Consider the following 57,247-nt stretch of genomic DNA (forward strand, 5'->3'; position numbering starts at 1 on the left):
AGTGAAACGCCGTAGCGCCGATGGTAGTGTGGGGTCTCCCCATGTGAGAGTAGGGAACTGCCAGGCATCAAATAAGTAGAGAGGCCATCCGCAAGGATGGCCTTTTTGCGTTTAAGGATTCAGAAATTTGTAGGCCGGATAAGGCAAAGCTGCCACCCGGCAAGTCAGATCGCACTCCACTCCACAATAAACTCCGCAATCCCATCCACATCATTTAAATCCAGCATCGGAACTTCAAGCGGCAATACAACATCACTGGCCACCGCAATCACATGCTCATCCAGCGTTAATTCGCTGAAATCATGCCCGGCATCGCTTCTGAACAGTAGGATCTTAGGCACGGCCTCATGCTTAAATCCCTCAACCAGCACCAGATCCAGCGTGGCGTGATCCATCCGGTTGACCAGATAAGCGAGATCCAGCGGTGCCTCATCCGGCGTTTCTGTCATCAGCGCCCAGCGTTGAGTACTTGCCACCATCGTTTGCGCTGCACCCGCTTTACGCAACGCATAGCTATCTTTGCCCGGTTTATCGACATCCATATTATGGTGGGTGTGCTTAATCAATCCTGGACGGATACCTCTGGCACAAAGCGCAGGAATGAGCTTTTTCAGCAGCGTGGTTTTTCCGGTCCCACTCCAGGCAGAAATGGCGACAACAGGTATCATCTTTTCTCCTGCATCATCTGCAAATCGTCAGGCGTATTCACATTCACAAAAGCTGATTTTAAATCGCTAAAATCAACGGGATGACCGCCAGACTCGCGCATAAAAGCCATCACCCTGCGCTCTCCCGCAGCCAGATAGTACTGCAGGGCTGGCGCCAGGGATCGGTGCATCAATGCGATAGCAGGATGATCACGCTCGCCGTCATGTACCCAAACCACAGGAGCCGTACCCCGAAGCAGCAACAAACGTTCGACAAGACAGGACGGAATAAACGGGGTATCGCAGGGACAGAAGATGAACCACTCTCCGTGAGACTGTTGCATGACCGAAAGCATGCCGGCCAGCGGTCCCGGGTAATCCTCAAGGATATCCTGATAAACGGCATACCCGCTGAGCTGGTAAGTGTCGATATGCCGGTTAGCACTGATGACCATTGTCGACACCTGGCCTGCGAGCGTATCAGCGACACATTGCCATAAGGGTTTGCCGTTCAGGCATTGAAGCCCCTTATCTTTTCCCCCCATTCGCGTCGCTCTGCCACCTGCCAGAACGACCCCAATGATTTCCTGGCTAAGATTCACGAATATCGCCTCTTTTATTGTGGGATTGACCCTGCTAACGTGTCACTCTAAATGAAAGGAGCACCACCATGAAATGTAAACGTCTGAATGAAGTTATTGAACTCCTCCAGCCCGCCTGGCAAAAAGAGCCAGAGCTAAATCTGATGCAATTTTTACAGAAACTGGCCAAAGAGTCAGGTTTTGACGGCGATCTGGCAGACCTTTCTGACGACATCCTGATCTATCACCTTAAAATGCGTGACTCTGCCAAAGATGCTGTTATTCCTGGTATTCAGAAAGATTATGAGGAAGATTTTAAGACCGCATTACTGCGCGCCCGAGGCGTAATTAAAGAGTAAAAGCTTGTAAGCGGCGGCACCGAAATCGCCACAAGATGATATCCTGAATCATTCGTATAATTTCCGGATGATCGGATGAACGACCAGGCTTTTACTTTCCAGACATTACACCCGGACACCATTATGGATGCCCTGTTTGAACAGGGTATTCGGGTGGATTCCGGGCTAACACCGTTAAACAGCTACGAAAACCGCGTCTATCAGTTTCAGGATGAGGATCGTCAGCGCTTCGTCGTAAAATTCTATCGTCCTGAACGCTGGTCCGCAGAACAAATTCAGGAAGAGCATCAGTTTGCTCACGATCTGCTGGATGACGATGTTCCCGTTGCCGCACCGCTAAAATTCAATAACCAAACGCTCCTCACGCACGAAGGGTTTTACTACGCTGTATTCCCGAGCCTGGGTGGCCGCCAGTTTGAAGCGGATAATATCGATCAGATGGAGTGGGTTGCCCGCTATCTTGGGCGCATACACCAGACGGGACGCAAAAAAGCCTTTATTGCCCGCCCGACTATCGGAATTCAGGAATACCTTCTTGAGCCACGCGGAATATTCGAAACGTCTGCCATGATCCCCACTGCGTTAAAGGATGATTTCCTCAACGCCACCGATAAGCTCATTGCTGCTGTTAAAACCTGCTGGCGCGACGATATTTCCGTCCTGCGCCTGCATGGCGATTGTCATGCCGGAAATATCCTCTGGCGTGATGGCCCGCTTTTTGTCGATCTCGATGATGCGCGTATGGGGCCCGCGGTTCAGGACCTGTGGATGCTGCTCAATGGCGACAAAGCCGAGCAACGCATGCAGCTTGAAACCATTATTGAAGCTTATGAAGAATTTAGCCCGTTTAATTCAGACGAAATTGCCCTGATTGAGCCTTTACGTGCGATGCGTTTTGTTTATTATCTCGCATGGTTAATCAGGCGTTGGGACGATCCCGCATTTCCCCGGAATTTCCCGTGGCTTACCGGAGAGGATTACTGGCGTAGCCAGATATCTACATTTACTGAGCAGGTCAAGGTTCTTCAGGAACCCCCTCTGCAATTAACGCCGATGTATTAATTGGACACACCCAGGAGAGAGTTAATCATGAAAAAAATTTGGCTGGCGCTGGCAGGTATGATTCTGGCATTTAGCGCTTCTGCTGCGCAGTTTACCGACGGCAAACAGTTCATCACGCTGGACAAACCGGTCGCTGGCGAGCCACAGGTTCTGGAGTTCTTCTCGTTCTATTGCCCACACTGCTATCAGTTCGAGCAGGTTCTGCATGTTTCTGACAACGTGAAGAAAAAGCTGCCAGAAGGCACCAAAATGACCAAGTACCACGTCGAGTTCCTGGGCCCATTGGGTAAAGACCTGACCCAGGCGTGGGCGGTTGCGATGGCACTGGGCGTGGAAGATAAGATCACTGCGCCAATGTTTGAAGCCGTACAGAAAACCCAAACCGTTCAGACCACTGCGGATATCCGTAAAGTGTTCGTTGATGCCGGCGTGAAAGGTGAAGAGTATGACGCAGCATGGAACAGCTTTGTGGTGAAATCTCTGGTTGCTCAGCAGGAAAAAGCGGCTGCTGACCTCCAGCTTCAGGGCGTTCCGGCGATGTTTGTTAACGGCAAATACCAGCTGAACATGCAGGGCATGGACACCAGCAGCATGGATATCTTCGTACAGCAGTATGCTGATACCGTGAAATACCTGGTTGAGAAGAAGTAATTTCGCTGATGTAAAAACGCCGGTCACTGACCGGCGTTTTTGTATGAAGATTTAATATTGTCTATCTGTTCGTCTTTCTCTTTCCAGAGCGTATTAAGCCACTGCTGGAAACGACGCTTGAAATTCTTATCGTTAACGTAATCACCGTGCAGCCCGGCATCTATCGGAACCAGATCGACACGCACAACAATGCGCGTCAGTTTGCCGCTGAGCATATCGTAGAACGGCGTCTTATCGTTTTCCGGATAGCAGAGTGTGACGTTCAGGAGTTTATCGAACTGTGATCCCAGCACGTTAAGCGCCATCGCAATACCCGCAGCCTTTGGCGGCAGCAAGTGCTGGTAAGGGGAGCGAGTTTGTTGATGCTTCTCTTCCGTAAACCGGGAGCCTTCAACAAAGTTCACGATGGTCGTAGGATGCGCGCGAAACTTTTCGCAGGAACGGCGCGTGGTATCCACATCTTTGCCGCGACGCTCGGGATGACGAATCAAATAGCTGCGCGAATAGCGTTTCATAAACGGCATATCAAGTGCCCAGCAGGCCAGCCCGATAAAAGGCACCCAGGCGAGCTGCTGTTTCAGAAAATATTTGTTCATCGGGATGTGTTTGCGAAAAAGTACGCATAACACCACGATGTCCGCCCAGCTGTGGTGATTGCAGATCAGCAGATACCAGTTCTTCTTGTTAAGACTCTCCAGCCCTTTGATATCCCACTTCAGATGCGGGTTCAGGCACAGCAGGATCGCCAGTCCTTCGCACCAGCAGTACATCATGAAGTTACAAAATGCGGACACGGCTCGCCACACCATGGGAACAGGCAGCAGCAGTTTAACGATCCCGGCGATGATGATCGGCACAGAGCAGGCGACAGTCACCAGGATAGTTAAAATGATGCTTAACAGTAATGTTATTGCTGCGAGCAATCTCGGCATGATGAGCTTTTTCAGGTAGTTAGCTGTAAGTGAGCGGTCGGCTATGCAACGCCGGGCGCTGATTTTACCAGAAAAAAGATAAATTAATGGCGCTTTGACGTGATGATTTGGCCGCTTTTACCCTGTCGCAGACGATTTCTCTGTGATTGCGCGCTTAACAAGGCTTATATCCACATAGACTAAATTGCCATCAGTTGACCATATAGATAAGATCTAATGCTATAACAGCATGATAATTAAGATCTAAAAATTAACGCATATGTATTTTTTACGTCTGTTATTCATATGAAGTGAAAATATACACAAACTTATCCACAGTTTGATTTTTGCGAGCGATCCTCACGATCGCAAAATCTTTTCCTGTATCTGGCGCTAATACCTGATGTTTTCATCCTTCTGTGGCATCCTTTACCCATAAATTGATTAAAGGCACGGACATTATGGTTCAGATCCCAGAAAACCCTCTTATTCTCGTCGATGGCTCTTCTTACCTGTATCGGGCATATCATGCGTTTCCTCCTCTGACCAATAGCGCAGGGGAACCCACCGGCGCAATGTACGGCGTGCTGAACATGCTGCGCAGCCTGATCCTTCAGTATCAGCCAACCCATGCGGCTGTGGTCTTTGATGCGAAAGGTAAAACTTTCCGCGACGAGCTGTTTGAGCATTACAAATCTCACCGTCCGCCAATGCCTGACGATCTGCGCGCGCAGATTGAGCCGCTGCACACCATGGTAAAAGCGATGGGGCTGCCGCTGCTGGCCGTCTCAGGCGTTGAAGCCGATGACGTCATCGGCACGCTGGCGCGTGAAGCAGAAAAGATGGGTCGTCCTGTGCTGATCAGCACCGGTGATAAAGATATGGCGCAGCTGGTGACGCCAGGTATTACCCTGATTAACACCATGACTAACACCATTCTGGGGCCAGAAGAAGTGGTCACAAAGTACGGCGTGCCGCCTGAGCTGATTATCGACTTCCTCGCGTTGATGGGCGACTCCTCGGATAACATCCCGGGTGTCCCTGGCGTCGGTGAAAAAACCGCGCAGGCGCTGCTCCAGGGGCTGGGTGGTCTGGATACGCTCTACGCGGAGCCAGACAAAATCGCCGGGCTCTCCTTCCGTGGCGCAAAAACCATGGCCGGAAAACTGGAAGAGAACAAAGAGGTGGCTTATCTCTCCTATAAGCTGGCCACAATCAAAACCGATGTCGAACTGGAGCTGGGCTGTGAGCAGCTTGAAGTGCAACAGCCTTCCGCTGACGATCTGCTGAGCCTGTTTAAGAAATACGAATTCAAGCGCTGGACCGCTGACGTGGAAGCCGGTAAATGGCTGCAGGCGAAAGGGGCTAAACCTGCTGCAAAGCCGAAGGAGACAATCGTCGTTGACGCAGAAGAGCAGGCGGAAGAAGAAGCCGTGGCGCTTTCCTTCGACAACTACGAAACCATTCTTGAAGAGTCACGGCTGATCGCCTGGATCGAGAAGCTGAAAAAGGCGCCCGTCTTCGCCTTTGATACCGAAACCGACAGCCTCGATAACATCTCTGCCAATATGGTTGGCCTGTCATTTGCGACAGAGCCGGGTATTGCCGCCTACGTCCCTGTGGCGCACGATTACCTGGATGCGCCGGAGCAGATCTCCCGTGAACGCGTGCTTGAGCTGCTGAAGCCGATCCTGGAAGACGAAAAGGCGCTCAAGGTTGGACAAAACCTCAAGTACGACCGCGGCATTCTGCAAAACTACGGCATTGAACTGCGCGGGATTGCCTTCGACACCATGCTTGAATCCTACATTCTGGACAGCGTCGCGGGCCGCCATGATATGGATTCCTTGTCTGACCGCTGGCTCAAGCACAAAACGATCACCTTTGAAGAGATTGCCGGTAAAGGGAAAAATCAGCTCACCTTTAACCAGATTGCTCTGGAAGAAGCGGGGCGCTACGCGGCGGAAGACGCAGATGTCACGCTGCAGCTGCACCTGAAGATGTGGCCAAAACTGCAGAAGCATGAAGGTCCGCTGAACGTGTTCCAGCATATCGAGATGCCGCTGGTGCCCGTGCTGTCCCGCATTGAACGCAACGGCGTGAAGATTGACCCAACGGTGCTGCATAACCACTCCGGGGAGCTGGCGCAGCGTCTGACCGAGCTCGAGCAAAAAGCGCATGAGCTTGCAGGCGAGCCGTTTAACCTCTCTTCGCCGAAGCAGCTGCAAACCATTCTGTTTGAAAAGCAGGGCATCAAGCCGCTGAAGAAAACTCCTGGCGGCGCGCCGTCAACCTCTGAAGAGGTGCTGGAAGAGCTGGCGCTGGATTACCCGCTGCCAAAAGTGATTCTGCAGTACCGTGGCCTCGCGAAGCTGAAGTCTACCTACACCGACAAGCTCCCGCTGATGATCAACCCGAAAACGGGCCGCGTGCACACGTCGTACCATCAGGCTGTCGCGGCGACTGGTCGTCTCTCATCAACCGATCCCAACCTGCAGAACATCCCGGTACGTAACGAAGAAGGCCGCCGTATTCGCCAGGCTTTCATCGCACCAGAGGATTATCTGATTGTCTCTGCTGACTACTCGCAAATTGAGCTGCGCATTATGGCGCATCTGTCCCGCGACAAAGGCCTGCTGACCGCGTTTGCTGAAGGGAAGGATATCCACCGGGCAACTGCGGCGGAAGTCTTCGGCTTGCCGCTGGACAGCGTGACCAACGAGCAGCGCCGCAGTGCTAAGGCGATCAACTTCGGTCTGATTTACGGCATGAGTGCATTTGGTCTTTCGCGCCAGCTCAATATTCCGCGCAAAGAGTCGCAGAAGTATATGGATCTCTACTTCGAGCGTTATCCGGGCGTGCTGGAATACATGGAACGCACCCGCGCGCAGGCGAAGGAAAAAGGTTACGTCGAAACCCTGGATGGCCGCCGCCTCTACCTACCGGACATCAAATCCAGCAACGCGGCGCGTCGCGCTGGCGCAGAGCGTGCGGCGATCAACGCCCCGATGCAGGGTACTGCGGCGGACATTATTAAGCGTGCAATGATCGCCGTTGATGCCTGGCTTGAAAAAGAGAAGCCTCGCGTGAAAATGATCATGCAGGTACACGATGAACTGGTATTTGAAGTGCACAAAGACGACCTCGACGCCGTGTCGAAGAAGATCCACGAACTGATGGAAAGCAGCATGACGCTTGACGTACCGTTGCTGGTGGAAGTGGGAAGTGGCGAAAACTGGGATCAGGCTCACTAACGGTTCTTCGCATAACGCGCTTTTTATGTAAGTTTGCAACATAACAACGCGCGTTTTGTGACAATCATTAGAATTCCCTATGTAAAGAATGAAAAAAAACTACAAAAAGTGCTTTTTCTGCAGCACAAAAAGGGGTAGAGTTGTCGGCGTAGGGTACAGAGGTAAGATGTTCTATCTTTCAGACCTTTTACTTCACGTAATCGGATTTGGCTGAATATTTTAGCCGCCCCAGTCAGTAATGACTGGGGCGTTTTTTATTGCGGCAAAGAAAAATTCAGGCAAAAAAACGCGGCTATCGCCGCGCTCGGTATTACTCTTCTTCCGCTTCCGTCGCGGGTTCCAGCTCGCTAAACCAGGTATCGAGCTTCTGACGCAGCTTGTCCACGCCCTGCTTTTTCAGCGAGGAGAACGGCTCAACCTGCACATCACCGTTGAACGCCAGCACCGCTTCGCGAACCATATTCACCTGCGCTTTACGCGCGCCGCTCGCCAGCTTATCGGCTTTCGTCAGCAGCACCAGCACGGCGATATCGCTTGCTACAGCCCAGTCGATCATCTGCTGATCCAGATCTTTCAGGGGATGGCGAATATCCATCAGCACCACCAGACCTTTCAGGCACAGGCGTTTTTCCAGGTATTCACCCAGCGCACGCTGCCACTTGATTTTCATCTCTTCCGGTACCTGCGCGTAACCGTAGCCCGGTAAGTCGACCAGGCGTTTGCCCTCTGCGACTTCAAACAGGTTGATCAGCTGGGTACGGCCAGGTGTTTTTGAGGTACGCGCCAGGCTCTTCTGATTGGTCAGCGTATTCAGGGCGCTGGATTTCCCCGCATTGGAGCGGCCAGCAAATGCCACTTCAATACCGGTATCAGAAGGAAGGTGGCGAATATCGGGCGCACTGGTGACAAAATGCGTCTGTTGGTAGTTCCAGGTAGTCACGTGGTCGTCTCCAAAATCGTAATCTGAAGGGGATTATACCCGAATGCAGCCAAAAGGCTTTTCTGATTGCTATGAGCTGTAGGCGAATGCCCCAACCGGTGTGAGAGATCGGCCAGTAATGCTATGGGAGATTTCAGAGAATTCGCAGGTGTCAAAAAAGCGAAACTGTTTTAAATCATAAGCTTATTTTCGGGTAATTGTCTGAAAAATCCTTTTTGTACCGTTTCGTTGCTTGTTAGTTTAACGGAACAAGGTAAAGTGTGCGTCAGGGCGAGGAAGCCAACAGGAAATCGACTTAAGGATTAGGGTCAGGAGCGCCAGGAGGCGAAGACGCAGGATTGTCAGGATGACCAGCGCCTGGAGGCGTTTTAAAAGGAAATGGAACCGTATCACGGACGGTATTAGCCAAGGGATAAACAGGGTTTGTTGTTGGCAAACACGGAAAGTCTGACCCGCTAAGGGTTGTGAGTCAGGAAAAAAGGCGACAGATTGCTCTGTCGCCTTTTTTCTTTGCTTGCTTTCTGCTAGATTTCGCCGCAATTCTATACTGAAGAAAACGACTTAAAGATAAAACATCATGAAAAAACCAACCTCCGCTGCGGGCGCGAAACGCCCTGCAAAAGCACGCCGCAAAACGCGCGAAGAACTGAACCAGGAAGCGCGCGATCGCAAACGCGACAAAAAACATCGCGGTCACGCTGCGGGTAGCCGTGCCAACGGTGGTGGTGCAGCGGGTGCTTCTGCAAAAGGCAAACAGCAGAAAGACCCTCGTATCGGCAGTAAAACTCCCATTCCACTGGGCGTGACAGACACCCCGGTCACTAAGCAGCACAAACCAAAGAGCGAGAAACCTATGCTTTCACCGCAGGCTGAGCTGGATTTGCTGGAGAACGATGAGCGCCTGGACGCGCTGCTGGAACGTCTTGAAGAGGGTGAAACCCTGACCGCTGAAGAGCAGTCATGGGTGGATGCCAAACTGGATCGTATCGATGAACTGATGCAGAAGCTGGGCCTGTCATACGACGATGACGAAGATGAAGAAGAAGACGAGAAGCAGGAAGATATGATGCGTCTTCTGAAGGGTGGAAACTAACATTTGCACCCGGCAGGCACGATAGTCCTGCTTATAACCCTTCCGGTTATATGTTATCTGGTGTGGTTATTCGTTAAACTACGGCGGTTGTCGCGGCGACAGAAGTGGCTGCGCACCCGAATGATGGCCCGCGATGGGGCCAGAACGGGCCGCCGTATACGAACGCGACACCAACGGAAGGAGTGAGCATGTCAGCACCAACTATCGACTGGGATTTGGCCCTAATCCAGAAATATAACTATTCCGGGCCGCGTTATACGTCATACCCCACCGCGCTGGAGTTCTCCGATGCCTTCGGCGAGGCTGATTTCCAGCAGGCTGTCGCGCGCTATCCTGAGCGTCCGCTGTCGCTCTACGTCCATATTCCGTTCTGCCACAAGCTTTGCTACTTCTGCGGCTGCAATAAAATCGTTACCCGTCAGCAGCACAAAGCCGACCAATATCTTGATGCGCTCGAACAAGAAATTGTGCATCGCGCGCCGCTGTTTGCTGGCCGTCACGTTAGCCAGCTGCACTGGGGCGGCGGTACGCCAACCTATCTGAATAAAGCGCAAATCAGCCGCCTGATGACCCTGCTGCGCGGCAATTTCAGTTTTAACGCCGACGCTGAAATCTCGATCGAAGTCGATCCGCGTGAAATTGAGCTGGATGTACTGGATCACTTACGCGCCGAAGGCTTCAATCGTCTGAGCATGGGCGTGCAGGATTTCAATAAAGAGGTTCAGCGCCTGGTGAACCGCGAGCAGGACGAAGAATTTATCTTTGCTTTACTCAATCACGCGCGTGAGATTGGTTTCACCTCGACCAATATTGACCTGATTTACGGCCTGCCAAAGCAGACGCCGGAAAGCTTCGCCTTCACCCTGAAGCGCGTGGCCGAACTCAACCCGGACCGCCTGAGCGTCTTTAACTATGCGCATCTGCCGACGCTCTTTGCCGCTCAGCGCAAAATCAAAGATGCCGATCTTCCTTCTGCCCAGCAGAAGCTGGATATCCTGCAGGAAACCATTACCTCGCTGACCGAAACCGGCTATCAGTTTATCGGAATGGATCACTTTGCCCGTCCGGATGACGAGCTGGCGATTGCGCAGCGTGAAGGCGTTCTGCACCGCAACTTCCAGGGCTACACAACCCAGGGCGATACCGATTTGCTGGGGATGGGCGTCTCCGCTATCAGCATGATTGGTGACTGTTACGCGCAGAACCAGAAAGAGCTGAAGCTTTACTACCAGCAGGTTGATGAAACGGGCAACGCGCTGTGGCGCGGCATTGCGTTAACGCGCGACGACTGCATCCGACGCGATGTGATTAAGGCGCTAATCTGCAACTTCCGTCTCGATTTCAGCGACGTTGAGTCGCTGTGGGATCTGCACTTCAGCGATTATTTTGCGGAAGACCTGAAGCTGATTGCACCGCTGGCGAAAGACGGGCTGGTGGATGTGTCGGAGAGCGCGATTGAGGTCACGCCGAAAGGGCGTCTGTTGATCCGTAATATCTGCATGTGCTTTGACGCGTATCTGCGTCAGAAAGCGCGACTACAGCAGTTCTCGCGGGTGATTTAAGGCGCATTGCAAAATGCACAAAACGTAGGCCGGGTAAGGCGAAGCCGCCACCCGGCTTTTACGTTCAACTCGCTAGCTAAACAGCCCCACCAGCGCCGCACACAACATAGCCGCAACGGCTGTCTGTGGCGTGTGGCTTTCAGCGGCTCCGCTAGAGAGCATATTCACGATTGTTTCCAGCATGATGTTCACCCCCAATATCCGGGCACGATCATACAAAACTCATCGGAACAGTAAAGCGCAAAATAACGGCAATTTGCGCTCAATGAATAACCTTTACACAGCGGCGTGCGATCACTCCATCCCCAGCTCTTTAAGCTTGCGCGTCAGGGTATTACGTCCCCATCCCAGCAGGCGAGCGGCTTCCTGCTTATGGCCCTGCGTATGACGAAGCGCGGTAGTTAACAGCGTACGCTCCATCTCCGGCTGAGCTTCAGACAGCAGGTTTTGATGACCGGAACGCAGCGCGCGGTCGGCCCACTGCGCCAGCAGCGTCGCCCAGCTGTCCGGCAGCGCGTGCCCGGTACTGCTTTCAGGCGCGGTCGCTTCAAACAGCTCGGCCGGTAAATCCTGAATCAACACTTCCTGCCCGGCGGCCATCACGGTTAACCAGCGGCAGGTATTTTCCAGCTGACGCACGTTGCCCGGCCACGCCAGACGCGTCAGAGCGGCATCGGTTTCCGGGTGAAGCTGCTTGGCTTCCACGCCCAGCTCGCGGGCGGCTACCTGCAGGAAATGACGCGCCAGGCGGGGAATATCTTCCCGGCGTTCGCGCAGCGGCGGCAGATGAACGCGAATAACGTTCAGACGGTGGAATAAATCCTCACGGAATTTTCCTTCCTGCACGCGTTGCTCCAGGTTCTGGTGGGTCGCGGCGATAATACGCACGTCCACCTTTACCGGCGCATAGCCGCCCACGCGATAAAACTGCCCGTCGGCCAGCACGCGCAGCAGGCGGGTCTGGACATCCAGCGGCATATCGCCGATCTCATCCAGGAACAGCGTACCGCCGTCAGCCTGTTCAAACCGCCCCTGGCGAATGGTATTGGCGCCGGTAAATGCCCCTTTTTCATGGCCGAACAGTTCGGACTCAATCAAATCCTTCGGGATCGCCGCCATATTCAGGGCGATGAACGGCGCTTTTGCCCGCGGGCTGTGGCGGTGCAATGCATGAGCCACAAGCTCTTTACCGGTTCCCGACTCACCGTTAATCAATACGCTGATGGACGAGCGGGACAAACGACCGATAATGCGAAACACGTCCTGCATCGCCGGCGCTTCACCGATGATGTCTGTCGTTGGCCCAAAATCGGGCGCGTGGCGCGGCTGTTGCTGCTCCTGATAGTGGCTAATCGCGCGCTCAACCAGCGCCACCGCTTCGTCGATATCAAAGGGTTTGGGCAGGTAATCAAACGCCCCTTGCTGATAGGCGCTCACTGCGGCATCCAGATCGGAGTGCGCGGTCATTATAATGACCGGAAGCATAGGGTGGCGTTGTTTGATCTGCTTTAACAGCGCCAGCCCGTCCATGCCCGGCATACGGATATCCGAAAGCAGAACATCTGGCGTTTTGGTGGTGAGTGCGTCGAGCACTTCGCTGCCGCTCTCAAACGTCGTGCAGCTTAATCCTGCCCCTGTGAGCGCGCGTTCAAGCACCCAACGGATGGAGCTATCGTCATCGACTACCCAGACTATCCCTCGTTGCATAAACGTCACCTTTATTTTTTAATCGGCAGGAAAACCGAAAACTCGGTATGTCCCGGCCAACTGGTAAATTCAATTTTCCCGGAGTGTTGATCGATCAAACTGCGGGCAATGGATAAGCCCAGGCCGGTTCCGCCTTCGCGACCGCTTACCATCGGGTAGAACAGGGTGTCCTGCAAATGCGATGGAATGCCGGGCCCGTTATCCTCAACGTCGATTCGGGCGGCCAGCCGGTAGCGCACGCCGTGTAACGTGAGCTGGAAGGCGGTGCGGGTGCGTAAAATAATCTCGCCGCCTTCAGGCCCCAGCGCCTGCAGGGCATTACGCACAATATTCAACAGGACCTGCTCAATCTGGTCCGGGTCATGGGCCAGTTCCGGCAGGCTTGGATCGTAATCACGTACCAGCGTGACGTTCTCCGGCAGCTCCATTGAGACGAGCTTCACCACCCGCTCTGCCACTTTATGGATGCTTTCAGTAACGTGCATTCCCGGCTGCTGCGGACCGAGAAGACGGTCTACCAGATTCCGCAGACGGTCCGCCTGCTCAATGATGACGTTGGTGTACTCCGCCAGCGCGGGATCGGGCAGCGCCTTGGTCAGAAGCTGCGCCGCGCCGCGTAATCCACCCAGCGGGTTTTTGATTTCATGCGCCAGGCCGCGCACCAGGTCACGGGCGGCAATCTGCTGCGCGTGCTGAAGCTGCTCCTGGCTCAGTCGACGCTGATTATCCATCGGCGCCATTTCCAGCAGGATCAGACCTTCGGGAAGACGTTGTGCCGTTAGCGACAGAATGTGCGAGCGCCCGTCGATCACCAGCGTCACTTCGTTATCGGTAAACCCCTGGCCGGCCTGCAAACTTTCCTGCATCAGGCCAATATTCAGTGAAAAATAGCTCAGGAGTTCAGGAAGCGGGGTGCCGAACAGTTTACGTGCGCTTTGGGCGAGCAGCTGCTGCGCGGCCGGGTTGGCGTAATGAACGGCCAGCTCGTCATCGACCAGCAATATGCTGTTAATCAAAGAATTGAGGATCTGCCCAGCATCGGGCAGCGTGCCAGTTGCCATTCAGCAGTCTCCTGGAGTCGTTTGCACTAATTTAGTGCAGTATAGCGTTTTCGGCGTAAAAAGCGCGTGAGATCAGGTTGTTGGTGGAGAAAAAAGCCCATCCGGAGATGGGCTAAAAGTTTCCACGGCAACTACCCCCGGCGCTTATCACGCCGGGTAAAACAACTTTAATTAAACGCTGTAGTACAGCTCGAACTCTACCGGGTGTGGCGTCATGCGCACGCGGTCGTTCTCTTCCATACGCAGGGCGATGTAAGCATCGATAGCGTCGTCAGTGAATACGCCACCTGCAGTCAGGAACTCGCGGTCTGCGTCCAGCGCCTGCAGGGCTTCTTCCAGAGAGCCAGCCACCTGTGGGATCTCTTTCGCTTCTTCTGGCGGCAGGTCGTACAGGTTTTTGTCCATCGCTTCGCCCGGGTGGATCTTGTTCTTGATACCGTCCAGACCGGCCATCAGCAGTGCTGCGAAGCACAGGTATGGGTTAGCCGCTGGGTCCGGGAAGCGAACTTCGATACGACGTGCTTTAGGAGAAGCCACCACCGGAATACGGATAGAAGCAGAACGGTTACGTGCAGAGTAGGCCAGCATCACTGGCGCTTCGTAGCCCGGGACCAGACGCTTGTAGGAGTTCGTGGTTGGGTTCGCCAGGGCGTTGATCGCTTTAGCGTGTTTGATAACACCACCGATGTAATACAGCGCCTGCTCGGACAGACCGGCATATTTGTCGCCAGAGAACAGGTTGGTACCGTTCTTGGACAGAGACATGTGGCAGTGCATACCGGAACCGTTATCGCCAAACATTGGTTTTGGCATGAAGGTCGCGGTTTTACCGAAACGGTGCGCAACGTTGTGCACAACGTATTTGTAGATCTGAATTTCGTCCGCTTTTTTGGTCATGGTGTTGAAGCGGGTTGCCACTTCGTTCTGACCAGCAGTCGCCACTTCGTGGTGGTGAGCTTCAACAACCAGGCCCATCTCTTCCATCACCAGACACATAGTGGAACGAATGTCCTGTGCAGAGTCGACCGGAGGAACCGGGAAGTAACCGCCTTTCACGCCAGGACGGTGACCTTTGTTACCGCCTTCGTATTTGGTGGAGGAGTTCCATGCACCTTCGATATCGTCGATAGCCACGTGGGAGCCAGAAATAGAGGCACCGAAGCGGATGTCATCGAACAGGAAGAATTCTGGCTCTGGCCCGAACAGAACGGTGTCTGCGATGCCGGTAGAACGCAGGTACTCTTCAGCGCGTTTCGCAATAGAACGTGGGTCGCGGTCGTAGCCCTGCAGCGTGCCTGGCTCGAGGATGTCGCAACGAATGATCAGGGTTGGTTCTTCGAAGAACGGATCAATGACCGCAGTGGTCGCGTCTGGCATCAGAACCATGTCGGATTCGTTAATGCCTTTCCAGCCACCAATGGAGGAGCCGTCAAACATTTTGCCTTCTTCAAAGAATTCGGCGTTCACCTGATGAGCAGGGATTGTGACGTGCTGTTCTTTACCTTTGGTATCGGTGAAGCGCAGATCAACAAACTTCACTTCATGTTCGTTCAGCATCGTCAAAACGTGTTCAGCGGACATACTTAACTCTCCAGATTGGTCATTGTCGTCGTGGTAACGAGGTCTTCAATTTCTGTTTGTACTGGCTGGTGCCATGTATTTTTTATAAAGCGAAATCTGTGCCAACTTTTAAATCACCCCAAAAAGGCGTTATCATGCGCACCATAGTGCAAAAGGGCTGCACCACAATGGATTTGTTGCACCAGTATAGTGCTTCAATGTGAACATTGAGCACCATATTGGTGCAATTTACGTTAAAGTGCCCTTTTACCGCTCCGTGAAAGCGATCACAAAGCATCTCTGCAATACTTGTTTGCGGGGGATGTTTGTGATCCTGTTTTGTAGTGCGATTAATCCGTGTACAATAACGCGCTATTTCTAAATGCCTGAGGCAAAGTTGTGATCGAAAATTTGCGTAACATCGCCATCATCGCGCACGTTGACCATGGTAAAACTACCCTGGTCGACAAGCTGCTGCAGCAATCCGGTACGTTTGATGCGCGTGCCGAAACCCAAGAACGCGTGATGGACTCCAACGATTTGGAGAAAGAGCGTGGGATTACCATCCTCGCGAAAAACACCGCGATTAAATGGAATGACTACCGTATCAACATCGTTGATACCCCAGGGCACGCCGACTTCGGTGGTGAAGTTGAACGTGTAATGTCCATGGTAGACTCCGTTCTGCTGGTCGTTGACGCAATGGATGGCCCAATGCCACAGACGCGCTTCGTGACCAAAAAAGCTTTTGCCCATGGTCTGAAGCCAATCGTTGTTATCAACAAAGTTGACCGCCCTGGCGCGCGTCCTGACTGGGTTGTTGACCAGGTCTTCGACCTGTTCGTTAACCTCGACGCGACCGACGAGCAGCTGGACTTCCCTATCGTTTACGCCTCTGCGCTGAACGGTATCGCAGGTCTGGACCACGAAGACATGGCTGAAGACATGACCCCGCTGTACCAGGCGATTGTTGACCGTGTTCCTGCACCAAACGTCGATCTCGACGGCACCCTGCAGATGCAGATCTCTCAGCTCGACTACAACAACTACGTTGGCGTAATCGGCATTGGTCGTATCAAGCGCGGTAAAGTGAAGCCTAACCAGCAGGTTACTATCATCGATAGCGAAGGCAAAACCCGTAACGGTAAAGTCGGTAAAGTACTGACTCACCTGGGTCTTGAGCGTATCGAGAGTGACGTTGCGGAAGCGGGCGACATCATCGCTATCACCGGTCTGGGTGAACTGAACATCTCCGACACCATCTGCGATCCGCAGAACGTCGAAGCGCTGCCAGCCCTGTCCGTTGATGAACCAACCGTATCCATGTTCTTCAACGTCAACACCTCTCCGTTCTGTGGTAAAGAAGGTAAATTCGTTACCTCTCGTCAGATCCTTGACCGCCTGAACAAAGAGCTGGTGCACAACGTTGCGCTGCGCGTTGAAGAAACCCAGGATGCCGATGCATTCCGCGTTTCTGGTCGTGGTGAGCTGCACCTGTCTGTTCTGATCGAAAACATGCGTCGTGAAGGTTTCGAAATGGCGGTTTCCCGTCCGAAAGTAATCTTCCGCGAAATCGACGGCCGTAAACAAGAGCCGTTCGAAAACGTAACGCTGGACGTTGAAGAGCAGCACCAGGGTTCTGTGATGCAGGCTCTGGGTGAGCGTAAAGGCGACCTGAAAAACATGAATCCAGATGGCAAAGGCCGCGTACGTCTCGACTACGTGATCCCAAGCCGTGGTCTGATCGGCTTCCGTTCAGAGTTCATGACCATGACTTCCGGTACCGGTCTGCTGTACTCCACCTTCAGCCACTACGACGACGTGCGTCCGGGCGAAGTGGGCCAGCGTAATAACGGCGTGCTGATCTCCAACGGTCAGGGTAAAGCGGTTGCGTTTGCGCTGTTCGGTCTGCAGGATCGCGGTAAGCTGTTCCTGGGTCACGGTGCTGAAGTTTACGAAGGCCAGATCATCGGTATTCACAGTCGTTCTAACGACCTGACCGTAAACTGCCTGACCGGTAAGAAACTGACCAACATGCGTGCGTCCGGTACTGACGAAGCAACGGTTCTGGTTCCACCGATCAAGATGACTCTGGAGCAGGCTCTGGAATTCATCGATGATGACGAACTGGTAGAAGTGACTCCACAGTCAATTCGTATCCGTAAACGTCACCTGACCGAGAACGATCGTAAACGTGCTATGCGCGGTGCGAAAGAAGAGTAATACGGTCAATCCGTAGGCCGGGTAAGCGTGAGCGCCACCCGGCAACTAAAAAGCCGCTGATCTCTCAGCGGCTTTTTTATTGTTATTTGAAGCTGTATTTCACCCCCAGCATCCCCTGGGTATCGCTGTAGCCTTTGTCGCCTATCTGCTGAGCCACATTGCCCCATACGCTAAGCTGCGGCGTAATCTGCCCCTCTACGCCCGTCTTTAACTCGCTGATATTGCGAGCACCGCGCATTTCATTGCTGACGTCATCCATGCGGATGCGCGTGGTCTGGGTATTGTGGATCCAGTTCGCCTCGATAAACGGCTGGAAGGTACGGGATTTACCGTCGTCAATCGCGTTATGTCCGCTGATATAGGCCTTCACGCCGAGACGTGTCATCAGATTCCCCTGAGTCTCGTCTTTCACCCGCGTGCCGTTGCGTTCGCGATGGTCGTCAGCCTGCACGTCCATCCAAACGGCCTGCGCTTTCGGCTGGATCCAGTAGCTGTTGCGGCCGCTTTCGCCCACCTTAATGCTATAGCCAGCTTCTACAGAGGCGGTTACGCCGCTGGAGCGATAATTCTCAGTCGCCTGATCCTGCCCCATCACCTTATTGTCGAACCAGTTATACAGCATCCAGCTATCAACGTAGGTTCCACTTTTATCCGCGTCGTTTGCGTACCAGGTACCGTACAGACCGACGCTATAGCCATTCACTTCGCCACGCGAGTGGTATCCGGTCAGACTGGAAATGCTCCGGCTCTGACTGTTGCCGTAGCCCGCCATCAGGCCGAGATGCCACCGATCCAGGCCGTCGGTGCTCCACTGGGCGACATCACCACCCAGCTGCAGCACGTAGCGGTTGGCGGTCGTTTTTAACTGGCCGCTACCGTCTCTGAAACGCGTATGGCCACCGACGTTACGCATCCACAGGCTCGTCACTTTTTGCTCGCCGGTGAGCAGGTCGGTGTACTGCGTTTCACCCAGACGGTCGTGCAGGCGGGTCATAAACAGCGTATTTGCCGCATAGCTGTTCGCCTGATAGCTACCAAATTCAGGGCGATACTGATGCTCGCTTTTCGGTGGTGCAGCAGGGGGGACCGGTTCCTGCGGCGGAATCACCGGGTCGACGGGCGGGTCCACAGGGTCAACAGGTGGGTCTACCGGGTCGACCGGCGGGTCAACGGGCTCAACCAGGCTGGTCAGAAACCAGTTTTTACCTTTTTGCACAACGTTATAGTCATAACCCCCCGCCACGATACGGCTGGCCTTCTCAAACGTCCCGTCAGAGTTGCCGCCAACGCTGACGATTTCAATCCCTTCAATGGTTTGTGCGCCAGTACCGCCAATGTTGTTCACTTCCACCCCGGTATGGCCGGAGGTGTTGCCTTGAACGATCAGTTTGTCCGTTTCCGATGTGTCGTCAAACAGCACGGTATTGAAAACCAGCTTGCCGCCGTTGCCGATAAAATCGTCACTGATGGTCAGGGTTTGCCACGCCGCATCCTCAGCATGCTGGAAATTAATCGTACCGCCCGCATTCAGCGTCAGGCTGGTCAGCGTGGAGCTGTCGCGCATATTCCACACGGCATCATTCATCGTAAGCGCGATAGTCCCGGTACCGTTGGCGTTGCTCTCAATGTAAGACGCCCCGTTCCAGAGAGAGTTGTCCTGCATTGTGAGCGCGATCGCGCTGTTTTGCGCTGCGGCAGTGCTGGTGGCCGCGACGCCGCCGGCGGAAAGGATATCCCCGTTGAGGATGAATTTTCCGCCCGCGGAGGCATCAATCACGCCACCGTTGCTGGCGTTCAGGGCGTAGCTACCGCTGTCGCGCTGGCCTGCGGTGGTAATGGTTGCGCCACCCCCGAGCGTTATCACGCCGCGTGACCAGGCATACATCCCGTGCGGCGCTTGCGCGGAGCTGCTGGTTTTCTCGCTGCTGTTGACCGCAATGGTGACGTTATCCCCAATATTCACCGCGCCTGTGTACGCATAGACGCCATGCGCGCTGGCACCGTTGGTGGTGATAGTCGCGCCTTCATCAAGGGTGATGGTTGACGAGCCGGTAGAATAAACCCCGGAGGCGCTGGCCGCGTCGGTGGTAATCGCCGCTTTTTTTCCCAGCTCAATTTTGGATGCAGAGCCCGCATACAGGCCGTAGGCCGATGTGCCGTACGTTTCGATGGTGGCCTCACTCCCCAGACGAACATAAGAGCCGCTCTGGTTGGTACGAATCCCCTCTGCGTAGGTACCACGCGTCACAATATGTGCACGATCGCCGACGATAATGTTATTTTTGGCTTTTGAAGCATCATTCAATGCATAGGCGCTAATGCCGCGACCGGTACTGCCGGTGGTTTCGATATAGAGATCGTCACCCACATAAATATTGGCGGAGCCAAGAGAGCCCTGGCTGAAGGAGCTGTACCCGGCATTGATGCCGTCACCGCTTTGGCCATTAACGTAAATGTGGGTGCGGTCTCCGGTAATAATAAACACCGGGTTGTCCGGCGTGTTCATACCATGGGTACGAATGCCGTCGACGTCTTTACCATTATTGGCAGCCACTTTTGACTGGGTGCGAATAGTCAGATCGTCACCAAATATTACCCCCGGGCTGCCGGACGTGGAGTTCTGAATAACGGTGACTGAATGCTCAAAGGCTTCCGCCCCCGGTCCTTCGAGGGTGATCCCATCTCCGTAGATCGGGATATTACCCGGGCTGTACTGGTAGACATAGTTAGGATCGCTGGTATTTTTGCTAAAGTTCGCGTTTGCCGTTGCAGGAATCAGCGCCTGTATTTCTGCAGGCAAATCCGTTACTGCTCCGGAGGCGGGTAAATTAGCAAAATCTATTACCGCTGCATGGGCGGTAAATAACGCTGACGATAACGCCAGTGAAATCGCAACTGCGACAGGTGAGTGTTTCATTAAATATGGCATGTCTGCCCCCTTTCTTTCAGGCGTAGAACATCCTCCACGCGATTAATTGTGGGTATGCTAAGAGGTTGAAATTACAAAATAGAAACGAGAATTTTATGAATGCTGGTACCTAACTTCCTCTCAAGTCGTATTTTATGAACATAAATTTTTTTAACATCAATGCTGTCTGTTTTTATAATCTCCTGGAGGCATGCTCCTGATAAAAACCTGTTAAGCAAAGTAAATTCGACAGCATTCAACTTACTTCCACGTCTGCTATTTACCCGTCTTCCGGAGAAAAGGTGGTTGATTTTATCCTGCAATATAACGTCATTATCGTCTGAATAAATAACTCCCTTTATTTCACTGTGGTGAGTGAGTAAGTAATTCGCCAATGCCTCTAGTTTACGGTCCGAGATTATAACGATGTTCATGTTAGTTATCGCCAGGCGTTCAATCCATTGCGGATCGGCCAGTACGCGCAGGTTGTACATCGAAAAGTCTACAAAAATAAACCCTCGTGACAGGTGATTCTTGTTCCTGCGTAATATTTTATTTACAACTGCAATCTGCAGGAAATGATTACCAACCGGCCAAACTGCGAACGAGGCATTACCACAATATTGTGATCGTACTGCGTTATCTGGAAATAACTGACAGGACAATTCACAGCTTATACAGCGGGCAACTGTTTTCGACGATGTTATCATCCAGTCCACTCCTGTCTTTTTTCATTGTCAATATTTCATTGCCGTTCAAATGTGTCAATCTTGAAACATATCCAGTTATCCTGTCTTGTTTATGAAAAAGAGTATCAGGGAAATAAATTCCTGGGCTTATCTATTCAGTCAGTCCGTCGTCATAGCGAAAAAATATCACCTGACAGAAGTGCTCCAGGAATATTTGTCACTCCTTTAAGATTATTCGGCAAAAAAAATCCAGGAAGGAGGTACACGAAATAGCACTAATAGCTAAAGATTCGTTTCCTCAGTCTGCCGCAACGTCAGTCTTTTCTCTGGTTGCGGCTCAATATAATTATTTGGGCTGGCGAAGTGTAATGAAATCTCATTATGTCGTTTTAGATGAGGTAAACCTAAGAAAAGTGCCTTGTAACTAATTGAAAAATAATATGTTGTTTTTAATCTTAGATGGGGCGGTATCGCGTCCTAATCCATCTGACCTATACTGTTGTTAAATATACGTATATGTTTTTGGTGTATAGAGTTATGTATTGTTATTTCTGAGGAAAGGAAAATTGTATCTCATTAACAAGTTGGTCGAGTATGACCCAGAAAACAAAACCCTGGTAAATCATATTACCGGGCGAACGATACAATTGCAGCTTCCTGCCAATCTCTGTTTTCTTTATCTCATCACCCATCCTGGAAAAATAATTTCGCAAAATAAGTTAATGGTGGTGGGATGGGGGGAGCGCAATGACGTCACAACACCGAATACCTTTTACCAGGCCATTTTGACATTACGCAATGCGCTTGCTGAGGTGGGGTTGCCGCGCGATACGGTAAAAACGATTTCCCGCCGCGGGCTTACGCTTTCCGAAGCCACCCAGGTTGAAGTATTTACCCCAACCGCTGAGCCCGTGATGGTTAATAACGAGGCGGAAATAGCTGAAGGTACCGCGACGCAGATGCCGGTCTGGTTGATAATAACCACCGCTGTGCTTTTGCTGATCGCGCTTATCAACGGGGGGATATTATATAAGCATTACCAGAACATGCCGTTTAGCCACTACATGCCACTTTCAACGGGCAGTACGAACCACGCCTGCCAGCTTTTTTATGCACCTAATGAACCTGTTCAGGATCATTACTTGCGCCTGTTAAAAAATCATCCCGGTCTGTGCGCCGAAAAAAGATACGTTTTTCTGATCGGCTATAGTAAAACGGAGCGAATCGCGGCGTTTGTCTGTAATAACGATGCGCGACGGGATGCGGCAGCATTATGTACCACGCATTATTTTTGGGCGCATGAGCAATGAAGACATTCCGGAACCGTATTATTTTTCTGGCGGCGTTTCTGGGGGCCGCTATCACCAGCGGCTGGTTAGCGTATTCGCATTTCTCGAGTTCGCCGATACGCTGTACGGGGGATGTGGAATGGACGATTGGTAAAAACCGATTTGTGGGTACGGTCTCCTGGCGGATGCAGCATCGGGAGGGATCCACCGTCATTAACGGTAAATTATTTGGTCAGACGGTTTCTGAGGTTAACCGGACCATCTATTTTCACTACAGCTATCATCAGAACGCGCGCGTATTAAATAACGATCGTATTGTTAAAACCTTCGCCGATAATGCGGATGAGGCTGATATCAACGCCACGCTGCCGGGTTTTTATCGCACGCCGGGAAGAGAGCTGAGCCTGATGATCGATGAGTATCGGGGAGCCTGGCTTTTTGCCGCGTCAAACGTCCCTTCACTTTACTGTCGTAAAAGCGCGCCGTAGAAATCGATCGCACACCTTAGACAGCACGCATAGTCAAATCTCTTTATTCCCGCTACAGTTATCTCTCCACGGCGAGCAGGAGATAAACATGCTTTATATCTTTGATTTAGGAAACGTAATCGTCGATATCGATTTTAATCGCGTGCTGGGTGCATGGAGCGACTTTAGCCGCGTTCCGCTGGCGACACTGAAGCAGAATTTCGCGATGGGCGAGACCTTCCATCAGCATGAACGCGGCGAGATCGGTGATGAAGAATTCGCTGAACGTTTCTGCCAGGAGATGGATCTACCCTTAAGCTACGAGCAGTTTTCTCACGGCTGGCAGGCGGTATTTGTCGCCATCCGGCCTGAAGTGATCGACATCATGCATAAGCTCCGCGAGCAGGGCCATCGGGTCGTTGTGCTGTCAAATACCAACCGTCTGCACACCACGTTCTGGCCTGAGGAATACCCTGAAGTTAAGGCGGCGGCCGATAAGATCTATCTTTCGCAGGAGATGGGGATGCGTAAGCCTGAAGCGCGAATTTATCAGGCTGTTCTCCAGTCGGAAGGATTCACCGCGGCCGATGCGGTCTTTTTCGACGACAACGCCGATAATATAGAGGGAGCTACCCAGTTGGGTATAACGTCAATTCTGGTGACCGGAAAAGAGACGATACCAAACTACTTTGCGAAGCAGCTATGCTAAAAACCGTTCATCAAAAAGCCACGCATCATACTCGCCCCCTGAGGGCCTGGCTGAAACTGCTCTGGCACCGTATTGACGAGGACAACATGACCACGCTGGCGGGTAACCTCGCCTACGTGTCGTTGCTCTCATTAGTGCCGCTGGTAGCGGTCATCTTTGCCCTGTTTTCCGCCTTTCCGATGTTTGCGGACGTCAGCCTGCAGCTTCGTCATTTTGTCTTCGCGAATTTCATCCCTGCAACCGGGGATGTCATCCAGAACTACATTGAGCAGTTTGTTGCCAACTCCAGCAAGATGACGGCAGTGGGGGCGTGCGGTCTTATCGTTACCGCGCTGCTGTTGATGTACGCCATTGATAATGCGCTGAACACGATCTGGCGAAGTAAAAAAGCGCGGCCAAAGGTCTATTCCTTTGCCGTGTACTGGATGATTCTTACGCTGGGGCCGCTGCTGGCCGGGGCGAGCCTGGCGATCAGTTCGTATCTTCTCTCCTTGCGCTGGGCGAGTGATTTAAACGGCGTAATTGATAATGCGCTTCGCATCTTTCCGCTGATCCTGTCGTGGCTTTCTTTCTGGCTGCTCTATAGCGTCGTGCCGACCACGCGCGTACCTAACCGCGATGCGCTTGTGGGAGCGCTGGTGGCGGCGTTGCTTTTTGAGCTCGGTAAAAAAGGGTTTGCCCTCTACATCACCATGTTTCCGTCCTATCAGCTGATTTACGGCGTGCTGGCGGTGATCCCCATTTTGTTTGTATGGGTCTACTGGACCTGGTGTATCGTCTTGCTTGGTGCCGAAATAACTGTCACTCTCGGTGTGTACCGCGAACTTAAAAAAGCAGCAGAAGCTGAAAAACAATTAGAAGCAGACCAACCATGATTGCATTGATACAGCGCGTAACCCGTGCCAGCGTCACCGTGGAGGGAGAGGTGACGGGTGAAATTGGCCCAGGACTTTTGGTGTTGTTAGGTGTCGAAAAGGATGACGACGAACAAAAAGCCAACCGCTTGTGTGAGCGCGTGCTGGGCTACCGTATTTTCAGCGATGCGGAAGGCAAGATGAACCTGAACGTCCAGCAGGCGGGCGGCAGCGTGCTGGTGGTTTCCCAGTTTACGCTGGCTGCGGATACCGAGCGCGGCATGCGTCCGAGCTTCTCCAAAGGCGCCGCGCCGGATCGTGCAGAAGCACTTTACGAGTACTTTGTTGAGCGTTGTCGCCAGCAGGAAATGAATACGCAAACCGGACGATTCGCTGCAGATATGCAGGTTTCGCTGGTGAACGATGGCCCCGTCACATTCTGGCTCCAGGTATGAGCCAACTGGCGGCGTGGCCGCGGGTAACAAGAGAGAGTACAGCTATGTATCACCTTCGAGTACCGCAAACGGAAGAAGAGTTAGACGCTTATTACCAGTTCCGCTGGGAAATGCTGCGCAAGCCACTGCATCAGCCAAAAGGATCGGAACGCGACGCCTGGGATGCGATGGCCCACCATCAGATGGTGATGGACGAAGAGGGTAACCTCGTCGCCGTCGGGCGCTTGTATATCAACGCCGATAACGAAGCGTCGATTCGCTTTATGGCAGTTCATCCCTCCGTTCAGGACAAAGGTCTGGGAACGCTAATGGCGATGACCCTTGAGTCCGTCGCCCGTCAGGAAGGCGTTAAGCGCGTTACCTGTAGTGCCCGAGAAGATGCCGTAGATTTTTTCGCCAAGCTCGGCTTTGTGAATCAGGGGGAAATCACGACCCCACAAACCACGCCGATTCGTCATTTTTTGATGATCAAACCCATCGCCACGCTGGATGATATTCTTCATCGCGCCGACTGGTGTGGACAGCTGCAGCAGGCCTGGTATCAGCACATTCCGCTCAGCGAAAAAATGGGTGTGCGCATTCAGCAGTACACCGGACAAAAATTTATTACCACCATGCCGGAAACCGGCAATCAAAACCCGCACCACACTCTGTTTGCCGGAAGTCTTTTCTCACTTGCCACGCTCACCGGCTGGGGGCTCATCTGGCTGATGCTTCGCGAGCGCCATCTGGGCGGCACCATCATTCTTGCTGATGCTCACATTCGCTATAGCGCACCGATAAGCGGCAAGCCGAGCGCCGTGGCCGATCTGGGGTCACTGGGCGGCGATCTGGACCGCCTGGCGCGCGGCCGCAAAGCCCGCGTACAAATGCAGGTTGAACTGTTTGGCGATAAAACACCGGGTGCGGTGTTTGAAGGCACCTACATTGTTCTTCCAGCGAAGCCCTTCGGCGCGTATGAAGAGGGTGGGAACGAGGAGGAGTAATCTTCTGTTCACTCTCCTCGGGCGTGGTTAATCCGCCCGGCGATATCCCGCATAACGTCTCGCGCTGACTGGCTGACGCCGCCAAGCTGAAAGAAGCCATGGATGACGCCCAGCCAGCGCTGAGCGGTACACTTCACACCCTGCTCAGTCAGATGCTGATACAACATTTCTCCCTCATCGCACAGGGGATCGTACTCTGCGGTAATGATATGCACTGGCGGAAGCCCGTAAAAATCATCGCGCCACAGCGGGCTGGCTTCCGGATGCTGGCGGTCAGTCTCTGCGAGATACATTTCATACCCGCTGAGCAGGGTATCGCGGGTGATAATATAATCCGTGCCATTGAGAGCATAGCTTTCAAAACTGGCGGTGGCGTCGAGCATGGGATAGATAAGAATAAGCTGCACAGGTTGCCACAGCTTTTTAACCTTAAGCCTCAGCGCCGTCACCAGCGCCAGATGCCCTCCTGCGCTGTCTCCACAGAGGGTGAGCCTGTTCTTATCCACGCCTAATTTGTCCGCATACTTCCAGACCAGATCTGCACCTCTTTCAGCATCGTCATGTGCGGTAGGGAAGGTATGCTCCGGCGCCAACCTGTACTGAACCGCGATCACCCGGCAATTGCCGTAGCAGGCTAACTGACGGAGTTGGTTGTCATGGGTATCAAAGCCGCCGCTGATAAAGCATCCGCCGTGATAGTAGATGGCAGCAGGCAATATTTCAGGGGCATTAAGAGGTGAAAATACCCGAATGGTAAGGCCCTCAAGCACTAGCGCTTCTACCTGAACGCGCGTTTCTGTCTTCCCGGCAAGCCCCGTGCTGGCAATGTACCCTGCTCGTCGTACCTCAATGGTCTGTCGACGTGACGAAGGCCGGCCTGCAGCGATAAATCCCTGAACCAGCTGCGCAATACCCTGTTCCAGTGCCATTAAAATTCCCTTTAACTGTATGGATATACAGTTTTATAACCTGGTTTGATTCAAAAGAAAATAAGAAAATTGTCGAGGACTAAAATCTGGAAAGCGCTTCGCAAATAGCAGGAAAACTATAGCTACGGGCTTTAACCCTTCAGAATGAAAGCGTATGTTGCCTTGAAAATAGACAATAGTGATATACTAAGGTGATATATGATTCTTTCCGCGGATCTTGATATGGGCAGAATTCTGATCGATTTGTCTGATGACGTAATTCAACGACTGGATAATCTGAAGCAGCTGCGTAACCGGCCTCGTGCCGAATTGCTTCGGGAAGCCATTGAGCAATATCTCGACCAGCAGAGTTCATCGGTTATCCGCGATGCGCTTGGCTTGTGGGGAAACCAGCAGGAAGATGGGCTTGAGTATGAACGCAAGCTGCGTGAGGAGTGGTAATCATGGAGCACATGGCGGTGTTCGATACCAATATACTCATCGATCTTTTTAATAATCGCGTTGAGGCTGCGGATGCAATTGATCGCACAGCTTCTCATCGAGCCATTAGTCTGATCACATGGATGGAAGTCATGGTGGGGGCCCGCAAACATGGTCACGAAGCGAAAACTGCGACAGTGATGGGCGTATTTGAGATTATTGATATCACCCGAGATATCGCTGAAAGAAGCGTAATTCTGCGCGAGAAGCATGGAATGAAACTGCCTGATGCTATCATTCTGGCCACAGCTCAGAGCAGAAATTGTCCGTTGATTTCTCGAAACACGAAAGACTTTTCGGGCATTACTGGAGTCGTTTCACCTTACCAACTATAGGCCGGGCAAGCTTACGCCGCCCGGCACTGTCAGAGGGAATTACTCCCCTTCACCCGGGAAAAGGAACGGGTTGATCGAGCTGCGGGCAAAGCCCTCCTGCTCCATCTTCGCGTCCAGAATCAGCGAGGCGAGATCGTCGGCCACGGCTTCGACTTTCGGGTCTTTTTCCTGATACAGAATCTTCAGGTAAGTGCCGCAGTCGCCGCAGCTTTCGGCTTTCACTGCCGCTTCTTCATTTTCCAGCGACCAGTAGTTCAGATCGCGGGTCTGCTCGCAGTTGCTGCACTTGATGCGCACCACGTGCCACTCGGTTTCACACAGGTTGCAGTGCAGGTAGCGCAGCCCCTGAGTGGTGCCGATTTGCACCATGCTCGATACCGGCATGGAGCCGCAGACTGGGCAGAACTGGCGCGCCTCGCCGTATTCGGCGCGGGCTTTACCGGGGATCAGGCTTGCCATTTGCGCCCAGTAGAGCGACAGCGCGGCCCAGATAAACGGCGCTTTATCGCTGCTCACCAGAGCGAAGTCGGAGGCAAACAGCGCGCTCGCCATCTCTTCCAGCTCCAGGTCAGAGGCTTTTTCCAGATTCTCAATGACCGCCAGCGCGGTACCGCTCATCTCCGGCTTCAGCTCGGCAATCAGAGAATGCAGTAGTTTTTGCCAGTGCTTGTCGCGCGGCAGGACGTGAATGTCCAGCGGCGGCTTGCCCTGCGCGTTGGCTTCTTTGATGCGCGCGGTCAGATCCATTTGCAGCGGGTGGTCGTACAGCACCACTTCCTGCGCGTGGGCAACCAGCGCGGCAAAGCGCAGAAAATCACCCAGCGGGTTGTTCTCTGCCAGCTCGCGCAGACGCTCTGCGCGGCGGTTGTAGAGGTTCTTGAGTCTGGGGAATAACAACGGCGGAATATAATCCGCCGTGCGTTTCTCGCTCGACCCCAGCTCATCTTGCGGGATTATGCGAATACTCATTCAGATGACTTTTCCTGTTTCTGGCGGACTTCACGGTACCAGCGCGGGTGATGTTTCTTCGCCCACGTACTGGTTACCCATCCTTCCACCATCGCGGTAATGGTGCCTTTCACCCAGAGGGCGGCGTAGATATGCACCATGATAACCACAATTAACGCCACTGCGGCAAATGAATGCAGCATCAGCGCGAATCGGATCACCGGGATTGAGAAAGCAGGCGCAAAGTACGGACGCCAGATGATCACGCCGCTCACCAGCAACAGGACCAGGAAGATAATCGCCGCCCAGAATACGCATTTCTGGCCGAAGTTATAACGCCCGGTATCACCCACTTCCTCGTTGACGACGATCTTACGAATATTCTTCGCCCAAAAGATATCATCCCGATTGATTAGGTTATGGTGCCAGTAGCGGAAAAACATGATGATAAACGAGGCAAACATCACCACACCCACGAACGGGTGAAGGATGCGCGCCAGCTGTGGCGTACCCAGTACCTGCATCAGCCAGTTGAAGGACGGGAAGAAGAACCCCAGCCCGCTTATCGCCGCCAGCATGAAGCAGAAGGCGGTGACCCAGTGGTTGATGCGTTCCGGCGCGGTGTAGCGCACGATGGTGTCACGTTTTCTCATTTGCGCACCTCGTCTTTCTCTTCATGCAGGTTGTCGTCTTCCTCTTCCGCGCGGTTCGGACCAACGCCGACGTAGTGGAAGATGCTCGCTGCGAAGGTGGCAGCAAAACCGACCGCTGCCAGCGGTTTCCAGATGCCTTTCCAGAACTTCACGGTGGCGCTGATTTCCGGGTTCTCCGGCAGGCCGTGATACAGGTTCGGCTTGTCGGCGTGGTGCAACACGTACATCACGTGCGTACCGCCAACTCCGGCCGGATCGTACAGGCCCGCGTTGTCGTAACCGCGGGTTTTCAGCTCGCCCACGCGCTCTGCCGCCAGCGTTTTCATATCCTCTTTGGAGCCAAAGTGGATTGCGCCGGTTGGGCAGGTCTTCACGCACGCTGGCTCCTGGCCGACGGTGACGCGGTCAACGCACAGCGTGCATTTGTAGACGCGGTTGTCTTCCGGGTTCAGGCGCGGTACGTCGAACGGGCAGCCCGCGATGCAGTAGCCGCAGCCGATGCACTGTTCGGACTGGAAGTCGACGATACCGTTGGCATACTGAATGATAGCCCCTTCTGACGGACATGCCTTCAGGCAGCCCGGATCCGCACAGTGCATACAGCCGTCTTTGCGGATAAGCCATTCCAGTTTGTCGTTCTGCTCAACTTCCGAGAAACGCATCACCGTCCAGGACTTGGCGGTCAGGTCCGCCGGGTTGTCGTACACCCCGACGTTGTGACCCACTTCGTCACGCAGATCGTTCCACTCCGAGCACGCCACCTGACAGGCTTTACAGCCAATACAGGTGGTCACGTCGATAAGCTTCGCCACTTCCTGCTGGTGGTCCCGCGCCTGAGGCGCGGGCGTGAAACTGTTTGTCGCGGAACGACGGATAATGTCTTGAGATTGATAAGCCATAAGTCGTCTCCGTTACACCTTTTCCACGTTCACGAGGAAGGCCTTAAACTCCGGCGTCTGCGTGTTCGCATCGCCGACGAACGGCGTCAGGGTATTCGCAATGAACCCTTTTTTCGCCACGCCCTCATAGCCCCAGTGGATCGGAATACCGATGGTATCCACCTGCTGACCGTGAACGTTCAGCGTGCGGATACGCTTGGTCACCACCGCCTTGGCCTTGATATAGCCGCGGTTAGAGGAGACCTTCACGGTATCGCCATGGGCAATGCCGAGTTTGCCCGCCAGCTTCTCGCCGATCTCCACAAACTGTTCCGGCTGCGCGATGGCGTTAAGCAGCGCGTGCTTGGTCCAGTAGTGGAAGTGCTCGGTCAGACGGTAGGTGGTACCCACGTACGGGAACTTGTCCTTTTTACCCAGCGCTTCGAAATCGCCCTTGAAGATACGGGCTGCCGGGTTAGAGACCACGTTCGGGTGCAGCGGGTTGGTACCCAGCGGCGTCTCAAACGGTTCGTAGTGTTCCGGGAACGGACCTTCCGCCATCTTATCGATAGCAAACAGACGTCCCATCCCTTCAGGCTGCATGATAAACGGCCCAACGTCGCTGCCCGGTGCGGCAGTGCTGTAGTCCGGAATATCCACGCCGCCCCATTTCGCGCCGTCCCACTTCAGAAGCTGACGCTTCGGATCCCACGGGTTGCCCTGCGGGTCAGCGGATGCGCGGTTATAGAGGATGCGGCGGTTGAGCGGCCATGCCCATGCCCAGCCCAGCGTATTGCCAAGGCCCGACGGGTCGGCGTTATCGCGGTTGGCCATCTGGTTGCCTTTCGGCGTCCAGCTACCGGCAAAGATCCAGCAGCCGCTGGAGGTGGTACCGTCGTCACGCAGGTGCGCGAAGGTGCTGAGCTGATCGCCTTTCTTCGCCAGCACGGTACCGGTGGCCGGGTCGATAACGTCCGCCAGCGCCTTACCGTTGCTCTCCATCGCCACTTCTTCCGGCGCAGGGTTTTCCGGCGTCGAGTAGTTCCAGGTCATGTTCAGCACCGGTTCCGGGTTCGCGCCGCCTTCTTCCGCATACATCTTACGCAGGCGTAAGAAGATGCCGGCCAGGATCTCGCCGTCGTTCATGGCGATGCCCGGGGCGTCCGCGCCTTTCCAGTGCCACTGCAGCCAGCGTCCGGAGTTGACGATAGAACCGTTCTCTTCCGCGAAGCAGGTCGACGGCAGACGGAACACTTCGGTCTGAATCTTCGACGGATCGACGTCGTTCGATTCACCGTGGTTCTGCCAGAAGGTTGAGGTCTCGGTATTGAGCGGGTCAATCGTCACCAGGAACTTCAGCTTCGACAGAGACTCAACAACCTTGTTCTTGTTCGGGAACGAGGCAACCGGATTAAAGCCCTGGCACAGATAGCCGTTCACTTTGCCCTGGTGCATCATCTCGAAATACTGCAGAACGTCGTAACCTTTGTCCCACTTCGGCAGCCAGTCAAAGCCCCAGCTGTTTTCAGCCGTCGCTTTGTCGCCGAAGAAGGCTTTCATCATCGAGACGAAGAACTTCGGATAGTTGCCCCAGTAGTTTACCTGGCCTTCGAGCAGCGGTTTAGGCGTGCTGGCCGTCAGGTAGGTTTGCAGGTCGGTCTGTTTCTCGCTTGGCAGGTTCATGTAACCCGGCAGGCTTTGAGACAGCAGGCCGAGGTCGGTCAGACCCTGAATATTGGAGTGACCGCGCAGGGCGTTGACGCCGCCGCCTGCCATCCCCATGTTGCCGAGCAGGAGCTGAACCATCGCCATGGTACGGATGTTCTGCGCGCCGATGGAGTGCTGCGTCCAGCCGAGGGCGTAGAGGAACGACGCGGTTTTATCTTTCGCGCTGGTTTCGGCTATAAGCTCGCACACCTTCAGGAAGTCGGCCTTCGGCGTACCGCAGATGTTTTCGACAACCTCCGGCGTGTAGCGGGAAACGTGCTCTTTCAGCAGGTTCCATACGCAGCGCGGATGTTGCAGGGTGGTATCGCGCTTCGCAAAGCCTCTCTCATCCAGCTCGTAGTTCCAGCTGGTTTTGTCGTATTTGCGTTTTTCGGCGTCGTAACCGCTGAACAGGCCATCTTCGAAGTGGTAATCCTCACGCACGATCAGGCTGGCGTTGGTATAAGCTTCGGTGTATTCGCGGTTATATTTTTCGTTAGTCATCAGGTACAGCAATACGCCTGACAGGAAAGTGATGTCAGTACCTGAACGAATTGGGGTGTAGAAATCCGCCACTGACGCAGTACGCGTAAAGCGGGGATCGATCACAATCAGTTTCGCACCGTTGTGGATTTTGGCTTCCATCGCCCAGCGGAACCCGACAGGGTGCGCTTCAGCGGCGTTACCGCCCATCACCACAATGAGGTTGGCGTTCTTGATGTCGACCCAGTGGTTGGTCATCGCACCGCGACCAAATGTTGGAGCAAGACTTGCTACCGTTGGTCCGTGTCAGACACGCGCCTGGTTGTCGACCGCGAGCATACCGAGTGCGCGCGTAAATTTCTGGGTTAAATAACCGGTTTCGTTGCTGGAAGCAGAGGCACACAGCATCCCGGTGGAGAGCCAGCGGTTGACCGTGACGCCGTCGGCGTTCTTCTCAACAAAGTTGGCATCGCGGTCTTCTTTAATGTGTTTTGCGATGCGGTCAAACGCCTCTTCCCAGCTGATTTGCTGCCATTTATCGGAGCCAGGTGCGCGATATTCAGGGAACTTGAGGCGGCTTTCGGAGTGGATAAAGTCCACCAGACCGGCCCCTTTCGGGCACAATGCGCCGCGGTTGACCGGATGATCCGGGTCGCCTTCGATATGGAAAATAGACGCTTTGGCGTTTTTAGCACCGTCGCCGAGGCTATACATCAACAGCCCGCAACCGACAGAGCAGTACGTACAGGTATTACGGGTTTCACGGGTGCGCAGCAGTTTATACTGCCGCGTTTCCGCCAGCGCTACGCCGGGCGCAAAGCCCAGTGCCGCTGCCGTGGTGCCTGCCATACCGCCAGCGCAGATCTTAAAGAACTGCCTTCTGCTGACCTGCATGGGTCACTCCTTGTTTCGACATTGCTTACATATGTAGTTTTAACTTCGCGGTTGAGAATTGACCGCAAAGGAGAAAAATTTGCGTTAATCCCTCAATTCCACGAGGGATATCATCAGAATACCACAATGTCGGTACAGCTGTTCTAATGGCGTTAATACAAAGTGAACGTATTATCACCCTGTTGACTATAAAGTGTGATATTAATCACATTTTAACCCCCGCATGTTAAAGGGGTGTAGCATGCGTTTTGTTGTACCTCTCACAAGTGAGTAGGTAAACTTGATGCTGAAAAGTTGATCCATACTATGCGTAAGCCCTGTTGTTTGTGATGCAATAGCAGGCTCACCTCCGTGGTTGTTCAGGAATACCGCTGTGTCTAAACAAAACCGTGATCCCCACTCGTCCCCCCTGCCTGCGGGCATTGTGGAACTGTCGGTACACAGACCGCCCCACATTACCCATGCCACGCCGGATTTTCTGGCGGAAGAGGTGCCCGTTGCGCTCGTTTACAACGGTATCTCCCATGTGGTGATGATGGCTTCGCCGAAAGATCTCGAGCTGTTCGCCATCGGTTTTTCCCTCTCGGAAGGCATCATTGACCATCCGCAGGAGATCTACGGCATGGATGTGGTGCAGGCTTGCAACGGCCTTGAAGTGCAAATCGAACTCTCCAGCCGCCGCTTTATGGGGCTGAAAGAGCGCCGCCGCGCGCTGGCCGGGCGTACCGGCTGCGGCGTGTGTGGCGTTGAGCAGCTCAATGATATTGGCAAACCCGTTGCGCCACTGCCGTTTACTCAGACCTTTAATCTGGCTCACCTCGACCATGCGCTCGAGCACCTGAACGATGTACAGCCCATCGGCCAGCTGAGCGGCTGCACGCACGCGGCGGCATGGGTGTTGCCGTCGGGCGATATTGCCGGGGGCCACGAGGACGTGGGCCGCCACGTGGCGCTGGACAAGCTGCTCGGTCGCCGTGCGCGTGAAAGTGATGTCTGGATGCAGGGGGCGGCACTCGTTTCCAGTCGCGCCAGCTATGAGATGGTGCAAAAATCGGCGATGTGCGGTGTGGAAATTCTGTTCGCGGTGTCGGCGGCGACCACGCTGGCGGTGGAGGTGGCGGAACGCTGCAACCTGACGCTGGTGGGTTTCTGCAAGCCGGGAAGGGCGACGATTTATACCCATCCGCAGCGATTAATTGTTAATCAATAATTTTGAATGATAATAGCAAATCCTTCCGCTTTTAGTTGTTCGTGATGAGGTCTAGTATTTATCTCATCAAGGCACGGTGCCTTACCTAAACAACTTAATGAAAGGGTTTATATCATGAAAAGCATCAAAACTTTTGTCGCTGTAATCGCTCTGGCTACTTCTTTCGGTTCTTTCGCTGCACAGACCGTGACCGCTACCGCCTCTACCATTGATGGCGCAGAAGCTAAAATCGCGGCTCAGGCTCAGGATGCTGGCGCATCATCTTACAAAATTACCCAGGCGTTCTCAGGTAACCGCGTACACATGACTGCTGAACTGACTAAATAAGCTGTCACACCGTCGAAAGAGCGCCCCCGGGGCGCTTTTTTAGTTTATGCCCGCCACGCGCAGCAGCGCGGTTACCACTGCCGCCGCCACGATCACCACAATTAACGGCATTTTCCGCCAGGCCAGAAATACCGCAAACGCCACGCCCAGCACGCGCGCCATGCCGGCAAAGTGGTCACCTTCATAAAAGGTGGTCGCCAGCGCCACGGAAAACAGCAATACCGTTGCCGCATCTGACAGCAGCGCCTGTGAACGCTCTGACAATGCCAGCCTGCTGCCCAGTTTCGCCCCGCCAAGACGCATCAGATACGTTCCCGCAGACAAAATGGCGATGCCGAGAATAAAAAACGTCATATTTCCCATTATTTTTTCCTCGCAGCAAGACCCAGTAAGGAGAGCAGCACCGGTAATCCCACCGGGGCAAACGGCACGGCGGCCAGTGACAGCGCGGCGCCGCTGCAGGCGCGGATCAGCGTGGTACGGTTTTTAAACGCGGGAACCACCAGCGCCAGCAATATGGCCGGGAATACCGCATCCAGCCCGATGGTTTCCGGATCCGGCAGCAGCTTGCCGACCATAGCGCCCAGCAGGGCCCCCAGTGGCCAGACAATCGCCACGCCTAAACCACATAGCCAGTACGCCGCTTTGCGCTGTTCGGGCGTTTTTTGCGACAGGCCAAACACCACGCTTTCGTCGTTCATGATGTGGCAGCCCAACAGGCTCAGGCCACGTTTGCCGACCAGTTCACGCACCGTCACGCCAAACGGCACGTGCCGCGCGTTGACCAGTAACCCCGCGGCTGCGGCCGCCAGCGGGTTACCGCCGCTTGCCACGATGCCAATAAACATAAACTCTGACGCGCCCGCGAGTACGGTGATGGAGAGTACAAACGGTACCCAGACCGGAAAACCGTAGGCCATCGCCAGGGAGCCGTATGACATCCCGACCACGCCGACCGCGAGGCAGACCAGGATGATTGCTTTTATGGTGTCGCCTTTCAGGCAAGAGAGATGATGCTTCATACATTTTTAGCCATATCGAACGGGTATCCATTATAATGAACGCAACAGAAGTGTTTTTCAAGATGAACGATTCGTTCGATTTAAAGAACAAAGAGGTCGTTTTATGACGCAGCCAATCAGCGTAATCGCCAAAAGCCTGGTGCGAGAACGCCTGCGAACCGGGCTTTCACTGGCGGAAATCGCTCGCCGTGCCGGGATCGCAAAATCCACGCTTTCTCAGCTAGAGTCAGGCAACGGTAACCCTAGCCTCGAAACGCTGTGGTCGCTTTGCGTGGCGCTGGATATTCCTTTTGCCCGCCTGCTTGAACCACAGCAGCCTACCACTCAGGTGATCCGTCGTGGTGAAGGTACGAAGGTCGTTGCCGGACAGGCCAACTACGAGGCGATACTGCTGGCGGCATGTCCGCCTGGCGCGCGACGCGACGTATACCTCCTGCTTACCCAGCCGGGCGCAGACCGCATTTCCCAGCCGCATCCGCCGGGGTCCGTTGAACACATTATTGTGACGCAGGGGCGCGCGTTAGTGGGCCTGATCGACGCGGCCGAAGAACTCGGCCCGGGAGATTACATCTGTTATCCCGCCGATCTGCCACATATCTTTAAGGCGCTGGAGCCGGATACGCACGCGCTGCTGGTGGCGGAACAAAACTAACAGAGATACGGAAACTCATGTCGCTTAAAGCCATTGCTAAAGAACTGGGGCTGTCAGTCACCACCGTCAGCCGCGCCCTCAACGGATATGACGACGTCTCCGCCGAGACGCGCGCACGCGTGGAAGCGGAGGCTCAGCGCCGTGGTTACCGACCAAACACCTTTGCCCGCCGCCTGAAGATGGGCAAAATTGACGCCGTCGGGCTGGTGTTTCCCGTACATCCTGTTCCGCTCAATAACAGCGTATTTATGGACATGGTCGGCGAAATTAGCCATGAACTGGCGCGACATGAGATCGACTTATTGCTCATCGCCGACGACGATCTGGCGGATAAGCACAGCTATATGCGCATGGTGCAAAGCCGACGCGTCGACGCGCTGATCGTGGCGCACACGCTGGATCACGATCCGCGTCTTGTGCAGCTTCAGGCCGCCGGTTTTCCTTTCCTGGCGCTTGGGCGCAGCCACCTCCCGCAGCCGTATGCGTGGTTTGACTTCGACAACTATGCCGGTACCTGGCAGGCGACCCGCTGGCTGATCGAGAAAGGCCATAAGCGTATCGCGCTACTTGGCGAAAGCAACAATCAGGCGTTTATCACCCAGCGCCGTCAGGGTTATCTCGACGCCCTGCGGGAAGCCGGGCTTTCCAGCGAATGGCTGCGCGCCATGCCGCCTTCGCGCCGCGTCGGGTATGCCACCACGAAAGAACTGCTTGCCCTGCCGCAGCCGCCCACGGCCATTATCACCGACTGCAACACCCACGGCGACGGCGCGGCGATGGCGCTGGCGCAGATGGGGCGCTTATCCGGCGACAACGCCGTCTCGCTGGTGGTCTATGACGGCCTGCCGCAGGACAGCATCGTTGATATTGAGGTGGCGTCGGTGATCCAGTCCACCCGCCAGGGCGTCGGGAAACAGATTGCCAATATGGTGCGTCAGCTGATTAGCGGCGACGATATTGAACAGCTTCAGGTGCTCTGGCAGCCTGAATTCTCTCCGGGCCAGACGGCCTAAACCACTAAAATTCCAAACCCGATCACAGAACCGAAACGTTTTGGTTTGTATCCGAAACGTTTCGGATCAACACTCAGATCATCCCGATGACAGGAGATGTCTGATGCAAGATCCCGTTTTACGACTCGAAACCACGACGGTAGACGTGGTGATCAAAACCCATCCGTTCGCCGAAATTCTCTACTGGGGGCCTCACCTTCAGCACTTTTCGCCTCAGGATGGTGCTACGCTCGCACGTCCCGTTGCCAACGGCAGGCTTGACGTCGACTCCCCGGTCACGCTGATGGCCGAGCTGGGGCATGGTCTGTTTGGTTCGCCTGGCATTGAGGGTCATCGCCAGGGGCTGGACGGTTCCCCGGTGTTCAAAACCACGCAGGTGCAGCAGGACGTAAACACCCTGACGATTACCGCCGAAGATGAGCATGCGGGCCTGCGCCTGACCAGCGAGCTGGCGCTGGATGCCAGCGGCGTGCTGGTGGTTCGTCACGGTTTGACGAACCTGAAAGCGATCCCCTGGCAGGTTGACCGTTTCGCCGTCACGCTGCCGGTGGCCGAGCGCGCGCAGGAGGTAATGGCCTTCCACGGACGCTGGATCAGGGAGTTTCAGCCGCACCGCGTTAAGCTTGAACACGACAGCTTCGTGATTGAAAACCGTCGGGGTAAAACCTCCCACGAGCACTTCCCGGCGCTGATTGCCGGTACGCCGTCGTTCAGCGAAATGCAGGGCGACGTCTGGGGCGTGCATCTGGGCTGGAGCGGTAATCACCGCCTGCGCGCGGAAGCGAAAACCGACGGTCGTCGCTATCTTCAGGCCGAAGCGCTCTACCTGCCGGGTGAAATGGCGGTTGAGGAGGGCGATACGCTCTGGACGCCGCGCCTGTATGCCAGCTACTCCACGCAGGGCCTGAACGGCATGAGCCAGCCGTTTCAACGCTACCTGCGCAACAACGTCATCCGCTTCCCGGAAAACAAACCGCGCCCGGTGCACCTCAATACCTGGGAAGGGATCTACTTCAACCACGATCCGGACTACATTAAGCGCATGGCCGACGAGGCTGCCGCGCTGGGCGTGGAGCGCTTCATCATTGATGACGGCTGGTTCAAAGGCCGTAACGACGACCATGCCGCGCTGGGCGACTGGTATCTGGACGAGAAAAAATACCCGAACGGCCTGACGCCGGTGATCGACCACGTCAAACGGCTCGGCATGGAGTTTGGCATCTGGGTTGAGCCGGAGATGATCAACCCGGATTCAGATTTGTACCGCGCGCATCCTGACTGGGTACTGGCGCTGCCGGGCTATCCCCGTGCGACCGGACGACACCAGCTGGTGCTCAATCTCAGCATCCCGGAGGCCTTTGATTACCTGGTGGAGCGCATGAGCTGGCTGCTGGGCGAGCATGCGGTCGACTACGTGAAGTGGGACATGAACCGCGAGCTGGTGCAGCCTGGACACAACGGTAAAGCCGCCGCCGACGCTCAGACCCGTCAGTTTTACCGCCTGCTGGACGTGCTGGGCGAGCGCTTCCCGCATATTGAGTTTGAATCCTGCTCCTCCGGCGGCGGTCGCATTGATTATGAGGTACTGACCCGCAGCCACCGCTTCTGGGCGTCCGACAACAACGACGCGCTGGAGCGCAGCACCATCCAGCGCGGCATGAGCTACTTCTTCCCGCCGGAGGTGATGGGCGCGCATATCGGTCATCATCAATGCCACGCCACCTTCCGCCAGCATAGTATCCAGTTTCGCGGGCTGACGGCTCTGTTTGGCCATATGGGGCTGGAGCTGGATCCGCTCACCGTGGACGCACAGGAGCGCGAAGGCTATCGCCATTACGCCGCGCTGCACAAGCAGTGGCGGAATGTCATTCATCACGGCACCCAGTGGCGAATTGATATGCCGGACGCCACCACGCTGGCGCAGGGGATTGTGAGCGAAGATAAGGCGCAGGGGCTGTTTATGGTCAGCCAGCTCGCGATGCCGGACTACAGCCTGATGATGCCGCTGCGCATGGCGGGGCTGGAGGCCAGCGCGCGGTACCGCGTCACGCTGCTCGATCACCCGAATATTCAGATTACGGGTGAGGGAGGGCACACCATGCGCAAGCTGCCGGCGTGGATGGAAACGCCGCAAACGGTGAGCGGCGAGTGGCTGATGCAGGCGGGCATTGCGCTGCCGATTCTGGATCCGGAAACCGCCATTCTGATTGGCGTTGAACGCGTGTAAGGGTGACGGGCCGGGCAGTCGGCCCTCCGTTGAGGATAAAAATAATGAACACAACAACCTGTACCCACAAAGACAACCCTAACTTCTGGATTTTTGGGCTGTTCTTCTTTCTCTACTTCTTCATCATGGCCACCTGCTTTCCGTTCCTGCCGATTTGGCTGTCGGACATCATCGGCCTGAATAAAACCCACACCGGGATTGTCTTCTCCTGCATCTCGCTGTCGGCTATCGCCTTCCAGCCAGTGCTGGGCGTGATTTCGGACAAGCTGGGGCTGAAAAAACACCTTCTGTGGATCATCGCGGTGCTGCTGTTTCTGTTCGCGCCGTTCTTCCTGTACGTCTTCGCGCCGCTGCTGAAAGTCAATATCTGGCTGGGCGCGCTGAGCGGCGGGCTGTATATCGGTTTTGTATTTTCGGCCGGATCGGGGGCGATTGAGGCCTATATTGAGCGCGTGAGCCGCAACAGCTTCTTTGAGTACGGCAAGGCGCGGATGTTTGGCTGCCTCGGCTGGGGCTTGTGCGCCTCAACGGGCGGCATCCTGTTCGGCATCGATCCATCGTACGTTTTCTGGATGGGATCGGGAGCGGCATTGCTGCTGATGCTGCTGCTGGTGGTGGCGAAGCCAAAGCCCAACCAGACGGCGCAGGTCATGGATGCCCTGGGCGCGAACCAGCCGCAAATCACCGCCAAAACCGTGTTCAACCTGTTCCGCCAGCGCAGAATGTGGATGTTTATCCTCTATGTGATTGGCGTGGCCTGCGTGTATGACGTTTTCGACCAGCAGTTTGCCACCTTCTTTAAAACCTTCTTCGCCACGCCGCAGGAAGGAACCCGCGCCTTTGGTTTCGCAACGACTGCGGGGGAAATCTGTAACGCCATCATTATGTTCTGTTCGCCGTGGATCATTAACCGCATCGGCGCGAAGAACACGCTGCTGATCGCCGGGGTGATTATGGCGACGCGCATTATCGGCTCATCGTTCGCCACCACCGCCGTGGAGGTGATTGCCCTCAAGATGCTGCACGCGCTGGAAGTCCCGTTCCTGCTGGTGGGCGCATTTAAGTACATCACCGGGGTGTTTGATACCCGACTGTCAGCGACTATCTATCTGATCGGCTTCCAGTTCGCCAAGCAGTCGGCGGCCATTTTCCTCTCCGCTTTTGCCGGGAATATGTATGACCGGATCGGCTTCCAGGAGACGTATCTGATGCTGGGCTGTTTCGTGCTGGCGATTACGGTGGTGTCGGCGTTTACGCTGAGCAGCAGGCAGGAGATCGCCGCCGCGGGGGCAGCAGCGTTAACACATCAGTCCAGGTAAAAGACCTCTTTCAGCTCGGTACTCACCGGGCTGTTATCCGGGTTCGACGGCATGACGTCGCCCATATGTTTCCACCAGCGCTGGCAGACGTCGGTATTCGCTACCGCGCTCCAGCGCTCCTCCGATTCAATCTCTACGGTCGCAAACAGCAGGCTGCGGGCCCTATCGAGATAAATGGCGTAGTGGTGTGCGCCGTGGTCTTTCAACACCTTTTCCAGCTCCGGCCAGATCGGATTGTGTCGACGCGCGTACTCCTCGTGCGCGTCCGGGTTGACCTGCATCATAAAGGCTTTGCGGATCATAGTGCCTCCAGGTACAGCTCGCGGACCTCATCGCGGCTGGCGGCGCGCGGATTGCACGGCGCACACGGATCGGCGAGCGCTTTATCCAGCCAGCCTTCAATATCGGCTTTGGTCACGCCGAGCTGGCTAAAGCCCGCAGGGATGCCGACGCGAGCGCTCAGGTTGCGAATCGCCTGAATGGCGGACATGCTGGCGGCTTCATCGCTCATGCCGCGGGTATCGACGCCCATCGCCTGCGCCACGCGGGCAAAACGCGCGACCGCGTTCGGGCGGTTAAAGCTTTCGACGATCGGCAGCAGGATGGCGTTGCATACGCCGTGCGGCAGGTTGTGCGTCGCGCCCGGCTGGTGCGCCAGGGCATGCACAAGGCCGAGACCCGCACTGTTAAACGCCATGCCCGCCAGATACTGACCAAATGCCATCTGCTCGCGCGCCTTAAGGTTATGACCGTCTTCGACCGCTTCCGGCAGCCACAGGTTGATCAGGCGAATGGCTTCCAGCGCGTTGGCGTCGGTGAGCGGGTGCGCGCCAACGGACACGTAGGCTTCAATGGCGTGGGTCAGGGCATCCATACCGGTTGCGGCGGTCACGGAGGCGGGAATATCGAGCATCACGCTGGCATCGTCTACGGCGATGTCCGGGATGATGTTCGGGTCGATAATCACCTCTTTCACCTGCCGCGCGGAGTTGATGATCACCGCATTGCTGGTCATCTCCGCCGCGGTGCCTGCGGTGGTATTAATTGCCACCAGCGGCACGCCCGCATTTTTCACCTTGCCGACGCCGGAATAATCGGTTGAGGGGCCGGGGTTGGCGGTGAGGATTTTGATCGCCTTGGCGGTATCAATCGGGCTGCCGCCGCCGAAGGCAATCACGTAATCACACTCCGCGTCCCGGTAAGCCGAAATTCCTTTTTGCACAAGCGCTTCCGTCGGGTTCGGGAACACCTCATCGAACAGGTGATACGACATCTGATGGGCGTCCAGCGCGGTAAACAGGCTGTCGAGCAGGCCCAGCTTCACCAGCTGGCCGTCGGTGACAATCAGCGCTTTTCCCCACTGCTTGTTCGCAACCAGGTTAACCATATCGCCGATTGCGCCCGCGCCGTGAAGGCTGATTTTTGGAAGTGCCAACATAAAGCTCATGATAATTCTCCTTAACGATCAACGTTTGTCCTGCGAAGGCGTTATGCGTACAAATCCAGCGCGGATTGCAGCGGGCTCACGCCAAAGCGCTTGCCGAGGGCGATGAGTTCTTCCTGGGAAATGGTCTGCTTCATGCCGCCCATGGAGTACACCTTCACCAGCACTTCCGCTGATTTCTCAGCGGTGTCGATCAGGCCAAAGGTTTCATCCAGCGTTGGGCCGCTGCCGAACACGCCGTGGAACGGCCACAGCACCAGAGTATGTTTTTGCATATCAACGGCGGTTGCCTGGCCGATTTCGTCGGTACCCGGCACCATCCACGGCAGAATGCCCACGCCGTCCGGGAACACCACCAGACACTCGGTACTGCCTTCCCACAGCTTGCGGGTGATGAAGTCGGCGCTGTTTTCCAGCACGTAGGTCAGGGCGATCAGGTTGGTGGCGTGGCAGTGCATGATCACGCGGTCTTTGCCGTTCGTTGCCCTGATGCGCTCGCAGTGGGAGAGGAAGTGAGCCGGCAGTTCGGAGGTGGGCACCGCCTCGTCGGTCAGGCCCCACAGTATGTGGTAGCCCGCGCCGTCGCTGTCCACTTTCACCACGCCGAGGTTGGCCTCCGGGTCGAGCTGGACGTTACGGAAGAACTTGCCGGAACCGGTGACGATAAACGGCGTGTTGGCGAGCAGCGGCATCGGCTGGCTCAGCGCGATATAGCGCGGCTTCTGGTGGAAATCGGCCGCGAACGGTTCAATATCCGCGTCGTCCAGGCGCAGCGTCAGGTTGCCGCCGTTGCGCTCGTCCCAGCCTTTCAGCCAGGCGTCGGAGGTGGCTTTGATCATGCCCTGGACGAACCAGGAAGTGGTGATGGTCTGCATAGTCTTCATTTTCCAGTTATCGCGGTGAGGTTGAACCCTCACCCCGGCCCTCTCCCACAGGGAGAGGGGGTAAAAGTTCCCTCTCCCTGTGGGAGAGGGTTAGGGTGAGGGCAAAATTACCCGCGCTGACTCAACACGTCTTTCTCGTATGCCCGCACGTTGTCCAGCCACTGGCTGCCCGCCGGGGCGTCGTTACGCTGGCAGTACATCTCCCACACCGCCTGCCACGGCAGGGATTTCTGCTCTTCCAGCAGCGCCAGACGCGCGGTGTAGTCGCCGTTAGCCTCCAGCTGTTTCAGCGCGGCGACAGGCTCCAGCAGCGCGCGCAGCAGGGCTTTCTTCATATTGCGGGTGCCGATAACCCATGCCGCGATGCGGTTGATGGAGGCATCGAAGAAGTCGAGGCCGATGTGTACGCGGTCAAAGAGGTCGTGACGGATGATTTCGCTGGCAATCGCCTGGGTTTCGTCATCCAGCAGCACCACGTGATCGCTGTCCCAGCGTACCGGACGGCTGACGTGCAGCAGCAGGCGCGGCACGTAGAGCATGGCGGCGGAGATTTTGTCGGAGATCACCTCGGTCGGGTGGAAGTGGCCGGCATCCAGACACAGCGCGGTCTGGCGGCTGGTGGCGTAACCCATGTAGAACTCGTTCGAGCCCACGGTGTAGCTCTCGGCGCCAATGCCGAAAAGCTTGCTCTCTACGGCGTCGATGTGGTGCGCCGGGTCCAGCTTCTCGCTGATGGCCTCATCCAGCGCGGCCAGCAGGCGCTGGCGCGGGGCCAGACGGTCGACGGTGATATCCTTCATGCCGTCCGGGATCCAGATGTTCATCACCGACGGCGTGCCGAGCTGTTCGCCGAAATACGCCGAAACGCGGCGGCTGGCCTTCACGTGTTCGATCCAGAACTGGCGGATGTCGTCGTCCGCGTGGGCGAGGGTAAAACCGTCCGCGCTCAGCGGATGTGAGAAGCAGGACGGATTAAAGTCCAGGCCCAGCCGGTTGGCTTTGGCCCACTCCACCCAGTTCTTAAAGTGTTCCGGTTTGATTTCATTGCGCGCCACCGGCTCGTCGGATTCGAGATAAATCGCATGCAGGTTCAGGCGTTTTGGCCCCGGGATCAGGCTCAGCGCCAGCTCCAGGTCGGCGCGCAGTTCGGTCGCGTTACGCGCTTTGCCCGGGTAGTTACCGGTGGCCTGAATACCACCCGTCAGGGAACCGCCTGGGTTCTCGAAACCGGCGACGTCATCGCCCTGCCAGCAGTGCATGGAGACGGGCAGACGGTCGAGCTGGCGCAGCGCCTCTTCGACATCCACGCCGACGGCGGCGAAACGCTGTTTAGCCAGGCCCCAGGCTTGTTCTAATTGAGTTGTCATGCGCAAAGCTCCTTAGTCAGTCGGTTTTGCTGAAACTGCGCCCGAAAGCGAGCAATTTCACGGCAGGGATTGGGGGTGAAGGTGGTCAGGCTGGCGTTAGTCGCCACCACCGAACGGAAGTCGTCAACGCTGGAAAGTTCGTCCAGGGTCATCAGCTGAATGCCGATATTCCCGAGCGTGGAGGCCTCCACGGGACCCGCCACCACGGTGATGCCGCAGGCATCGGCGCAGAGCTGGTTCAGCAGCTGGTTCTGGCAGCCGCCGCCCACGATATGCAGCTGGCTAAACGGTTTTCCGCGAAGGCTCGCCAGCTCGCTGAGGATGTCGGCATACAGCAGGGCGAGGCTGTCAAAAATGCAGCGCGCCAGTTCTGAAGGGCTCGACGGCACCGGCTGCCCGCCCTCGACGCAGGCGGCCTGAATTTCGGCGCTCATGTGCGCCGGGTTGATAAAGCGGTCATCGTTCGGGTTGATCAGGAACGTACAGGCCTTCAGCTTCTCGGTTTCGGCGATAAGCGCGGGCAGGTCGGTAATGTTTTGCTCTTTCAGCACCCGCTGGAGCAGCCACAGCCCCATGATGTTTTTCAGTACGCGGTAGCGGCCTTCGGCACCGCCTTCGTTGGTAATATTTGCGGCCATCGCGGCATCGCTGGCGTACGGGGTTTTGCTCTCAAAGCCCATCAGCGACCAGGTGCCGGACGAGAGGTAAGCCGCGTCTTTGCTTGCAAGTGGGGACGCTATTACCGCGCTGGCGGTATCGTGGCTGGCGACGGCAACGACAGGGATTGCGTTCCCCTGGGGGCAAATCCAGTGACCGATCACGTTACCCGGGTGGGTGGGTGTGCCGAACCAGCAAGGCGACGCCCCCGTCCAGGCCAGCAGATGTTCATCCCAGCTATCCGAGTTGATGTTGACCAGCTGCGTGGTGGTGGCGTTGGTATATTCCCAGTTCATGTTGCCGGTCAGGCGATAGCTCAGGTAGTCCGGGATCAGCAGCGCATGGGCCACGTCCGCGACCAGCTCCGGCTGTTGCTCGACCAAAGCACGCAGCTGATAAAGCGTGTTAAACGGCAGAAACTGAATGCCGCTGCGCCCGTAGATGTTGTCCTTGCCAAGCTGGGCGATAGCGTTCGCCATCAGGCCGTCGGTGCGGCTGTCGCGATAAGAAACCGGCAAGCCGACGCGCTCGCCATGGCTATCAAGCAGCACGTAGTCCACGCCCCAGGTATCAATGCCGATGCTGTCGATGCGAATGCCGTCGTTGCAGACGTTGTTCAGTCCGGTACGGATCTCCGCCTCCAGGGCATCGATATCCCAGGTATCAAAACCGTCCTGCTTTTGCAGGCAGTTGGCGAAACGGTGCATTTCGCGAAGCGAAAGCGCGTGCTGCTCACGGTCCCAGCTCGCGAGCATTACGCGGCCGCTGGATGCGCCTAAATCGACAGCCACACAATGGCGAAAAGTCATGGTCGGGTCCTTTCTTAAGTCATTAGCGGTGAGTGTAAAAAAGGGAAGAAAAAGTCACCTTCTCACCACTGACAGGCCAAATCTCGCGCTGGCAAGAAAGCAAAGGTGAATGTGAGGGCGTTCACAGTTTCCAGCAGTGACGGGATGCTCAGGCAGTGTGACGCTGGGCGCATTTCCCGATCTTTCCCCCTGTTTCTTGAAAAATGGACAGCTTTTGCGAGGTTTACTGCCAAAAATTGAAGGTGAGTGTGGGAGGCCTTAATTACTATTTTGAGAACATTTTTCATTGGTGGGGGCCGTTATGACCGTACTGCACTGCGTGGATTTTTTTCCTTCAGGAGGTTCGCCTGTCGCGATTGAGCCACGGCTTCCTCAGGCTGCGTTCCCGGAGCATCATCATGATTTTCACGAAATTGTGATTGTTGAGCGCGGGACGGGTATTCATGTTTTCAATGGCCAGCCTTATACCATCAGCGGCGGTACGGTGTGCTTCGTGCGCGACCACGACCGGCACCTGTATGAACATACCGACAACCTGTGTCTGACGAATGTGCTTTACCGTTCCCCGGACGCGTTCCAGTTTCTTTCGGGGCTGAGCCAGCTGTTGCCCCAGGAGCAAGACGGACACTATCCGTCGCACTGGCGGGTGAATCAGTCCATCCTGCAGCAGGTGCGTCAGCTGGTGAGCCAGATGGAGAAGAGCGAGGACGGGCAGGAGACGCACGCCATTGCCACGCGCGAACTGCTGTTTATGCAGCTTCTGGTGCTGCTGCGCCGCAGCAGCCTGGTGGAAGGGCTGGAAGATAACAACGCGCGCCTGAACCATCTGCTGGCCTGGCTGGAAGATCATTTTGCCGAGGATGTCTGCTGGGAAACCCTTGCGGATGATTTTTCCCTGTCGTTGCGTACCCTGCATCGCCAGCTTAAACAGCACACCGGACTGACGCCGCAACGCTACCTTAACCGTCTGCGCCTGATCAAAGCGCGTCATCTTTTACGTCATACCGACGATAGCGTCACGGATATTGCCTATTGCTGCGGTTTTGGCGACAGCAATCACTTTTCAACGCTGTTTCGCCGGGAATTTAACTGGTCTCCGCGCGATATTCGCCAGGGAAAAGACGCGATGCTTCAGTAACGCGAGGGCAGTCACCGTTTTATTTCCGCAAAAAAGCTAATAGTGTCAGGTTATTCGGCGTAGAGGTCGTGGTGTGGCTGCTCAGTTAATTCTTCGCAAAGATGATTTTTTTGCCTCCGCGAGTCAGGCCGTCACGGTGGCCGATCGCTACCCGCAGGACGTTTTTGCCGAACATACCCACGAGTTTTGCGAGCTGGTGCTGGTTTGGCGCGGTAACGGCCTGCACATCCTCAACGACCGTCCCTACCGCATCACGCGCGGAGACCTGTTCTACATTCGCGCGGATGATAAACACTCCTACGCCTCGGTTAACGACCTGGTGCTGCAAAACGTTATTTACTGTCCGGACAGGCTCAAGCTTAACGTGGACTGGGCCGCGAGCATCCCGGGCTTTCTTGATGCTAAGGGTTCTCCGCACTGGCGCTTAAGCAGTAGCGGCATGGCTCAGGTACGGCAGGTTATTTCTCAACTGGAGCAGGAGAGCCAGAAGAACGACCCCGTTGCTAACCAGCTGGCGGAGTTGCTTTTCGCCCAGCTGGTGATGACGTTGAAGCGCCATCGTTACGCCACTGATAACCCCTCCGCCACAACGCAGGAAGCGCTGCTGGATAAGCTCATCACCCGGCTTGCGGGCAGCCTGAATAAAAACTTTGTACTGGAGAAATTCTGCGAGCAGGAACAGTGCAGCGAGCGCGCGTTGCGCCAGCATTTCCGCACCCTGACCGGGATGACGGTGAACCACTATCTGCGCCAGCTGCGCATCTGCCATGCACAATATCTCCTCCAGCATACGGAGTGGATGGTTAGTGATGTGGCGATGAGTTGCGGCTTTGAGGACAGTAACTACTTTTCAGTGGTGTTTAACCGCGAGGTGGGGATGACGCCGGTACAGTGGCGTCATCGCAGTCGAAAGGGGGCGTAATCAGTTTGCCATGCCGAGGCCGACGATATTGGCAGCGATAATAATCACCACGCAGCCGAGGCTCAGTACGCCAACCGGACGACGTCCGGCGTTCGTCCACTCTTTCAGCACCAGCCCAACCAGCCCGCCGCAAAGTACATAGAAACTCATGTGCAGCATCCAGCTTATATAGTCGTATTGCGCCGGAATGCTGGCGTGGCCCCAGGCGTAGAAGAAGAACTGCAAATACCACATCAGGCCGCCCAGAGCGGAGAGCAGCACGTTGGTGATGATGAGCGATGTTGCCAGCGAGAAATCGGTTTTTACCGACAGGTTTTTTACTTTTGCCAGACGAATGAAGCAGAAGCCCAGGTTAACCATCGCGCCGCCACCCATAATCACGACATAGCTTGGTAGCGCAACGTACAGCGGGTCGACGCCCAGCGCGGCCGCCGCTTCGTGCATCGGTTTGGCGGCGTTCATGGCGAACGACATGCCGGCCGAGAAAATGCCGCACATCACCGCCAGCAGCAGACCTTTCTTCAGGTTAAAATCTTCAGCTTTAATGCCCATCTTGCGCTCTTTCAACTGCCCCGCACGCGTCACAATTCCTACGCCAATGACCGCCACCAGCACGCCCAGGAGCATCATCCGCCCACCCTGAGTATTAATAAGCACGTCGAAGTTGCCGTTGAGAATTGGCGTCATCAGGGTACCGACGATCAGCGTGATGCCAATCGCGATACCAATCCCCATCGACATGCCGAGATAACGCATGGTGAGGCCATAGTTGATGTTGCCGACGCCCCACATCGCGCCGAACAGGAACACTGGCAGCAGGGTGGCGGCGCTGAAGGAGGAGAAGTAGCCCCAGAAATCGGGCAGCAGCATGGCGCTAATGGTCCAGGGCAAAATCAGCCAGGACACGATACCGCCAACGGACCACATGGTTTCCCATGACCAGCCTCTCACTTTTTTAAACGGAGCATAGAAACAGGCTGCACTGGCAGCGCCTATCAAATGCCAGAAGATACCCATCGTAATCGCATGATTCATTTTTACACCCTCATCGTTTTTATCGTCAGTGGCTTCCCACCGACTTGAGGAGTGTAAAAATTAGGCGGTTTGGAGACCTTCAGAAGGTTGCCGCAGATGTGTTCTGGATGGCAATCAGCACGTTAACCGCGTGAGCAGACTCACAATTTCGCGATTAATCGAAAAACGAATAACCTTATAAAAACTACGGCATTGATAATCATTTTCAATATCATTTAATTAACTATAATGAACCAACTGCTTACGCGGCATTAACAGCTGTGCCGCCCGACAATAATGGAGAGGATTATGAGTTATACACTGCCATCCCTGCCGTATGCCTACGACGCACTGGAACCGCATTTCGACAAGCAGACGATGGAAATCCATCACACTAAACACCACCAGACCTATGTGAACAACGCGAACGCCGCGCTGGAAAGCCTGCCAGAGTTCGCTAACCTGTCTGCTGAAGAGCTGATCACCAAGCTGGACCAGCTGCCAGCGGACAAGAAAACCGTTCTGCGTAACAACGCTGGCGGCCACGCTAACCACAGCCTGTTCTGGAAAGGCCTGAAAACCGGTACCACCCTGCAGGGCGACCTGAAAGCGGCTATCGAGCGCGACTTCGGTTCCGTTGACAACTTCAAAGCGGAATTCGAAAAAGCCGCTGCAACCCGTTTCGGCTCTGGCTGGGCGTGGCTGGTTCTGAAAGGCGACAAGCTGGCGGTGGTTTCTACTGCTAACCAGGACTCCCCGCTGATGGGTGAAGCGATTTCTGGCGCATCCGGCTTCCCAATCCTGGGTCTGGACGTGTGGGAACACGCTTACTACCTGAAATTCCAGAACCGTCGTCCGGACTACATCAAAGCCTTCTGGGACGTGGTGAACTGGGACGAAGCAGCAGCGCGTTTCGCCGCTAAAAAATAAGGTTGCATTGACGCCTGTGAGAAGCGAGTCTTATGACTCGCTTTTTTTGTATCTGCGTAATGGAGGCAGCAATGCATTACCCGGTGAACGTGTTTACAGGCAAGGTAAGGGAGTACGACGGCAGCCGCCCGAGTGCCATCGCCAAAATTCAGGTCGACGGTGAGCTGACGTTAACCGACCTCGGGCTTGCGGGTGACGAGCAGGCCGAAAAGAAAATCCACGGCGGGCCCGATCGCGCGCTGTGCCACTACCCGCGTGAACACTATCAGCACTGGAAAACCGAGTTTCCCGAGCAGGCGGACCTCTTTGTTGCTCCCGCGTTTGGCGAGAATCTCTCCACCGAAGGGCTCACCGAAAAGAACGTGTTTATCGGTGATATCTACCGCTGGGGCGATGCCCTGATTCAGGTGACGCAGCCACGCTCGCCGTGCTTCAAGCTCAACTACCACTTCGGTATTCAGGATATGTCGGCCCAGCTGCAAAAAGCGGGTAAAACCGGCTGGCTGTATCGCGTGGTGCTGGCTGGGCAGGTTTCAGCGGACGCGCCGCTTGAGCTGGCGTCGCGCCTGAGCGATGTGTCTGTTTATGACGCCTGCGCCATTGCCTGGCATATGCCGTTTGACGACGAACAGTATCACCGCCTGCTGTCGGCCGCGGGGTTATCCATCAGCTGGACAAGAACGATGCAGAAGCGGCGTTTAAGCAGCAAGATCGAGGATAATTCGCGGAGATTGTGGGGGGAATAGTCCTCCGCAGAAAGTAGGCCGGGTAAGGCGAAGCCGCCACCCGGCACTAACAGCTACGAACGCTTATACAACGGTAGCCACAGCGTTAAACGTAGTCCACCCAGCGGGCTATCGTCGGCTTTCACCCAGCCGCGGTGCTGCTGCATGGCGGTTTCAACAATCGCCAGACCCAGTCCCGTGCCGCCCGATTCCCGGTCGCGCGCCTCATCGGTACGATAGAACGGACGGAAAATCTGCTCGCGGTCTTCCGGGCTCACGCCTGGGCCGTCATCATCGACAATGACGGTGATCCCGTCTTTATCCACCGAGAACGCCACCTCAATCTTCGTATGCGAGTAGCGAAGAGCGTTACGCACGATGTTCTCCAGTGCGCTTTCCAGCGTGTTGGGGTTACCGTACAGCGGCCACGGGCCCGGCGGGAAGTTGACGGTAAAGGATTTACCCATCTGTTCCGCTTCGAACGCCGCGTTGTCCAGCACCTCGTGCCAGAGGTGATTCGCTTTCACCGTTTCGCTAACCAGCGCGTTTTTCTGCTGATTGCGCGACATCACCAGCAGGTCGTTGATCATGCTGTCCAGGCGGTGCGCTTCCGTTTCAATACGCTCCAGCTCTTTGCTCTCACCGCTGCGGCGGCGCAGCAGCGCGGTGCCAAGCTGCAAGCGCGTAAGCGGGGTACGCAGCTCGTGCGAGATATCCGACAGCAGACGTTGCTGAGCGGTCATCATGCGGTCGAGGGCGCTCACCATCTGGTTAAAACTGGTTCCGGCGGCAAGGAACTCCTGCGGACCTGCTTCCAGTTCAGGGTGCTGCCGCAGGTTACCCTGCGCCACCTCATCGGCGGCATTCTTCAGCTTACGCGCCGGTTTTGCCAGGCTCCACGCCAGCCATAAAAGCAGCGGCGAGCTGACCAGCATGGTGACAATCAGCAGCAGGAGAGGGCGGTCAAACAGCAGGTTGATAAAATCAGACTGGGAGTTGCTCGCCGGACGGATCAGGTAGAGCTGATAATTATCCTCTCCGTCCCTGACGGAGAAAGGCCCTACCATCTCTACGCGGCCATATTTCTTCTTCTGGGGATGATCGGCATTATCCGCCTGGCCAATGAAGTTGCGGATAATCTGCATTTCATTGCGATCTGCCCCAATGACGCGGCCTTCGCTGGTCACCAGCAGCAGGCGTTGTCCGGGCGGCGCCCACTTGTCGATAGCGCGAAACAGCCTGCGCCACCACATTAAATCGTTCGGCGGATCGTTTGCCAGCTCGGCTTCCACGTGCTGCTCGATCATCACGCCCTGACGTTGCTCGCTGTCGAGAAGCTCCGTCATCTGGCGTGAGTCGAGTTTTGGCAACATCAAAACGAGCATTAAAACCAGTGCCAGCGTCAGCCAGAAGATGGCGAAGATGCGGGCGGTTAAGCTTCCTATCATGAAGCGGAAACCATCAGATAACCGCGACCACGCAGGGTTTTAAACCATGGGTGACCGTCTTTACGCTCCGGCAGCTTACGGCGCAGGTTAGAGATGTGCATGTCGATGGCGCGGTCAAACGGGGTGAGGCGTTTGCCCAGCACTTCCTGGCTTAGATGTTCACGCGAAACCACCTGGCCGAGGTGCTGCGCCAGCAGATACAGCAGGGTGAACTCCGTGCCGGTCAGTTCCAGCGTCTGGCCATCAAAGCTTGCTTCCTGACGGCCCGGGTTCAGGCTCAGAGAGTCGACTTCAAGGGTGGGTGAGCTGTTGTCGGTATTTTGCTGCTGCTCGCTCCAGTGGGAACGACGCAGGATAGCGCGAATACGGGCAACCAGTTCACGGTCGTTAAACGGCTTGGGTAAATAGTCATCCGCGCCCAGCTCAAGGCCGAGTACGCGGTCAAGTTCGCTGCCGCGCGCGGTCAGCATAATAACGGGAGTCTGGTGTGTCTGGCGAAGCTCTTTCAACGTATCAATACCGTTTTTCTTCGGCATCATCACGTCGAGCAAAAGTAAATCGATGCTGTCGTCAAGGAGACTCAGCGCCTGCTCGCCATCATGGGCAACCAGGACGTTGAAACCTTCCATGTCGAGCAACTCCTTTAAAAGGGATGTGAGCTCTCGGTCATCATCAACTAACAGGATTTTATTCATTGTTTAAATACCTCCGAGGCAGAAATTACGACATCAAGGCTGTCTAATCCATGACTTTACGTTGTTTTACACCCCCTGACGCATGTTTGCAGCCTGAATCGTAGACTGTCTCTCGTTGAATCGCGACACGAAAGATTTTGGGAGCAAGTGATGCGCAAAGTTACCGCTGCCGTCATGGCCTCAACGCTGGCGTTCAGTGCGTTTAGCCAGGCTGCTGAAGCTATCATCAGCGATAACAGTACCTTACAAGAGGGCGCAACGCAGAACAGCAGCCAAAGCCATATGTTTGACGGCATAAGTTTAACCGAACATCAGCGTCAACAGATGCGAGATCTGATGCAGAGGGCACGACACGACCAGCCCCCTGTTAATGTTAGCGAAATGGAGACAATGCATCGCCTTGTCACCGCAGAAAATTTTGACGAAAGCGCTGTACGCGCTCAGGCCGAAAAAATGGCACAGGAACAGGTTGCCCGCCAGGTAGAGATGGCGAAGGTCCGCAACCAGATGTTCCATCTGCTAACGCCCGAGCAGCAAGCGGTTTTGAATGCCAGACATCAGCAGCGAATGGACCAGCTGCGCGAGGTTGCACGGATGCAGCGAAGCTCAGAAACGACGTTTTTCAGTAGCAATAGCAGTACCCGTAGTAACCAGTAAACCCTGTTTTCCTTGCCATAGACACCATCCCTGTCTTCCCCCACATGATGTGGGGGTTTTTTTTGCCCCACATCCGTGTTGTTAACCGTTTATTCATCCTTAGACTCCCCATGCTTCCGTTATACTAGCGGCATGACATGACAGGAGCGTTTATGAATCAATCCTATGGAAGACTGGTAAGCCGGGCCGCCATTGCGGCGACCGTCATGGCCTCCAGCCTGTTACTGATTAAAATCTTTGCCTGGTGGTATACCGGCTCGGTCAGTATTCTGGCGGCGCTCGTGGACTCGCTGATGGACATTGCCGCCTCGTTGACCAACCTGCTGGTGGTGCGTTACTCGCTGCAGCCAGCGGATGAAGAGCACACATTTGGGCACGGTAAAGCGGAGTCGCTGGCCGCGCTGGCGCAAAGTATGTTCATTTCCGGCTCTGCGCTGTTCCTGTTTTTAACCGGCATTCAGCATCTCGTTTCGCCGACACCGATGAACGATCCCGGCGTGGGCGTAGTTGTGACGATCGTTGCGCTTATATGCACACTTGTTCTGGTAACGTTCCAGCGCTGGGTTGTTCGCAAAACGCAAAGTCAGGCTGTACGGGCGGATATGCTTCATTATCAATCTGATGTTATGATGAATGGGGCTATTCTTATTGCGCTCGGTCTGGCCTGGTATGGCTGGCATCGCGCCGATGCGTTATTTGCGTTAGGGATTGGTATCTATATTTTATATAGCGCCCTGCGGATGGGGTATGAGGCGGTGCAATCACTGCTTGACCGCGCCCTCCCGGACTCAGAACGGAATGAAATTTTTTCTATCGTGACCTCCTGGCCCGGCGTCAGCGGTGCACACGATCTTCGAACGCGGCAGTCAGGGCCGACCCGCTTTATTCAGATTCATATTGAAATGGAAGACAACCTGCCACTGGTTCAGGCTCACGTTATTGCTGAGCAGGTCGAGCAGGCGATTTTGCAGCGTTTTCCTGGTTCAGACGTCATCATTCACCAGGATCCCTGCTCGGTTGTACCCGGTCATGTTGGGCTTTCGTAATTCGTTGTAAAAAAGTGAGCCAGGCCAGCATTTTGTGTATAAATTACCGCCGTTTGGTCTGACCTGAATCAATTCAGCTGGAAGGGATTGATATACTATTTGCAGTATTCGTTGGTCGATAAGTTTCTTCCGGCAACAGATTTCAATTTTGCATTCCTAAGTTCAGAGGTAGTCATGATTAAGAAAATCGGTGTGTTGACAAGCGGCGGTGATGCGCCGGGCATGAACGCGGCAATTCGTGGTGTTGTCCGTGCAGCGCTGACGGAAGGCCTGGAAGTTTTTGGCGTTTATGACGGTTATCTGGGCCTGTATGAAGATCGTATGGTTCAGCTCGACCGTTACAGCGTGTCTGACATGATCAACCGTGGCGGTACTTTCCTCGGTTCCGCGCGCTTCCCGGAATTCCGTGATGAACACGTTCGCGAAGTGGCTATCGAAAACATGAAGAAACGCGGCCTGGACGCCCTGGTGGTTATCGGTGGTGACGGCTCCTACATGGGTGCAAAACGTCTGACCGAAATGGGCTTCCCGTGCATCGGTCTGCCGGGCACCATCGACAACGACATCAAAGGTACTGACTACACGATCGGCTTCTTTACTGCACTGGGTACCGTTGTTGAAGCGATTGACCGTCTGCGTGACACCTCTTCTTCTCACCAGCGTATCTCTATCGTTGAAGTGATGGGCCGTTACTGTGGCGACCTGACGCTGGCGGCAGCCATTGCGGGCGGTTGCGAATTTATCGTCGTGCCGGAAGTCGAATTTAGCCGTGAAGATCTGGTGGCTGAAATCAAAGCGGGCATCGCGAAAGGTAAAAAACACGCGATCGTGGCTATCACCGAGCACATCTGTGACGTTGACGAGCTGGCGAAGTACATCGAAGCCGAAACCAAACGCGAAACCCGCGCGACCGTTCTGGGTCACATCCAGCGCGGCGGTTCCCCAGGCCCTTACGACCGTATTCTGGCGTCCCGTATGGGCGCGTACGCTATCGATCTGCTGCTGCAGGGTCACGGCGGCCGCTGCGTCGGTATTCAGAACGAAAAACTGGTTCACCACGACATCATCGACGCGATTGAAAACATGAAGCGTCCGTTCAAAGGTGACTGGCTGGACTGCGCGAAAAAACTGTACTGATCGGCGTTTGTTTTGTGCCGGGTGGCGGTAAGGTAAATGCAAAACGGTAACCCCTGGGTTACCGTTTTTTATGGTTGCTCCCTCTCCCGTGGGAGAGGGTCAGGGCGAGGGCATCAGGCCGTTCATCCACTTCTTTTATTCCACTACGTTATAGCCAATCTTTTTTTATTCTTTAATCCTCGAATCGCTTTCTGGCACGCTGCATTCATCAAAACACTACACAAGAGAGCTGGGCGATGAATAAATGGGGCGTGGGTTTAACATTATTGCTGGCATCGACCAGCGTTCTGGCTAAGGATATCCAGTTACTGAACGTGTCATACGACCCGACGCGTGAGCTGTACGAGCAATACAACAAAGCGTTTGCGGCACACTGGAAACAGGAAACCGGCGACAACGTGGTGGTTCGTCAGTCGCATGGCGGCTCCGGCAAGCAGGCGACGTCCGTGATAAACGGTATTGAAGCCGACGTGGTGACCCTGGCGCTGGCCTACGATGTCGACGCGATCGCCGAGCGCGGCCGCATCGACAAAAACTGGATCAAACGCCTGCCGGATAACTCCGCACCCTACACCTCGACCATCGTCTTCCTGGTGCGTAAAGGAAACCCGAAACAAATTAAAGACTGGAACGACCTGATCAAACCGGGCGTTTCTGTGATTACCCCGAACCCGAAAAGCTCCGGCGGCGCTCGCTGGAACTACCTGGGCGCATGGGGCTATGCACTGCATCACAACAATGGCGACCAGGCCAAAGCGCAGGAATTCGTGAAGGCGCTGTATAAAAACGTTGAGGTGCTGGACTCCGGCGCGCGTGGCGCCACCAACACCTTCGTCGAGCGCGGGATTGGCGACGTGCTGATCGCATGGGAAAACGAAGCCCTGCTGGCCACCCACGAGCTGGGCAAAGACAAATTTGAGATCGTGACCCCGAGCGAATCGATTCTGGCTGAGCCGACCGTCTCCGTGGTCGATAAAGTGGTTGAGAAGAAAGATACCAAAGCGGTGGCGGAAGCCTACCTGAAGTATCTGTACTCGCCAGAAGGCCAGGAAATTGCGGCGAAAAACTTCTATCGTCCACGCGATGCGGCGGTCGCCAAGAAATACGAAGGGGAGTTCCCAAAACTGAAGCTATTCACTATTGACGATGTGTTCGGCGGCTGGACCAAAGCGCAGAAAGAGCACTTCTCCAATGGCGGTACTTTCGACCAAATTAGCCAGCGCTAACCATTAGCCTGTGAAACGGTGACCCGGCGTGAGAAATCCGCCGGGTTTTTTATTTGGTCATCATTTTGCGTTACTCTTTTGCCTCTACTGAAAACAGGGAACG

Annotated in this window: 54 protein-coding genes; 29 read left to right on the top strand and 25 right to left on the bottom strand. The window is 55.1% G+C overall.

Features of this window, described 5'->3' with window-relative positions:
• Positions 1-164: 164 nt before the first annotated feature.
• Both mobB and mobA read right to left on the bottom strand, forming a co-directional pair.
• Positions 165-668 carry a molybdopterin-guanine dinucleotide biosynthesis protein MobB gene (gene mobB, locus HCH49_RS20585; RefSeq protein ID WP_221703289.1) on the bottom strand — a complete coding sequence of 168 codons (504 nt, stop codon included), beginning with the start codon at positions 666-668 and terminating at the stop codon, positions 165-167.
• Positions 665-1,249 carry a molybdenum cofactor guanylyltransferase MobA gene (gene mobA, locus HCH49_RS20590; RefSeq protein ID WP_033146977.1) on the bottom strand — a complete coding sequence of 195 codons (585 nt, stop codon included), beginning with the start codon at positions 1,247-1,249 and terminating at the stop codon, positions 665-667. Before mobA ends, mobB begins: the two co-directional genes overlap by 4 nt.
• Positions 1,250-1,317: 68 nt before the next feature.
• On the opposite strand from mobA, the gene HCH49_RS20595 reads away from it, so the two are divergent.
• The 3 genes from HCH49_RS20595 to dsbA all read left to right on the top strand — a co-directional run bounded on the left by HCH49_RS20595 (position 1,318) and on the right by dsbA (position 3,300).
• Positions 1,318-1,587, top strand: coding sequence for a YihD family protein (locus HCH49_RS20595; RefSeq protein ID WP_008501866.1), 270 nt, complete (start codon positions 1,318-1,320; stop codon positions 1,585-1,587).
• Between the two features lie 75 nt (positions 1,588-1,662).
• Positions 1,663-2,649 carry a serine/threonine protein kinase gene (locus HCH49_RS20600; RefSeq protein WP_039264179.1) on the top strand — a complete coding sequence of 329 codons (987 nt, stop codon included), beginning with the start codon at positions 1,663-1,665 and terminating at the stop codon, positions 2,647-2,649.
• A gap of 27 nt (positions 2,650-2,676) precedes the next feature.
• A complete protein-coding gene (gene dsbA / locus HCH49_RS20605; RefSeq protein WP_033146975.1) occupies positions 2,677-3,300 on the top strand; it encodes a thiol:disulfide interchange protein DsbA in 624 nt (207 codons plus the stop codon).
• Positions 3,301-3,323: 23 nt separating this feature from the next.
• Here dsbA and HCH49_RS20610 read toward each other — a convergent pair whose 3' ends face one another.
• Positions 3,324-4,232: an acyltransferase gene (locus HCH49_RS20610; RefSeq protein WP_143347726.1), complete on the bottom strand. Its 909-nt coding sequence runs from the start codon at positions 4,230-4,232 to the stop codon at positions 3,324-3,326.
• Between the two features lie 440 nt (positions 4,233-4,672).
• Between HCH49_RS20610 and polA the strand changes: the two genes are divergently transcribed.
• Entirely contained in the window at positions 4,673-7,465 is a 2,793-nt protein-coding gene (polA, locus tag HCH49_RS20615; protein WP_221703290.1) for a DNA polymerase I, read from the top strand.
• 310 nt (positions 7,466-7,775) lie between these two features.
• Here polA and yihA read toward each other — a convergent pair whose 3' ends face one another.
• A complete protein-coding gene (gene yihA, locus HCH49_RS20620) occupies positions 7,776-8,405 on the bottom strand; it encodes a ribosome biogenesis GTP-binding protein YihA/YsxC (protein WP_023309768.1) in 630 nt (209 codons plus the stop codon).
• A 577-nt stretch (positions 8,406-8,982) separates the two neighbouring features.
• Here yihA and yihI point away from each other — a divergent pair.
• Both yihI and hemN read left to right on the top strand, forming a co-directional pair.
• Positions 8,983-9,498 carry a Der GTPase-activating protein YihI gene (yihI, locus tag HCH49_RS20625; protein ID WP_032644299.1) on the top strand — a complete coding sequence of 172 codons (516 nt, stop codon included), beginning with the start codon at positions 8,983-8,985 and terminating at the stop codon, positions 9,496-9,498.
• Positions 9,499-9,686: 188 nt separating this feature from the next.
• Entirely contained in the window at positions 9,687-11,060 is a 1,374-nt protein-coding gene (hemN, locus tag HCH49_RS20630; protein WP_221703291.1) for an oxygen-independent coproporphyrinogen III oxidase, read from the top strand.
• A 72-nt stretch (positions 11,061-11,132) separates the two neighbouring features.
• On the opposite strand, the gene HCH49_RS20635 is transcribed toward hemN, so the two are convergent.
• From HCH49_RS20635 to glnA, 4 genes are all read right to left on the bottom strand, one after another.
• On the bottom strand, positions 11,133-11,243 hold the full coding sequence (locus tag HCH49_RS20635) for a YshB family small membrane protein (protein ID WP_023333898.1): 111 nt from the start codon (positions 11,241-11,243) through the stop codon (positions 11,133-11,135).
• Between the two features lie 111 nt (positions 11,244-11,354).
• Positions 11,355-12,767: a nitrogen regulation protein NR(I) gene (gene glnG / locus HCH49_RS20640; protein WP_023309765.1), complete on the bottom strand. Its 1,413-nt coding sequence runs from the start codon at positions 12,765-12,767 to the stop codon at positions 11,355-11,357.
• 11 nt (positions 12,768-12,778) lie between these two features.
• Positions 12,779-13,828 (bottom strand): nitrogen regulation protein NR(II), encoded by a 1,050-nt coding sequence (gene glnL, locus HCH49_RS20645; protein ID WP_008501857.1) that lies wholly within the window; start codon positions 13,826-13,828, stop codon positions 12,779-12,781.
• A gap of 171 nt (positions 13,829-13,999) precedes the next feature.
• Positions 14,000-15,409 carry a glutamate--ammonia ligase gene (glnA, locus tag HCH49_RS20650; protein ID WP_023309763.1) on the bottom strand — a complete coding sequence of 470 codons (1,410 nt, stop codon included), beginning with the start codon at positions 15,407-15,409 and terminating at the stop codon, positions 14,000-14,002.
• 378 nt (positions 15,410-15,787) lie between these two features.
• Here glnA and typA point away from each other — a divergent pair, with 378 nt between their 5' ends.
• Entirely contained in the window at positions 15,788-17,611 is a 1,824-nt protein-coding gene (gene typA / locus HCH49_RS20655) for a ribosome-dependent GTPase TypA (RefSeq protein ID WP_023333895.1), read from the top strand.
• Positions 17,612-17,693: 82 nt separating this feature from the next.
• On the opposite strand, the gene HCH49_RS20660 is transcribed toward typA, so the two are convergent.
• Both HCH49_RS20660 and HCH49_RS20665 read right to left on the bottom strand, forming a co-directional pair.
• On the bottom strand, positions 17,694-20,540 hold the full coding sequence (locus tag HCH49_RS20660; protein ID WP_221703292.1) for an autotransporter outer membrane beta-barrel domain-containing protein: 2,847 nt from the start codon (positions 20,538-20,540) through the stop codon (positions 17,694-17,696).
• A gap of 71 nt (positions 20,541-20,611) precedes the next feature.
• Positions 20,612-21,229, bottom strand: coding sequence for a transcriptional regulator (locus HCH49_RS20665; protein ID WP_033146969.1), 618 nt, complete (start codon positions 21,227-21,229; stop codon positions 20,612-20,614).
• A 545-nt stretch (positions 21,230-21,774) separates the two neighbouring features.
• Here HCH49_RS20665 and HCH49_RS20670 point away from each other — a divergent pair.
• The 6 genes from HCH49_RS20670 (at position 21,775) to fabY (ending at position 25,968) form a co-directional block, all read left to right on the top strand.
• A complete protein-coding gene (locus HCH49_RS20670; RefSeq protein WP_221703293.1) occupies positions 21,775-22,518 on the top strand; it encodes a transcriptional regulator in 744 nt (247 codons plus the stop codon).
• Positions 22,515-22,985, top strand: a complete 471-nt coding sequence (locus HCH49_RS20675; protein WP_033146967.1) for a hypothetical protein — start codon at positions 22,515-22,517, stop codon at positions 22,983-22,985. Before HCH49_RS20670 ends, HCH49_RS20675 begins: the two co-directional genes overlap by 4 nt.
• A gap of 88 nt (positions 22,986-23,073) precedes the next feature.
• Positions 23,074-23,673: a glucose-1-phosphatase gene (yihX, locus tag HCH49_RS20680; protein WP_221703294.1), complete on the top strand. Its 600-nt coding sequence runs from the start codon at positions 23,074-23,076 to the stop codon at positions 23,671-23,673.
• Positions 23,667-24,548 carry a virulence factor BrkB family protein gene (locus HCH49_RS20685; protein ID WP_221703295.1) on the top strand — a complete coding sequence of 294 codons (882 nt, stop codon included), beginning with the start codon at positions 23,667-23,669 and terminating at the stop codon, positions 24,546-24,548. The genes yihX and HCH49_RS20685 overlap by 7 nt, the downstream gene beginning before the upstream one ends.
• Positions 24,545-24,982 (top strand): D-aminoacyl-tRNA deacylase, encoded by a 438-nt coding sequence (gene dtd, locus HCH49_RS20690; protein WP_008501836.1) that lies wholly within the window; start codon positions 24,545-24,547, stop codon positions 24,980-24,982. The genes HCH49_RS20685 and dtd overlap by 4 nt, the downstream gene beginning before the upstream one ends.
• Positions 24,983-25,026: 44 nt before the next feature.
• Positions 25,027-25,968, top strand: coding sequence for a fatty acid biosynthesis protein FabY (gene fabY / locus HCH49_RS20695; RefSeq protein ID WP_039264191.1), 942 nt, complete (start codon positions 25,027-25,029; stop codon positions 25,966-25,968).
• Positions 25,969-25,976: 8 nt separating this feature from the next.
• Here fabY and HCH49_RS20700 read toward each other — a convergent pair whose 3' ends face one another.
• Complete coding sequence (locus HCH49_RS20700) at positions 25,977-26,897, bottom strand: alpha/beta hydrolase (protein ID WP_069303436.1); 921 nt, start codon at positions 26,895-26,897, stop codon at positions 25,977-25,979.
• A gap of 198 nt (positions 26,898-27,095) precedes the next feature.
• Between HCH49_RS20700 and HCH49_RS20705 the strand changes: the two genes are divergently transcribed.
• Both HCH49_RS20705 and HCH49_RS20710 read left to right on the top strand, forming a co-directional pair.
• Positions 27,096-27,338 carry a CopG family transcriptional regulator gene (locus HCH49_RS20705; protein ID WP_094935276.1) on the top strand — a complete coding sequence of 81 codons (243 nt, stop codon included), beginning with the start codon at positions 27,096-27,098 and terminating at the stop codon, positions 27,336-27,338.
• Positions 27,339-27,340: 2 nt separating this feature from the next.
• Complete coding sequence (locus HCH49_RS20710) at positions 27,341-27,712, top strand: type II toxin-antitoxin system VapC family toxin (protein WP_080298642.1); 372 nt, start codon at positions 27,341-27,343, stop codon at positions 27,710-27,712.
• A 39-nt stretch (positions 27,713-27,751) separates the two neighbouring features.
• Here the strand turns inward: HCH49_RS20710 and fdhE are convergent, their stop codons facing one another.
• The 4 genes from fdhE to fdnG are packed head-to-tail and all read right to left on the bottom strand — an operon-like array spanning position 27,752 to position 33,275.
• Entirely contained in the window at positions 27,752-28,681 is a 930-nt protein-coding gene (gene fdhE / locus HCH49_RS20715; protein WP_023309751.1) for a formate dehydrogenase accessory protein FdhE, read from the bottom strand.
• Entirely contained in the window at positions 28,678-29,313 is a 636-nt protein-coding gene (gene fdoI / locus HCH49_RS20720) for a formate dehydrogenase cytochrome b556 subunit (RefSeq protein WP_010436852.1), read from the bottom strand. Before fdoI ends, fdhE begins: the two co-directional genes overlap by 4 nt.
• Positions 29,310-30,212: a formate dehydrogenase subunit beta gene (gene fdxH, locus HCH49_RS20725; RefSeq protein ID WP_010436855.1), complete on the bottom strand. Its 903-nt coding sequence runs from the start codon at positions 30,210-30,212 to the stop codon at positions 29,310-29,312. The genes fdoI and fdxH overlap by 4 nt, the downstream gene beginning before the upstream one ends.
• Positions 30,213-30,224: 12 nt before the next feature.
• Positions 30,225-33,275, bottom strand: a complete 3,051-nt coding sequence (gene fdnG / locus HCH49_RS20730) for a formate dehydrogenase-N subunit alpha (RefSeq protein ID WP_221703296.1) — start codon at positions 33,273-33,275, stop codon at positions 30,225-30,227.
• A gap of 373 nt (positions 33,276-33,648) precedes the next feature.
• Here fdnG and fdhD point away from each other — a divergent pair, with 373 nt between their 5' ends.
• Together fdhD and HCH49_RS20740 are read left to right on the top strand one after the other, a co-directional pair.
• Positions 33,649-34,485, top strand: a complete 837-nt coding sequence (gene fdhD, locus HCH49_RS20735; RefSeq protein ID WP_214539123.1) for a formate dehydrogenase accessory sulfurtransferase FdhD — start codon at positions 33,649-33,651, stop codon at positions 34,483-34,485.
• A 114-nt stretch (positions 34,486-34,599) separates the two neighbouring features.
• Positions 34,600-34,812, top strand: coding sequence for a DUF1471 domain-containing protein (locus HCH49_RS20740; RefSeq protein ID WP_033146958.1), 213 nt, complete (start codon positions 34,600-34,602; stop codon positions 34,810-34,812).
• 39 nt (positions 34,813-34,851) lie between these two features.
• Here the strand turns inward: HCH49_RS20740 and HCH49_RS20745 are convergent, their stop codons facing one another.
• Entirely contained in the window at positions 34,852-35,175 is a 324-nt protein-coding gene (locus tag HCH49_RS20745) for an AzlD domain-containing protein (RefSeq protein WP_033146957.1), read from the bottom strand.
• Complete coding sequence (locus tag HCH49_RS20750; protein ID WP_023309745.1) at positions 35,175-35,834, bottom strand: AzlC family ABC transporter permease; 660 nt, start codon at positions 35,832-35,834, stop codon at positions 35,175-35,177. Before HCH49_RS20750 ends, HCH49_RS20745 begins: the two co-directional genes overlap by 1 nt.
• 103 nt (positions 35,835-35,937) lie before the next feature.
• Between HCH49_RS20750 and HCH49_RS20755 the strand changes: the two genes are divergently transcribed.
• From HCH49_RS20755 to HCH49_RS20770, 4 genes are all read left to right on the top strand, one after another.
• Positions 35,938-36,486, top strand: a complete 549-nt coding sequence (locus HCH49_RS20755; protein WP_033146956.1) for a helix-turn-helix domain-containing protein — start codon at positions 35,938-35,940, stop codon at positions 36,484-36,486.
• Positions 36,487-36,503: 17 nt separating this feature from the next.
• Positions 36,504-37,499 (top strand): LacI family DNA-binding transcriptional regulator, encoded by a 996-nt coding sequence (locus tag HCH49_RS20760; protein ID WP_064673054.1) that lies wholly within the window; start codon positions 36,504-36,506, stop codon positions 37,497-37,499.
• Between the two features lie 103 nt (positions 37,500-37,602).
• Positions 37,603-39,726, top strand: a complete 2,124-nt coding sequence (locus HCH49_RS20765) for an alpha-galactosidase (protein ID WP_221703297.1) — start codon at positions 37,603-37,605, stop codon at positions 39,724-39,726.
• 44 nt (positions 39,727-39,770) lie between these two features.
• The gene (locus HCH49_RS20770) at positions 39,771-41,045 is read left to right on the top strand and encodes an MFS transporter (RefSeq protein WP_221703298.1); all 1,275 of its coding nucleotides are present in this window, start codon (positions 39,771-39,773) and stop codon (positions 41,043-41,045) included.
• Here the strand turns inward: HCH49_RS20770 and rhaM are convergent.
• The 5 genes from rhaM to rhaB all read right to left on the bottom strand — a co-directional run bounded on the left by rhaM (position 41,033) and on the right by rhaB (position 46,206).
• Positions 41,033-41,347, bottom strand: coding sequence for an L-rhamnose mutarotase (gene rhaM / locus HCH49_RS20775; protein WP_048976990.1), 315 nt, complete (start codon positions 41,345-41,347; stop codon positions 41,033-41,035). The genes HCH49_RS20770 and rhaM overlap by 13 nt on opposite strands.
• Positions 41,344-42,492 carry a lactaldehyde reductase gene (gene fucO / locus HCH49_RS20780; RefSeq protein WP_221703299.1) on the bottom strand — a complete coding sequence of 383 codons (1,149 nt, stop codon included), beginning with the start codon at positions 42,490-42,492 and terminating at the stop codon, positions 41,344-41,346. Before fucO ends, rhaM begins: the two co-directional genes overlap by 4 nt.
• Positions 42,493-42,533: 41 nt before the next feature.
• Complete coding sequence (gene rhaD / locus HCH49_RS20785) at positions 42,534-43,364, bottom strand: rhamnulose-1-phosphate aldolase (RefSeq protein WP_033146950.1); 831 nt, start codon at positions 43,362-43,364, stop codon at positions 42,534-42,536.
• Between the two features lie 116 nt (positions 43,365-43,480).
• Positions 43,481-44,740 (bottom strand): L-rhamnose isomerase, encoded by a 1,260-nt coding sequence (gene rhaA / locus HCH49_RS20790; RefSeq protein WP_182931337.1) that lies wholly within the window; start codon positions 44,738-44,740, stop codon positions 43,481-43,483.
• Positions 44,737-46,206: a rhamnulokinase gene (rhaB, locus tag HCH49_RS20795; protein WP_221703300.1), complete on the bottom strand. Its 1,470-nt coding sequence runs from the start codon at positions 46,204-46,206 to the stop codon at positions 44,737-44,739. Before rhaB ends, rhaA begins: the two co-directional genes overlap by 4 nt.
• 301 nt (positions 46,207-46,507) lie before the next feature.
• On the opposite strand from rhaB, the gene rhaS reads away from it, so the two are divergent.
• Positions 46,508-47,344 carry an HTH-type transcriptional activator RhaS gene (gene rhaS / locus HCH49_RS20800; protein ID WP_048976985.1) on the top strand — a complete coding sequence of 279 codons (837 nt, stop codon included), beginning with the start codon at positions 46,508-46,510 and terminating at the stop codon, positions 47,342-47,344.
• A gap of 73 nt (positions 47,345-47,417) precedes the next feature.
• Entirely contained in the window at positions 47,418-48,266 is an 849-nt protein-coding gene (gene rhaR, locus HCH49_RS20805) for an HTH-type transcriptional activator RhaR (protein ID WP_221703301.1), read from the top strand.
• On the opposite strand, the gene rhaT is transcribed toward rhaR, so the two are convergent.
• Positions 48,267-49,301, bottom strand: coding sequence for an L-rhamnose/proton symporter RhaT (gene rhaT / locus HCH49_RS20810; RefSeq protein ID WP_221703302.1), 1,035 nt, complete (start codon positions 49,299-49,301; stop codon positions 48,267-48,269).
• 288 nt (positions 49,302-49,589) lie between these two features.
• Here rhaT and sodA point away from each other — a divergent pair, with 288 nt between their 5' ends.
• Both sodA and yiiM read left to right on the top strand, forming a co-directional pair.
• Positions 49,590-50,210 carry a superoxide dismutase [Mn] gene (sodA, locus tag HCH49_RS20815; protein ID WP_004203668.1) on the top strand — a complete coding sequence of 207 codons (621 nt, stop codon included), beginning with the start codon at positions 49,590-49,592 and terminating at the stop codon, positions 50,208-50,210.
• Positions 50,211-50,281: 71 nt separating this feature from the next.
• Entirely contained in the window at positions 50,282-50,956 is a 675-nt protein-coding gene (yiiM, locus tag HCH49_RS20820; protein WP_058841955.1) for a 6-hydroxyaminopurine reductase, read from the top strand.
• A 53-nt stretch (positions 50,957-51,009) separates the two neighbouring features.
• Here the strand turns inward: yiiM and cpxA are convergent, their stop codons facing one another.
• Entirely contained in the window at positions 51,010-52,383 is a 1,374-nt protein-coding gene (gene cpxA / locus HCH49_RS20825) for an envelope stress sensor histidine kinase CpxA (protein WP_023309731.1), read from the bottom strand.
• On the bottom strand, positions 52,380-53,078 hold the full coding sequence (gene cpxR, locus HCH49_RS20830; protein WP_006179159.1) for an envelope stress response regulator transcription factor CpxR: 699 nt from the start codon (positions 53,076-53,078) through the stop codon (positions 52,380-52,382). The genes cpxA and cpxR overlap by 4 nt, the downstream gene beginning before the upstream one ends.
• Before the next feature lie 150 nt (positions 53,079-53,228).
• Here cpxR and cpxP point away from each other — a divergent pair, with 150 nt between their 5' ends.
• The 4 genes from cpxP (at position 53,229) to HCH49_RS20850 (ending at position 57,144) form a co-directional block, all read left to right on the top strand.
• A complete protein-coding gene (gene cpxP / locus HCH49_RS20835) occupies positions 53,229-53,735 on the top strand; it encodes a cell-envelope stress modulator CpxP (RefSeq protein WP_221703303.1) in 507 nt (168 codons plus the stop codon).
• Between the two features lie 152 nt (positions 53,736-53,887).
• Entirely contained in the window at positions 53,888-54,781 is an 894-nt protein-coding gene (fieF, locus tag HCH49_RS20840; RefSeq protein WP_023309697.1) for a CDF family cation-efflux transporter FieF, read from the top strand.
• A gap of 174 nt (positions 54,782-54,955) precedes the next feature.
• On the top strand, positions 54,956-55,918 hold the full coding sequence (gene pfkA, locus HCH49_RS20845; protein WP_023309696.1) for a 6-phosphofructokinase: 963 nt from the start codon (positions 54,956-54,958) through the stop codon (positions 55,916-55,918).
• 236 nt (positions 55,919-56,154) lie between these two features.
• Complete coding sequence (locus tag HCH49_RS20850; protein ID WP_023309695.1) at positions 56,155-57,144, top strand: sulfate ABC transporter substrate-binding protein; 990 nt, start codon at positions 56,155-56,157, stop codon at positions 57,142-57,144.
• Positions 57,145-57,247: the final 103 nt, after the last annotated feature.

It is taken from the genome of Enterobacter sp. Y17 (assembly GCF_019730495.1).
Lineage (GTDB): Bacteria > Pseudomonadota > Gammaproteobacteria > Enterobacterales > Enterobacteriaceae > Enterobacter > Enterobacter asburiae_B.

What these genes read in the sequence shown, in the direction of transcription:
- mobB (WP_221703289.1), bottom strand. Translation starts at nt 668, where the DNA reads ATGATACCTGTTGTCGCCATTTCTGCCTGGAGTGGGACCGGAAAAACC.
- HCH49_RS20595 (WP_008501866.1), top strand. Translation starts at nt 1,318, where the DNA reads ATGAAATGTAAACGTCTGAATGAAGTTATTGAACTCCTCCAGCCCGCC.
- HCH49_RS20600 (WP_039264179.1), top strand. Translation starts at nt 1,663, where the DNA reads ATGAACGACCAGGCTTTTACTTTCCAGACATTACACCCGGACACCATT.
- dsbA (WP_033146975.1), top strand. Translation starts at nt 2,677, where the DNA reads ATGAAAAAAATTTGGCTGGCGCTGGCAGGTATGATTCTGGCATTTAGC.
- HCH49_RS20610 (WP_143347726.1), bottom strand. Translation starts at nt 4,232, where the DNA reads ATGCCGAGATTGCTCGCAGCAATAACATTACTGTTAAGCATCATTTTA.
- polA (WP_221703290.1), top strand. Translation starts at nt 4,673, where the DNA reads ATGGTTCAGATCCCAGAAAACCCTCTTATTCTCGTCGATGGCTCTTCT.
- yihI (WP_032644299.1), top strand. Translation starts at nt 8,983, where the DNA reads ATGAAAAAACCAACCTCCGCTGCGGGCGCGAAACGCCCTGCAAAAGCA.
- hemN (WP_221703291.1), top strand. Translation starts at nt 9,687, where the DNA reads ATGTCAGCACCAACTATCGACTGGGATTTGGCCCTAATCCAGAAATAT.
- HCH49_RS20635 (WP_023333898.1), bottom strand. Translation starts at nt 11,243, where the DNA reads ATGCTGGAAACAATCGTGAATATGCTCTCTAGCGGAGCCGCTGAAAGC.
- glnG (WP_023309765.1), bottom strand. Translation starts at nt 12,767, where the DNA reads ATGCAACGAGGGATAGTCTGGGTAGTCGATGACGATAGCTCCATCCGT.
- glnL (WP_008501857.1), bottom strand. Translation starts at nt 13,828, where the DNA reads ATGGCAACTGGCACGCTGCCCGATGCTGGGCAGATCCTCAATTCTTTG.
- glnA (WP_023309763.1), bottom strand. Translation starts at nt 15,409, where the DNA reads ATGTCCGCTGAACACGTTTTGACGATGCTGAACGAACATGAAGTGAAG.
- HCH49_RS20660 (WP_221703292.1), bottom strand. Translation starts at nt 20,540, where the DNA reads ATGCCATATTTAATGAAACACTCACCTGTCGCAGTTGCGATTTCACTG.
- HCH49_RS20665 (WP_033146969.1), bottom strand. Translation starts at nt 21,229, where the DNA reads ATGATAACATCGTCGAAAACAGTTGCCCGCTGTATAAGCTGTGAATTG.
- HCH49_RS20675 (WP_033146967.1), top strand. Translation starts at nt 22,515, where the DNA reads ATGAAGACATTCCGGAACCGTATTATTTTTCTGGCGGCGTTTCTGGGG.
- yihX (WP_221703294.1), top strand. Translation starts at nt 23,074, where the DNA reads ATGCTTTATATCTTTGATTTAGGAAACGTAATCGTCGATATCGATTTT.
- HCH49_RS20685 (WP_221703295.1), top strand. Translation starts at nt 23,667, where the DNA reads ATGCTAAAAACCGTTCATCAAAAAGCCACGCATCATACTCGCCCCCTG.
- dtd (WP_008501836.1), top strand. Translation starts at nt 24,545, where the DNA reads ATGATTGCATTGATACAGCGCGTAACCCGTGCCAGCGTCACCGTGGAG.
- fabY (WP_039264191.1), top strand. Translation starts at nt 25,027, where the DNA reads ATGTATCACCTTCGAGTACCGCAAACGGAAGAAGAGTTAGACGCTTAT.
- HCH49_RS20700 (WP_069303436.1), bottom strand. Translation starts at nt 26,897, where the DNA reads ATGGCACTGGAACAGGGTATTGCGCAGCTGGTTCAGGGATTTATCGCT.
- HCH49_RS20705 (WP_094935276.1), top strand. Translation starts at nt 27,096, where the DNA reads ATGATTCTTTCCGCGGATCTTGATATGGGCAGAATTCTGATCGATTTG.
- HCH49_RS20710 (WP_080298642.1), top strand. Translation starts at nt 27,341, where the DNA reads ATGGAGCACATGGCGGTGTTCGATACCAATATACTCATCGATCTTTTT.
- fdhE (WP_023309751.1), bottom strand. Translation starts at nt 28,681, where the DNA reads ATGAGTATTCGCATAATCCCGCAAGATGAGCTGGGGTCGAGCGAGAAA.
- fdoI (WP_010436852.1), bottom strand. Translation starts at nt 29,313, where the DNA reads ATGAGAAAACGTGACACCATCGTGCGCTACACCGCGCCGGAACGCATC.
- fdxH (WP_010436855.1), bottom strand. Translation starts at nt 30,212, where the DNA reads ATGGCTTATCAATCTCAAGACATTATCCGTCGTTCCGCGACAAACAGT.
- HCH49_RS20740 (WP_033146958.1), top strand. Translation starts at nt 34,600, where the DNA reads ATGAAAAGCATCAAAACTTTTGTCGCTGTAATCGCTCTGGCTACTTCT.
- HCH49_RS20745 (WP_033146957.1), bottom strand. Translation starts at nt 35,175, where the DNA reads ATGGGAAATATGACGTTTTTTATTCTCGGCATCGCCATTTTGTCTGCG.
- HCH49_RS20750 (WP_023309745.1), bottom strand. Translation starts at nt 35,834, where the DNA reads ATGAAGCATCATCTCTCTTGCCTGAAAGGCGACACCATAAAAGCAATC.
- HCH49_RS20755 (WP_033146956.1), top strand. Translation starts at nt 35,938, where the DNA reads ATGACGCAGCCAATCAGCGTAATCGCCAAAAGCCTGGTGCGAGAACGC.
- HCH49_RS20760 (WP_064673054.1), top strand. Translation starts at nt 36,504, where the DNA reads ATGTCGCTTAAAGCCATTGCTAAAGAACTGGGGCTGTCAGTCACCACC.
- HCH49_RS20765 (WP_221703297.1), top strand. Translation starts at nt 37,603, where the DNA reads ATGCAAGATCCCGTTTTACGACTCGAAACCACGACGGTAGACGTGGTG.
- HCH49_RS20770 (WP_221703298.1), top strand. Translation starts at nt 39,771, where the DNA reads ATGAACACAACAACCTGTACCCACAAAGACAACCCTAACTTCTGGATT.
- rhaM (WP_048976990.1), bottom strand. Translation starts at nt 41,347, where the DNA reads ATGATCCGCAAAGCCTTTATGATGCAGGTCAACCCGGACGCGCACGAG.
- fucO (WP_221703299.1), bottom strand. Translation starts at nt 42,492, where the DNA reads ATGAGCTTTATGTTGGCACTTCCAAAAATCAGCCTTCACGGCGCGGGC.
- rhaD (WP_033146950.1), bottom strand. Translation starts at nt 43,364, where the DNA reads ATGCAGACCATCACCACTTCCTGGTTCGTCCAGGGCATGATCAAAGCC.
- rhaA (WP_182931337.1), bottom strand. Translation starts at nt 44,740, where the DNA reads ATGACAACTCAATTAGAACAAGCCTGGGGCCTGGCTAAACAGCGTTTC.
- rhaB (WP_221703300.1), bottom strand. Translation starts at nt 46,206, where the DNA reads ATGACTTTTCGCCATTGTGTGGCTGTCGATTTAGGCGCATCCAGCGGC.
- rhaS (WP_048976985.1), top strand. Translation starts at nt 46,508, where the DNA reads ATGACCGTACTGCACTGCGTGGATTTTTTTCCTTCAGGAGGTTCGCCT.
- rhaT (WP_221703302.1), bottom strand. Translation starts at nt 49,301, where the DNA reads ATGAATCATGCGATTACGATGGGTATCTTCTGGCATTTGATAGGCGCT.
- sodA (WP_004203668.1), top strand. Translation starts at nt 49,590, where the DNA reads ATGAGTTATACACTGCCATCCCTGCCGTATGCCTACGACGCACTGGAA.
- yiiM (WP_058841955.1), top strand. Translation starts at nt 50,282, where the DNA reads ATGCATTACCCGGTGAACGTGTTTACAGGCAAGGTAAGGGAGTACGAC.
- cpxA (WP_023309731.1), bottom strand. Translation starts at nt 52,383, where the DNA reads ATGATAGGAAGCTTAACCGCCCGCATCTTCGCCATCTTCTGGCTGACG.
- cpxR (WP_006179159.1), bottom strand. Translation starts at nt 53,078, where the DNA reads ATGAATAAAATCCTGTTAGTTGATGATGACCGAGAGCTCACATCCCTT.
- cpxP (WP_221703303.1), top strand. Translation starts at nt 53,229, where the DNA reads ATGCGCAAAGTTACCGCTGCCGTCATGGCCTCAACGCTGGCGTTCAGT.
- fieF (WP_023309697.1), top strand. Translation starts at nt 53,888, where the DNA reads ATGAATCAATCCTATGGAAGACTGGTAAGCCGGGCCGCCATTGCGGCG.
- pfkA (WP_023309696.1), top strand. Translation starts at nt 54,956, where the DNA reads ATGATTAAGAAAATCGGTGTGTTGACAAGCGGCGGTGATGCGCCGGGC.
- HCH49_RS20850 (WP_023309695.1), top strand. Translation starts at nt 56,155, where the DNA reads ATGAATAAATGGGGCGTGGGTTTAACATTATTGCTGGCATCGACCAGC.